The organism is Streptomyces melanosporofaciens, from assembly GCF_900105695.1.
GTDB classification, from domain to species: domain Bacteria; phylum Actinomycetota; class Actinomycetes; order Streptomycetales; family Streptomycetaceae; genus Streptomyces; species Streptomyces antimycoticus.
Genome location: NZ_FNST01000001.1, coordinates 224,392 through 281,334, shown reverse-complemented (window position 1 = coordinate 281,334; position 56,943 = coordinate 224,392). Strand labels below are relative to the sequence as shown.

Here is a 56,943-nt window from a genome sequence, read left to right as displayed (position 1 = left end):
GGGAGGCGTCGTGACCTTCGCGACACGGGCGCGGGCCCGCCGGCGTGCCGAGCGCCAGTCCAGTGTGTGGCGGCGGTCGTCGGCGAGGGCGGTGAGCATGCGCTGGCGGGCCTTGTCGCGCTGGAGGGCGAGGCGCCTTCTGGATGCAGTTGCCAGAGGCGGGCAGCGGGGCGCGGCTGGAGACGAGGTCGTTGAAGCGGGTGCCGGGCCGGAAGCGCACCGCGCATGGGGCCCGCCTGCATCGGCTCACCGGTTGCGAAGTTAAGGCCGGGGCGTGGTCGGGCAGCCTCTTTGGTGCGAGGGTCCCGAAGCCGGTGACGGAGATGGTCTCGCCAGAGGCGACGGCGCGCACGATGGCGTCGAGCACGGCTTCCACGGCGACGGTGGCCGCGTGGTGGCCGCCGGTCTTCTCTGCGACGGCGTTGATGAGGTGAGCTTTGTTCATCGGGTGAGTTCCTTCAGGTCGGATCGTCGGTTGGGCGTGGCGGTGTGGCCAGATGGGCCGAGGCGGTACGAGCGAGCGGGTCGGTGCCTTCGCCGCGAGCCGGGGTTACCCGTGAATTTGCAAGTGGTCGAGTTACTTCTCAGGAATGTCGCCTACTTTGGGCGCGGCTTGTCTCTTCCGTGCCCGCCGACGTGCTTGGGCGAGGCGCCCGGCCTCGCGACACTGCTCGCAGGCGCTTTCGCCGCGCCGGTTGTGGGCGCGTGCGCCGGCCTCGGTGCCGTGGGTGATGGGCGCGGGCCCCTCGCACAGTTCGCTGGGCTTGGCCCCGGATGCAGGTGGCTCGAATCTCCCTATCGAGCCACAGGCGTCCGCCGCACCCGCCGTCGAATGGGCTGTGGCGTGGCTGCACCAGCCGGATACACCGCGCACGGGCAGCTCTGGCAGATCACGAGCAGGCTCTGTGAGATGCGAATCGTCTCCTCTGGGGGTTCTGCCGGTGCGAACCGCTCATCGCCGACGCAGGGGGCCTCGCTGATCCACCAGAGACCGCCGTTCATCACGTGCTCTCCGGATGCCGACTCAGGCGGTCGGCGGCAGGGGCATCAGCCGCACAAGGTCGCTGGTGGTCGAGCCGTGGGATGGGAGTAGTCCTGGAGGTGCAGCAGGTGGCGCCGGGCCAGATCCGGTAGGGCGAAGACCTGGGCGACTGTGCAGGTCATCGGGGGTACCTGGCATGGCGGCCACGCGTGAGGACCTGCGAGCCGGGGCCGTCATACGTGCCCTCCCGCAGGGCCTTGACCACATGCTCGTCCGGCTCCCACACCACGCTACGCGCGCGTGCCCGCAGCTCGGGCACCGCGTCGAGCACCGTCTCCAGCAGCCACAGCCGCGAACCAGACAGAAACCAGTCAGCACGGGGGAAGCCATCAGCGGCGATCTTCGTCGCGAGCGTGCCCTGCGAGGGCAGGTGGAAGGCTTGGATGATCTCGTGCTGACCGACCATCGGCGGCAGTTCGTCCCCGAGATCGGCCAACCAGCCCTCGCCCTGCTCGGCCATGAGGCGCGCCTTAACGCCCTCGTCCAACAGCTTCTGCCGAGGCGTAAGGGTGCCGTAGCGGCAGGCGAAACCGAGAGGCCAGTACCGCACGCCGCTGACCACCGTCGCCGTCCCCGGGTCCAGAGCACCGCGGCTGGGGCTGAGCCACTGCGAAACCATCGGAGCCTGGACCCGGTAGAGGGCGGCAAACTCCTGATGCCCGACCATGTACGGCTTCCTGCCGACCATCTCCATCCTCCGCTGTCCCGGCCTGCGCGTGCCAACGGAAGAGTAGCCGGGACCGGACATCGCCCTCTTCAAAGTGACCGCACCGCTATCGTGACCAACGGTCTTCCAAGAGGCTCGAGCGGCCCCGCCTCGGGCCTCTTGTCCGACTGTGAAGAAGGGTGATGAGCCATCAACAGCCGCGGACAACGCGATGTCCGTTGGCTCCACGGACGTTTCGGTGAGCTCTCCGTGTGCGAGTCGGTCCCGCTCCTCGCCGTAGCCGCCGTAGAAGGCGAGAGATAGGACCGGACTCGTCCACGAGCAGGTGCTCGATGGCGTCCCCGACGGAGAAGGACGAGGTCTCGCGGCCGAGCGCGTCGAAGACCTGGACCTGGTCCGCGTCCTTGTACCGGCGGGAGCGAGACGCGGCGACGACGAACCCGCCATCGGGCAGGCGATCCAGGTGCGGCCAGCTGGCCCGTACGGCGCTCAGTCGGTGAGTTCGACGTTGCCGCCCGGATCGACGGAAACGACCAGCGCGTCGAAGGGCAGGGCATCGCCGCCAGGCTGCGGACCACGTTCGGCAAGCAGCCAGTGTGCGGCGCCGAAGACGTCGACGGTGCTCGCCAGGACGTGGCGGTCGTGGTGCGCTCGGGGCAGGTGGGCGTAGGGAATGAGGGCGGTCTTCTGCACGGGCGGGCTCTCCTGGGTGGACGTTCACAGCCATCGGGCACTGCAGTGAGCGGCGGTCGGCGACGCGCGAGCGGTGGAGAGCGGAGCGGGGCGCCTAGACGGCATGGCCCTTTCTGGTCGTCATGAGGTGATCATCGTCGACATCCGACCGCGTGACAAACCCTTTCGGCGCGCCACCCCAACCGAGATCACCTCCCTCTGGAGGGTATGTCGAGCTGAGCGCTCGATCACCGGCTGCCCGACGGCACGCTGTGGCTGAGCACCGTAGTCGGCGAGTCTGTGCATGCTGTCCCGTCTCCAAGGAACTGGTCCCACCTCAAGGAGTCTGGTCCGATTCACCTTGGGTCTCAGGTGCACTGGTCCGCCCCTGTCAATCTGGCTTTCACCCTCTGACGCCGGCGACTGCCGAGCTGTCCATGTAGTCGCGGGCCCGCATGATCAGTCCGCTGTGGATGTGGAGTATCAAAAGACCGGGGACGGTGAAGTTGGTGCGTCTGGTTGGCAGCGTTCCTACCACGACGTGCTCGGCAATGATCACTTCCGGATCGGCGGTCTCGTAGGCAGCGATCTTCCTGACCTCCCGCACATGGACGGGGCTTGCACCCCAGGCCGCCCGGTATCCAGCGCGCACTGCCTCGCGTCCCTCGTAGCGCGGCGGAAAGCCCGAAGAGGTGAACGGGAACTCATGCACCGCGTCCATGGCGTACAGATCGGCGAGATCGTCTGCGGACTTATCGATCATGGCCCGGTAGTAGCAGGCCAGCACCTCCCGAGGGGTGCGGACAGCAGTTGTCTCCAGGTCCGACACAGGGTCACTCCATTCCATTCACTGCTGTAGTTGGCAGGCAGGGTAGCCGGACAAGGAGCAGAGGCGGTACGGCCGACTCGCGACGGCACCCGCACCCACGCCCGAGTCCAGAGCCTGATCAACGAGCTCACCTTGGGAAACCTCGCGTGACCGCCGCTGTCGGCGTTCACGCTCTTCTCTGGCATCGCTGCGTGGCGCCCGGAGCCAGGACTTGCCGTGATGGCCACCACCAACGGCGCACTGGCTCATCTGGTCCAGGCACTCGCCGTCGAGCTCGCTCCGGTGCGCGTGAACGCGGTGTCACCCGGCATCGTCGACTCGGGCGCCTGGGACGCGATGGGCGTGGACAAGGACGCCTTCTTGCGCACCACCGCGGAGCGCAATCCCGCCCGCCGGGTCGGTACCACCAAGACCTGGTGCAGACCGTGCTCTTCGCGATCGGCAACTCCTACCTCACTGGCACCGTGCTGCACATCGACGGCGGCGGCCGGCTCGTCTGACCCCCCCGGGTGCACCCGGAGAGGAGACCACTTAAAGAGCGTTTTGTCCTGGAGAGGTTGTTTGGTTCGATGTTCAGGTTTTGCGCCAGTTTGGGGTGGATTCACTGGCGAGTCGTCGGCTTATGAGGTCGATCATCGCAACGTGGATTATGGCTTCGGACCGGTGAGAGTGGGTCTCGTAGTCGCGTGCGAGTCGGCGGTGGTGCATGAGCCAGCCGAAGGTCCGCTCGACCACCCATCGCCGGGGAATCACCTTGAACCCTTTGACGCCGGGATCGCGTTGGACAACTTCGACGTCGATGCCGAGGCGGGCGCCGTGGTCGATGACTTTCGTGCGGTATCCGGTATCGGCCCATGCCTTGGTCACGTGGGGGCTTGTGCTGGCGATCTGGGAGAGCAGGTGGATGCCGCCGACGTTGTCGGAGACGCTGGCCGCGCTCACCCAGACTGCGAGCAGCAGTCCGAGGGCGTCGACCCCGAGGTGGCGCTTACGACCTGCGATTTTCTTGCCTGCGTCGATGCCCTGATCGGCTGCCGGCACGTTGGCGGAGGTCTTGACGCTCTGAGCGTCGAGCACGCAGGCGCTCGGCTCTGCGCTGCGGCCTTCGGCTTCACGAACCAGGCGTCGCAGCAGGCCGTTGAGCTGGTCGAAGACGCCTTCCTTCTGCCAAGCGGCGAAGTAGCCGTAGACCGTCTCCCACGGTGCGAAGTCGTGCGGCAGGTAGCGCCAGGGGATCCCGGTGCGATCGACGTACAGGATGGCGTCCATGATGCGGCGAAGGTCGTGCTCGGGTGGACGGCCAATGTCCAGGCCCTTGCCCCTGCGCTGGGCCCGCCAGGCGGTGAGCGTGGGACCGATCAACTCCCAGCGGGCATCGGACAGGTCGCTGGGATACGGGCGTAGTCGCGTCATGTTTCGGTAGTACCGTCGTGCACGACGCACTCACAGGGCGCAAACAGCGTCAACCGGGGGCGCTTTGGGATCAGACAGGAGCGACTCGACTCAAACGGGCAGAGGCATGGAGTCTCCTGCCTCACAAGCCGCATTGACCACTCTTGCCTCAGCAGTCACAGACCCACTCACCCCTCGAAGCACCACCAAACAACCTCGCCGGAACAAAACGCTCTTTTACTGCTCGTTTCAGAATGAGTTGAACTCTGGACCTCGCGCTCGGAGATCTTGGTCGGCGGAGCGGCTCTCCGGTCAAGTGAAGACCAACCTCTGTCTGCCGTCGATGAGTTCGCGCACGACGTCCAAGTGGCCGGCGTGGGTGGCGGTCTCGGTGATCACGTGCAGGATGACCTCGCGCAGGTTGTCGAGGTGCCAGTTGCCGAAGAAGTCCGGCCACCAGCTCGGGGCCGCGCTCAGGTCGGCGCCGGCCAGGAAGGTGTCGGCGAGCTTCCCTTCCTTCCGGTAGAGAGCGAAGATCTCCTCGGCAGTTTTCTCCGGGGCGGGCTGCCACGCGTTCTCCCCGGACCCGAGGATCTCTTTGATCGCCGCTTGCTCCCCCGCAGCAACCGCGCGGAACCAGAACTTCTCGTCGTCCAGAGCGAGATGGTGCACCAGCCCAAGGCATGTCCATCCGGACGGCAGAACCGGGCGCCGCAGCGCCTCCTCGTCCAGGCCCTCCAGGATGTCCAGGACGTGCCTGCGCTTGCTGTTCAGGACGCTGAGCAGCGTCGTGAGTTCAGTGTCAGCCATGGGCCGGACCCTATGCGGCCCCACTGACATCCGGCTCACTGAACGTTTCAGGATGCCGTTCGGAGCCGTCGGAGACAGATGACGCCACAGGCGAGTTCAAGGAGGCCCTGGTGGAGGTCGGTGCGCCGCTCGTAGCGGGTACGGAGTCGCTTGAACTGGTGCAGCCAGGCGAATGCGCGCTCAACGACCCAGCGCACCGTGCCCAGTCCCGAACCGTGTGCGACGCCGCGTCGGGCGATCAGCGGCTTGATGCCGCGCTTCCACAGCAGGCGGCGGTACTTGTCGAAGTCGTAGCCCCGGTCGGCGTACAGGCGTCTGGGCCTGCGGCGGGGCCGTCCGCGCAGGCCCCGGATCGGTGGGACGGCGTCCAGCAGAGGCAGTAACTGGGTGACGTCGTGGCGGTTCCCACCGGTGAGCGTCACGGCGAGCGGGGTTCCGAGGCGGTCGACAATCACATGATGCTTGGAGCCAGGGCGGCCGCGGGCGACGGGCGAGGGGCCGACGTGATCCCCCCTTGAGGGCTCGGACATGAGACCCGTCCACGGCGCAATCGTCCAGATCCAGAAGGTCCGCACGACGCAGTTCGCTCAGGAGGGCGGCGTGCAGGCGAGGCCAGACGTCTGCCTCGGTCCAGTGGATGTCCGCGACGACCTCACCCGCGTCTTGGCTGAATGGCGGGACATCTTCCGAGCGGGACTCGAGCGGATGCAATATGACGGACGACTCGACGCGTCGGCGGATTCGGCGCGACTCGCACACATGCTGATCGCCGCCTACCAGGGAGGCAGCCTGCTCGCGCAGATCGCCCACGACGTAGCGCCATTGCGTGACGCGCCGTATGCCGCGGTCGAGCATCTTCGCGCGTACACCACGTCAGACGACATCGCGTGAACCTGATACGAAGCCCGGGCCTCTCGTTCCAGAGCGTGAACGTCTCATGACGAGAACGGTAAGAGGGCGTTTCACTTGGTGCCTTCTCCGGCACTATCCACCGATTCAGTTCCTGCAATACCTCGGGCACCATCCGCTCGGCAGAACTTTCCATGCCTGGCCCAACACGTCACACGTCAATGATCTACTTGAATGCGGTTATGTGATCCGTGACGAAGGTTCGCAGGCTACGGGGATTGTGTCCGGTGAGGGTAGCGACGCCATTGGACAGCCACGCGGCATCTCCTTCAGCGATCAGTCCGAAGACCTGGGCATTGGAGGCAGCGACCGGCTCGGGAAGCCCAGCTCGGACCATCGCCTCGCGGTGCTGGTCGGGCGTGAGTCGACGGTACTCGATCTCCTCGTCCAGGGCGCGGGTCAGCTCGGCGGCAACGTCGGCGTAGGTGACGAGTTCAGGACCGGTCAGCAAGTAGGTGCGCCCCTCATGGCCGGCGGGGTCAGCTGCGACGGCCGCCGCGGCTGCGGACACGTCACGTGAATCGATCATGCCGAACTGGCCGTCGCCCGCAGACATCACAAACCCGTGTGTCTGCTTGATCATCGGAGCCACGAAGAACAGGTTCTGCATGAGCAGGTTCGGGGCAAGCAGTGTGTATGTCAGGCCGCTCGCTTTGAGGTGAGCCTCGATGCGTGCATGATCTCGGCGGCGGTCGACGGGAGAGTCGTCGGTCGCCTTGTGATTCGTGATCTTGACGACATGCTTCACAGCCCGGCGGACGGCACTGTCGATGGCCGCGATCTCCTGGGCGGGGACCGACGGGGTAATCAAAAGAAGAGTGTCGACACCGGCCATCGCCGCGTCGAGTGTGTCCGGCTGGTCGAAATCGCCCACAGCGATCTCAATGCCGCTCCAGCTTCCGTCCTGCGGCGCACGCGCCGCATCCCGCACCAGCGCCCTGACGGGGAGGCGCTTGCTGTGCAGGGCCCGCACCGCCTTGGCGCCGATCCTGCCCGTCGCTCCAGTTACCAAAATCATGGCGCCTCCATCATCAGCAGCAAAGGGGTGGTCCGCACGCAACGCGGCACAGCCTCTCCAGCCTGCCCAGGTGCCGTATCGTTTGTGAAGTAGGCACCGTCTGGATATATAGGTACCTGATGGATACCAACTCGGAGATCACGTACTCGCAGGACTGCCCGTCGCGCACGGTCTTGAGTGTGCTGGCGAACAAGTGGTCGCTCTACATTCTGGGCATGCTCGGCCAGAACGACCGTCCGCTCCGTTTCACCGAACTGCGCCGACATATCGGAGGCGTGACCCAGAAGTCCCTCACGCAGGCGCTCCGCAACCTCGAACGCGACGGCCTGGTCAGCCGCACCGTCTACCCGACCATCCCTCCACGGGTCGAGTACGCCCTCACCAGCCTCGGCCACGAAGCGGAAGCACTCACCACAGCCATCGCAGACTGGTCCAAGACAAACGCAGCCCGCGTGCATGCAGCACGCGGTGCCTACGACGCCCGTACGGGATAGACATGAGAGGCCGCTGTCACAGTGATTCGACGCCACGGCGGGCGATGCGCGGGACGATGCCCCGGCTGCGAAGCCATCGCCGCAGGTGGTCGTAGTCGTAGCCCTTGTCCGCATGAAGTCGTGCGGGACGGCGGCGACGCGGGCCGCGGCGGCTGCGGACGGGGAGCCCCCAGGACAAGCGGCTGGAGCGCCTGGCTGTGGCCCGATGGAGGACCTGCCCGACAACGCCGAGTCCGGCAGGCTGCTCACCGAGTGGCTCGCCTCCGGCAAGCCGGTGGCCCTGGTGTGCCACTGTCCCGCCGCTCTGCTCGCCACCATGGGCACCGACGGGACCTCGCCGTTCGCCGGCTACCGGCGGACCGGCCTCCCCAACGCCGAAGAGAAGCAGAACGGTCTCGCCGACCGCGCGAAGTGGCTGCTGCAGGACCGTCTCGTCAACGGCCTCCAGGCCGACTACCGCGAGGCCGAGCCGTTCACCCCGCACGTCGATGTGGACCGCACCCTCTTCACCGGCCAGAACCCGGGTTCAGCGGTCCCGCTGGCCCAGGAGGTACTCAAGGCGCTGAACTGGTCCCACAGCCGCTTGCCCCAGTGGCGGCCCAGTAGGGTACTGCGCCGGGTGCTCCGGCTGACCGAGGACCAGCGCACCTGCCTCTTCGGGCTCGCGGCGAAGGGAAACGTACGGCCGGCCACACCCGGCGATCGCCAGCGGGTGGACAAGCGGGTGCGGCGCATGCTGGACGACCTCACCGCCACCCCGGCGTTCGTCATCGGCCGGCGGACCGACATCCTGGCCTGGAACCAGCTCGCCGCCGCCCTGGGGACCGACTTCGGGCACTACCCGGAGCAGGAGCGCGTGTTCGTCCGGCTCCTGTTCACCGAGCCCTGGACGCGCGAGCTGTACGCGGACTGGGAGGAGGTCACCCGCTTGCCAGGCGTCGTTGTAGGCGGCCACGAGGTTGCCGCCTCGGTCTGCCTCCGGCAGTGCGTCGCGGAACGTTTCCCAGGGGCCGGGCAGCAGGCGTCCCGACGCCGCGGTAGGACCAATCGGTCTCCTCGGGCCTGGTCATCGTGACGCCGACGATGACGCTCTCGGAGACCCGCTCGGGGTAGCGCTCGGCATAGGGAGAATCAGCGTCGAGCCCCAGGAGCCGCCATAGGGCGTCCCCGTGCGGGCGCGTCTACGCTGGTGTAGGTTCTCGCCGCTTGTGGCCCACGGCGGGGGTGTGCCCCCGGGCTCCTTGCGGTGTCTCAGGCTGTGGCCAAACCGTCCAGTCTCACGTCCGAATCCGGGTCCTCGGGTTGGCCGAGGGTGACGATCCTCGCCGACACAGATCTTGGGGAGCGGTCGCGGAGGGTGACCGCGGTGGCTACGCCGTGCTGGTCCACACCGACACCGGCACAGAGCCCACCTCGCCAGGCGCTGACCGGCCCCGCGCCCGCCTGGCAGCCGTCTCTCGCCCGGCCCGGTGAGCGCGTACGACCGGTGGCGGGGCCGGCCGTACGACCGGTGGCGGGGCCGGCCGTACGACCGGTGGCGGGGCCGGCCGTACGACCGGTGGCGGGGCTGGCCCGCCACCGGTCCTTTCGCGCGGCCGCGTCCTACACGGCCCCGGGGCCGACGTCCGTCGCGCTGAGCGGGGCCCGCGTGGCCGTGGACGACGACCGCTCGTCGGCGCCGACGTCGACGCCGCCGACGCGAGCCTGGCCGTCCATGTCGTCGGTCACGAAGGCGTGGTCGCCGGTGCCGGTGTCGATCGCCGGGCTGCCCGCACCGATCCGGTACAGCGATCCGTCGGAGGCGAGCAGCGGGTCGACTGCCCTGACGGAGTCGGAGGGCACGGATACGCCGACGGTCGCCGATCCGGTCGGCCACGCGATGTTCCCGGCGTAGGCCATGCCCTCGGGCTTCCTGACCTCGTTGATCAGCTTGCCCCGGCTGCCCGTCACGACGTTGTCGGCGATGACCGAGTCGACCGGGGGGAGCTTGTAGTTGGCGCCGATCTCGATGTTCGACACGTTGTTCACGAAGGTGTTGTTCACCACGGTCGCCCGGTAGACACGCCAGTGTGCGCTCAGCGCGCCCGAGGTGTCCACGTCGCCGCCGTCGATCTGCAGCGCGGCGTCGTGGCCGGTGCCGGTCAGGCCCTCGAAGTAGTTGTTGTAGACCTTGTGGTCCTGGCCGTAGATGCGGATCCCGCCGGTTCCCGCCTTGCCCCGGCCGAGGAAGAAGTTGCCGTAGAACTCGCCGCGGTTCCCGTGCCGCTGGGACAGGACGCCCTGCGAGCTGCGGAACGTGTTGTAGCGGACGATGTTGTCGTTGCTCTTCACGGAGACGATCTCCGGGTCACCATCACAGTTCTCGAAGAGGTTCGACTCGACGACGGTGAAGCCGCTCGACTGGGAGATTCCGCTCCAACCGACCCGGATGGCCTCCATCTCGTTGTCCGCGCGGGGGCCGATGTCACGGAAGTAGTTGTGGTCGATGCGATCGTGGTGTGACTGCTCGGTCGCGGATCCGTCCACGGTGATGAAGTTCCCGAGTTGGTGCTTCTCCTCGAACAGGTTGTGATCGATCCGGTTGTGGTGGCTGTTCGCGCCTTGGATGATCACCCACTTCAGCGAGGACTCCTCGGTCAGCCGGAAGTGGTTGCGGGTCAGCCGCACGTTGTTCGAGCTGGTGATCTTCAGTGTGTCGCTGTTCGTGAACTTCAGCCCTTCGAAGGTGACGTAGGAGGAGTCCGCCACCTCCAGCTGCCCGTCGTCGATCACCGCCTTGCCGCGGTTCTCCGCGACGACGGTGATGGGCTCGGCGGCCGTTCCGTTCTTGCCGGTCATCTTGCCGATCGCGTACGTGCCGTCCGCGAGCACGATGCGGTCCCCGGCCCGCGCGTCCCCGAACGCGCTCTTCAACTCGTCCGAGTCCGCGACACGGACCGTGCGGGCAGGGCTCTGCTCCCCGTCGTCACCGTCCCCGCCGTCATCTCCGCCACCGCTGCCGTCGGCTCCGTAGATGTCGGTCTCGGTGATGCTGGTCCAGTCGTTGGACGTGTTGCCATGACCGACGATCCGCACGTAGCGGGCCGAGGCATCGGCGAAGTCGTACTTCTGCTGCTCACGTGTGCCGCCGCTGCTGGTCTTTCGCTCCAGGACGGTCTTCCACGACGATCCATCGTCGGACAGCTGGACGTCGAAGGTGTTCTTCCTGCTGTCCCCCTGGTGCCAGGCGACCGACGCCGACCCGACGGTCTGCGCCGAGCCCAGGTCGTAGCGGATCCACGCCCCGTCGCCCTCGGCCGACCAGCGGGTGCTCAGGTCGTTGTCCAGGGTGTTGGCGGGAACGTTGCCGTCATCCGCGCTCGCCGAGACGTTCGCGACCTGGACCGGGGAATCCCCGCCGGGATCGCCAGGATCGCCGGGATCGGTGGGGTCGGTGGGATCCTCGCCCGCGGGCTCGATGTCGTAGGTCCGGACCCAGTCGACCTCAAGCACGGCCGGGCGCAGACCGCTGTCACCGGTGAAGTTGTCGAGCTGGAGGTTCAGATGCCCCGACGGCATCGTCTGGATGTCCCCCCGGTCGGCGTCCGCGCCGCCCGACTCCCGGAACCACTCGACACCGTCGACGTAGCCGACCAGCGCGTCCGGCGTCCACTCGAAGGCGAAGTTGTGCCACTGCGTCATGTCCACGGAGCAGACTTCGCGGTGCTCCTTCTTGTCCGAAGGGCTCTTCGGATAGTGCAGGAAAGCGGTGAGGCACTCCGATTCGGGGTCGGAATTCTCGACCCAGTCGTACTCCCCGTTTTCGAGCCGGTTTCCTGCGGTCGGCCAGATCAGGTGCAGCACATGGTAGAGCTCGCCGTCCGAGCCGGTGTTCCGTGGACGGGAGCGGATTTCCCACCGGCCGTACTGGGCGTCACGCTGCTGCCTGAGCCATCCGGTGTCGCCGTTCGCCTCGCCGCGCATGGTGAGGATGCCGTCGGCGACGGTGCTGTTCTTGGCGCACCGGCGGCCGTTCTCATCATGCCCTTCCCAGCATCCCTGCGTACCGCCAACCTCGCCCGTCGGTACCGCCCATTTGTCGGGGTCGACCGCGCCGGTGTAGTCGAACTCGTCGGAAATCGGCAACGGTGTTCCCCAGCCGTACCGCTCGGCGGCCTCGGTCGAGTCCCCGTCGCCCCCGTCGTCGCCGCCCTCGTCGCCCCCGTCGTCGCCGTGCGTGACGTTCAGCCCGTAGATCTTCACCTGGCCGTAGTTGCCGTCGCTGCACGGCTCCGAGTTGTCGCAGTTGGCCTGCGTGTACGCGCCCGCCTTGAAGTAGGCACCGGAGAAACTCTTCGAGAGCGTGGTCTGCAACTCGCCGTTGTAGTAAGCCTTGATCTTGCCGTCACTGACCACGAACTTCGCCTGGAACCTCGTGCCCAGCACGTAGTCGTCCGTCACGAGCTTGTGCTTCTCGTCGCCGTCGGTGATGTAGAGCTTGCTGCCTTCCAGGCGGAAGACGCTGACGTCGTCGGAGGCGTCGTGGATCTGCCCGGCGACGACGTTCGGGGTCTCCTCGGGAAGGTCCGTGATGGCCTGGTCGATCACCATCGTGTGGGTGCCGGACGTGGACGACCAACTCGCCTTGGTCTCCCCCGAGTCCGTCATCTCCCGCAGCTCCGAGCGGGGATACTTGGAGCCGCTGGTGGTGACCCCGTTGACCGGGGCCCGGAACCGGACGGCCGCGCAGTCGTCGGCCGTGGTGAACCACGGGTCGTTCGCGTACGTGGCGAGCTCTGGCTGGTAGACGTTGGTGGGGGACTCCTCCTCGCCCACCGGCAGCCCCATGTACCAGTCCGTCAGATCCAGCACATCGGCCGGGTACGCACAGGAGCCGCCACCGCCGTCGTCTCCGCCGCCGTCGGCCCCGTTGATGTCGGTCTCGGTGATGCTGGTCCAGTCGTTGGACGTGTTGCCATGGCCGACGATCCGCACGTAGCGGGCCGAGGCGTCGGCGAAGTCGTGGTTCTGCTGCTCACGTGTGGTACCGCTGCTGGCTTTCCGCTTCAGGACCGTGGTCCACGACGATCCGTCGGCGGACAGCTGGACGTCGAAGGTGCTCTTCCTGCTGTCCCCCTGGTGCCAGGCGACCGACACCGACCCGACGGTCTGCGCCGAGCCCAGGTCGTAGCGGATCCACGCCCCGTCGCCCTCGGCCGACCAGCGGGTGCTCAGGTCGTTGTCCAGGGTGTTGGCGGGAACGTTGCCGTCATCGGCACTCGCCGTGACGCTCTTGACCTCCAGCGGAGGGGTGTCGGCGGCCGACGCGACCGGGTGGAACACACCCGAGACTCCGACGGCGACCGCACCCACTAACAGCGCATGAAACATGCGTCTCATAGGGCCTCGCTTCGCTTGACGGCCCCGGGCCACCGAGACGGCTGGTCGGGGCCGGACGGTTGTGGTCAAAAACCGGAGGTACCGTGTCAGCCCTGTGACGGGACGGGTCCCGCACACTTCGCTCATACCGCCTGGCCCACTCCCGACGACGCCCTGACTCGGAGGACGGGAGGGATCCCGTTCCGCCGGTGGTCGAATCTGCTGACGTCAGGAGTGCAGGCTTCCGGAACGCGGAGAGTGGGATGGGGAGTCCGGTGCGTGAAGGTCTCACCGCTCTGGCCGCTGTGGCTCTGGTGGCATCGTGCACCTCAGGCCCGGCAAAGGGTGGTGACAGTCCGGCGGCCACCGGCTCGCCTACCCGGAAGGCCCTCGACCGCAGCGGCGATCCACGGGCTGCGGCACCCCTCAGCGTTCGACAGCAAGGCCACCCATGTGGGCTTCCGCGATGACCCGGACAGGGAACCCATTGACCGGTGTCTGCCCCAGCCGACGGCCGTGGCCTATGGGGTCCTTTCAGAAAGCTGGGATTTTGCGGGCGAGGGTCATGCAGTGCGCGAGTTGGAGGAAGGCGTCATGCATGTCGTCTCGGGCTTCCCAGCGGGTTCGTAAACGGCGAGGGCCGTGGAGCCAGGCAATGGCGGACTCAGCAACCCACCGCACACGGCCCAGGCCCAAGCCGTGTGGCTGACCACGCCGGGCAATCTTCGGGATGATGCCACGCTTACGCAGACGGCGGCGGTAGCTGTCGTGGTCGTACCCGCGGTCGGCATACAGTTCGCGGGGCTTGCGCCGGGGCCGGCCCCGCTTGCCCCGTACCGGCGGCAGACCGTCGACCAGCGGCAGGAGCTGGGTGATGTCGTTGCGGTGCCCGCCGGTGTGCGACACCCGCAACGGGGTGCCGTGCGCGTCGGTCAGCACGTGGTGCTTCGAGCCCGGCCGCGCACGGTCAACCGGACTCGGACCGACTTTTGGGCTGCGTCGCCCCCGCTTGGCCTGCACATGCGAGGCATCGACCGCGACGCGGGAGAAGTCCAGCCGGTCCGCCGCCCGCAGCCGGTCCAGCAGCACCCGCTGGAGCTCCTCCCACACCCCGACCTCCTGCCACTCGGCCAGCCGCCGCCAGCAGGTAGGCCCCGAACCGAAACCCAACTCCTGCGGCAGATACTCCCACTGGATGCCGGTGTACAGCACGAACAGCACACCCTGCAGCGTCTTACGGTCATCGATCCGCTTACGCCCCGGATGCCGGAACCGCCGCTCATGCTTCGGCAACAGCGGCTCGATCACCGCCCACAACTCATCACTGACCTCCCACGGCTTCCGCCGTGTCATGGTCACCCCCGAAGCAGCACGGAATCACATACCTCTCCACCGTGCCACAACAAGATCATTCTGCAAGGACCCCTATGGCCCGAGAAGATACCGCAAGGCACCCCCTCGTCGATCGGCGGCTCACCATTCGCCAAGTTCGGGCAGGACGGCAGCAAGCAGCCGCAGCTGATCGACATCGCGACCGGCGACGTCGTCCTGTCCGAGCGAGTCGCCCTGACCCGCATGGACTGCAGCCAAGGCGAAGGCGGCACCGTCGTGCTGTGCGCCTCCAAGCAGGACGAGGCACTCGCCGTGGACAAAGCCGGCGAGATCTCGTGGCCCGGGCGGCGGGGAGGCAACCCGAACGACTGTCACGCCACCGTGGAAGCCGACTCCACATGAGCGGAAGCACCTGCTGATCCATGTGGCGGCCGACGCTGCACAAAGTCGACGCGAGCGCGGGGGTCGGTCCAGCTGCGGTCAGCACGGTCGTAGCCGCCACGGTGATTTTCCAGTTCACCCGCGCGCGGTCGTGGAAAGCGGCGTCCCGGGTGGCAGGAGCCGCGGTATGTGGGCAGCATCAGGTGTTTGTATCGGTCTTTTCCGGGGTGCCTGGCAGGGCGATTTTCTCGGCCGTGTCGGTATGGTCCGTCAGCCAGGTGCGCACCGCTTGCCGGGTGTGTTCCTTGTCAGCCTTGTGGATTTCGTAGTCCGCCGACCCCATCGAGGCGCGGCAGACCAGACACGGGCCGCGATCGCTCGTGCATGCGGGCGGAGCCGTCGTGGATCACGCTTCTCGTGTCGGTTCAGCCTGGTGGGTTCCGGTGAGCAGAGCTTCGGCGTGTTTGCGGAACGCGGTGACCAGGCGGCTGCGGTCGCCGGTGCGGGTGGCGAGCACGACCTGGCTGGGTTCGACCCCGCGCAACGGGATGGTGGTGAGGCTGGGATGCAGGCCGGTCGCGTAGTCGAGGGGTGGGCCGATGGCCACGGCCTGCCCGGCGGCGATGAGTTCGTGTTTGTCCTCAAGGGCTTCGACCAGGGGGCCGTCGGGCGCGCGCCGCCCGTCGGGCCGGGGATCGAGCCGCCAGTAGGCGTTCAGCAACGGGTCGGACTGGCGTACGTGGGGGATCGGCTCGTCGGCGATGTCGTCGAGGGTGACCGACTCCTTGCCGACCAGACGGTGGTCCCGCGGCACGACCAGCACGCGCGGCTCGTCGTAGAGGACGGTGATGCGTAGCCGGTCGGTGGGGAACGGCAGGCGCGTCACCACCGCGTCGACGCGGTGTTCCAGCAACGCGCCGCGCGAGTCGTTCCAGGCGAGCAGGCGGGTGTGGACCTCGGCATCCGGATTGCGGTCGCGCAGGGCGCGCACGGCCGGAGTGATGATCAGCCCCTTGGTGTAGCCGATGGTGACGCTGCTGGGCCGGGCCGCGGCCCGGGCGCGGGCCATCGCCTCGACCGCGGCCCGCAGCAGCGCCTTGGCCTGGGGCAGGAAGTTTTCGCCGGCCTCGCTGAGCCGGGTGCCGTGCGTGGTGCGGTCGAGCAGGCGGGCGCCCACTTGCTGTTCGAGGCGGCGGATCTGTCGGCTCAGCGACGGCTGGGTGGTGTGCAGCGCCTCGGCGGCGCGGCCGAAATGCTGGTGCTCGGCGACCACTGTGAAGCACTGCACCAGGCGGAGGTCGAGGTCCACGGGCGCGGGGAAGGGATCGGGCACCACCTCATCTTATCTGGCGTTATGCATGTTTCGTATTACGTGAGACGGAACAATCATTGGACCGCGAGCTCATCGTGGCCGCACCGTAGTGATCATGACATCGGACAACGTGACGCCGTTTCGCATCGACATTCCGGACAGTGCCCTGGAGGATCTGAAGGACCGACTGCACCGGGTACGCCTTGCCGGCCGGGAAACGGCGCCGGACAGCAGCCAGGGAGTGCAACGGGAGCGACTCGGGGAGCTGCTGGACCACTGGGCCACCGGCTACGACTGGCGCAAGCTCGAGCGGCGGCTCAACGAGCTGGGCCAGTTCCGTACCACCATCGACGGTCTCGGCATCCACTTCACGCACGTGCGCTCGCCACGCCCCGACGCCACTGCCCTGTTGCTGCTGCACGGGTGGCCGGGCTCGTTCCTGGAGTTCCTCAAGACCGTCGGCCCGCTCACCGACCACGGCTTCCACCTCATCATTCCCTCGATGCCCGGCTACGGCTTCTCCGACCAGCCCACCTCCACCGGCTGGGGCCCGGATCGGATCGCCCGCGCGTACGGCGTACTCATGCAGCGCCTCGGCTATGACTCCTATCTGGCCCAGGGCGGCGACTGGGGCGGTGTCATCGCGACCCGCATGGGGGCGCGGCGCCCGCCAGGTCTGCGCGCGATCCACGTCAACTTCCCCGAGTTCCTCGCCGCACCACCGGTCGGCGACGACCTGACCCCCGAGGAGAAGGCCGCACTCGAACAGGGCAGCCGCTTCTTCGCCGTCCACTCCGGATACCACGTCATGCAGCGCACCCGGCCGCAGACCATCGGCTACGCCCTGACCGACTCCCCGGCCGGGCAGGCCGCGTGGATCTACGAGAAGTTCCTCGACTGGGCCCGGCCCGACGCCCTCACCCCCGACGAGATCCTCGACCATGTCTCCCTCTACTGGTTCACCGGTACCGGCGCTTCCTCCGCCCGCCTGTACTGGGAATACGCCCGGCAGCCGCTCGCCCTGACCGAGCTGGACCTTCCCGTGGGTGTCAGCGTCTTCCCGGACGAACTGACGCGTACCCCGCGCATCTGGGCCGAGCGCGCCTACCACGATCTGCGCTACTTCAACGACGACATCCCCGCGGGTGGCCACTTCGCCGCTCTGGAGCAGCCGGAGTTGTTCGTCGAGGAGATCCGCAAGTTCGCGCGGACGGTGGCCGCATGAAGACGGTCGTGCTCACCGACCAGGCCAAGGCCGAGCCCGGCGCCTGGTTCATCCGGGCCGACCTGCGACTCAGCAACGAGAACAGCCGGTCGACCGACCGGCTCTCCGCCGGGCTCGACACGATCGACGTCCTCGTCCTGGGCGCCCGTTTCCAGCGCTCCAGGCGTACGGAGACCGCCTACGGCCAGGAGGCCAACTCCGCGCCCTCCTACCTGGATTCCGGCACCCCGGGCCACCCCGTCGCCGTGAGCGAGGAAGGCGCCATGCCCCTGGGCCTCCGGGTCTCCTCCTCCACCGCGCGGCGACTCCACGACCAGCCGGGAGGTGCCTGCCCGATGAGGTGGGCCCGTTACCGCTCCGCCGACGGCTCCACACGCCGCGGCGTGGTCCACGACAGCAGCGTCCACGCCCTGGGCACGGGCCTGCTGGAGCTGCTGCGCGCCGAGGGCGGGCTGGAGGTTGCCGCGACCGGGGAGCTGACCGAGACCGTCGAGCTGGCTACGGCCGGCCTGCTGGCGCCGATGCCCGTACCCCCGGCGGTCCGGGACTTCGCCGCGTTCGAGCGCCACGTCAGCAACGAGGGTAAGGCAGCCGTCGGCGACGGCACGGTCGGCCCGGTCTGGTACGCGCATCCGCTCTTCCCCGCGCCGGAGCCGTCCTGGCACACCGGATAAGCCAAAGATGATCTTGCACTCCACCGCTTGGGGTCGAGTGCGGCCGCCCTTGTGCCGCCCCTCCCCCGACGTCGATCCTCCGACTGACCTACCAGGAGACAACCCTCGATGCCTCTCACCAGCACCTTTGTTCGTGCCAATATAAACATGCATGCCGTTCGCGAGGTCAGCCTCACCATCAACGCGACCCACCTGTTCATCTACTTCATCCCCGAGGCACCGGAAGAGGCCGCCAGGCTCGGCGTGACCGAGTACGCACCGGCGTACTTCGCGTTCCGGTCGGCCCCGATGGGCGCGGTGCCGTGGCAGGTCACGCTCGCGGCCTTCTACAGCTTCAGCCCGCGGTCGGTGCGGGCCATGGCAGGCGTGTGGGACAGCGCGACGCCGGAGCATTGGCAGGCCGCTCGCTTCGCGGCCGTCGATCGTGCGTTCCGACGCGTCGACGTGCACCTCACCGCCGATCAGATCGCAGAGGCACGATCGCTGATCGACCCGGTCGTCGCGAGTGCCGACTACGCCGGAAAGACGATGGCTGCCGCCAACGTCTCGGTCCCCCTCCCATCCGATCCGCTCGTCGCGCTATGGCAGCAGATCACGGTGGTGCGCGAGTGGCGCGGCGACGCGCATTTCACCGTGCTCGCCGCCAACGACCTCGGGCCGTGCGACTGCAACGTCCTGCAGACCGCGACAGGTCACTTCCCGGAAGCGATCGCACGTGCCACCCGCCTGTGGAACGACGAGGAGGTGGCTGCGGCAACGGCACGCCTCGTCGCACGTGGCTGGCTCAACGCCGACGGCACCACGACCGATGCCGGCATCTCGGCGCGCGAGCGGATCGAGATGGAGACCGACGAGCACTGCGCCGCCCTGTGGACGCCGATCGGCGACGCGAACGTCCGTCGCCTCACCTCTCTCGTCATGCCGATCCACGACGCGTTCACCGCCGCCGGGACATACCCCTTCCGCGTGGAGATGGGAGACACGCAGTCCGCCGATCCGGAGGCCGCCACGTAGTCCGACCGCGGTGGCGGGGACATCCCGCCGGATGTCGGCCAGAACCACTACGACGGTGTGAGCTGCGGCATTGCCGGGCAAAGGGGCCCGCCTCCACCATGGCCCGACCAAGGACGTCAAAGAAAGCAGATCGCTATGGCCGATCACGTGCACGTGCGGCTCAGCCAGGGGCTGAGCGTGTCCGAAGACGGGGGACTGATCGAGCACTCCCGCTGCCGGTGCGGGGCCACCTTCACCAAGGTTTTCGACGCCGATGGCGGAGAGCCGGAACGTCCGACCCGGTCCTGATGCGCACCGAACCCGCAGGCGAGAGGCCGACTGACGCCGGGCCCCACATGGCCCGTTGCCTGCGGACGAAGCGGTTTGAGGAGGGCCCCGCCCCCGGAGACGGCGAGGCCCCGGGCCAGCCGGCCGGGGCCTCGGGACGAAGCTATTGCTGGGTCAGCCGTCCAGTTCCTTGCGGTCACTGCCGCCACTGATCGCGATCTTGCGGGGCTTGGCCTGCTCGGCGACCGGAACGCGCAGCTTCAGCACACCCGCCTCGTAAGAGGCGTCGATCCGCTCAGCGTCGAGAGTGTCGCCCAGGAACAACTGTCGGCTGAACGTCCCCGCAGGCCGCTCGGTGATCACTGTGTCACAGTTGTCGCCGTATGCCTGCTTGCGTTCGGCTTTCACCGTCAGGACGTTGCGCTCGACATCGAGGTCGATGGACTCCGGGTTCACGCCCGGCAGGCCCAGCTCCACGAAGAACGTGTCGCCCTCGCGCCAGGCGTCCATCGGCATGCCAGCCGGACGTACGGTGCGTCACGGCCGAAGCCAGCGCCCGGGGCGAAAGCGGAAACGGAGCCGCGGCGGGGAGGCATCAACCGCCACCAGCGCCCCGCCCCGGCGACCCACGGCTCCACCCAGCCCGTGACGACGGCCGAGCCAGCCGCCAAGACCACCAGTACCAGCCCGTCAGACCCGGCCACAGGGCCGACGCCTCCGTCGGCGCGACGGACTGTTCACTGCACGTGACAAGCCTTGAGCGGGATGCTGTCAATTTCATCTTGGGCGGAAGCTTGTCAATAAGTCTGCGGTGGGCTACACGGATGGGCAGTACTCGTTTTCGTCCGGCCGCACTGCGGACCGTTCGACGTCCCGCGGGGTGTGCAGATTGAAGGGACACCACAGCGGCCGAGGCGGCCTACGACAACGGCGTCCTAGTCGACCTGGCCGGTGCGCCGGGTGCGATGGCGCAGCACGCCGGAACGTTCCTTTTCCCTGATCTCGCCGTGCACGACACCTCGCCGGCGTTCAGCTCGATGGTGATGTCGCCCCGCTTCACGCCGGGCAGGCCGACCTCGAGGAGGTAGGCATCTTCCGCGCCGAGCACGTCGGCGCCGAGCACCCCGAATCGCCGCTTCGGCCAGGTGCCAGGCCCCGGGATGGGAGCAAGATGGACTGTGTCGAGGAGTCCGTCCCATCGTCGAGGGGAGTAGGTGAGGAGATCGATGACGCTCGCGCGAACCGACCCCTTCCGTGGGCTGGACCGGTTCACACCAGCAGGTGCCAGGCACCGCGGCACCGCATGAGGCAGCGAAGCCATGATCGCATCGACGCATCGCGCGGGGCCGGCCTGCCGCGGCCGTGTATCCCGGTCGCCGATCAGGCCAAGCCCCGCAAGATCGCCGCCAGCGGCGGCGCCCCGTACACGTACATCAGCGGCTGATGACCGCGGCAGGAGACGGGCACGGCGGCTTCCGTCCGCCCGCATCGCCTCTGCGCGGCCATCCATCCGGAAGGGAAGACGTCATGCGCATCCGCTGGGACGCGTTCATCGCCGCGATCCAGGAACGCGGCGAATATCCCACACCGCAGGAGGCAGAGCGAGCCTCCCGCGTCGTCTTGGCACTGCTGGGGGCTCATCTGGTGGGTGAGGTACGCGCCGAATTGGCCGACCGGCTGCCCGAATCGCTGGCGCTGATCCTCCTCAGTCCCCTCCAGGCGCACGAACCGCTGTCACCCGAGCGGTTCATCCGGGCGACCGCAGCCTGGATCGAAGGCGCCACCGAGAAGACCGCAACCTGGGACGTCAGCGCGGTACTCAGCGTCGTGGCCGATGTCGCGGGTGATGACCTGATGAACCGCACCCTGTTCCAACTCCCGCCGGGCTACGACCTGCTCTTCGGACGCCCGCAGTCGAGTTGATCACCCACCGTGGGTCTCTGCCGGCACCACAGCAAAGACAATGGCGGGGATGGACGCGAACACCGCCTCGCGCCGCGGCCAACAGGGCCCCGGCGCGAGTCCTGGATCGCGAGCACGTGTAGTACCAAGTCAGGCGCCCCCGCTTTGCTGCCGATGGCCTCACCAGGAGCGCCCGCGATCAGGTCCTCGCGGCCGTCGCGGTTGACGTCGCCGGCGGCCATGGCGGTCACGCCGGCGTTGTCCGTGTTCCGGAAGGTTCGTCGAGCCGCCTACGGCGATGACCATGCCCGCGCCGGTACCGCGCTCGGTGACGTCCTCGCCGGGGACACCGGCGAGCAGTTCCGCGATGCCGTCGCCGTTGAGGTCCACCAGGGCCACGGATGCGCCGAAGCGGTCGCCCGCCTCCGGGGTGCCGGGAACCTCGGCAGTGGCCTGGGTGACACGGATGCTTCGGTAGGCACCGACGGCTCTCCGTCCCGCGCGGGCGCGAACGGCTGCGAGGCCGGTGTCCGGGTCGTGAGGGCGTCCGGTTCAGCGCGCCGTCGCGCGGGGGCCGTCCACGAGCGAGAGGCTGCGGGCACGCGCATGGCGTTCGAGGAGGTCATGGGCCGCGCCCTGCGGTACCTGATCGCCGCGTAGCCGCTCGACGGCGGGGCGGGCCGACCCGCACCGCCGCCCGGACAGCACCGGCGGGTCGGCGGCCAGGGTGCGGGTCGGCGGCCGGTCGGCTCAGCCGGTGGCCGGATCCGCGGGCCGGGTCGGACCGCCGGGTGCGAGGTCCGTCCACGTGCGCTCGATGTGGTCCAGGCACACGTCCCGGGGTGCGGCCGGGTGCGCCTCGTGCCATCCGTCGGGCACCGGGGCGAAGGTGGGCCACAGGGCGTGCTGGTTCTGGTCGTTGACCACGACGAGGAAGGTGCCGTCCGGGTCGTCGAAGGGGTTCACGTCGTCCTGCCGATCTCTGCGGGGTCGGGGCGGAGAAGCCGGTCCGGCGGCCGTGGGGCTTGGCCTGTACGGCTCAGCGTGGCGGGGTCGTCTCCGGCGCGCCGGTGTCGGCGCAGGTGGCGGCGGGGCTCCTGTCCTTGGCGAGGAAGATGGTCTGCGCCATCATCCGGTAGCCCGACATCCCCTCCCGCAGGGTCTCGATGGACTCCTCCGGGTGCACCGAGTCGATCACCGCGTTCGGACCGACCGCGTTGAACTGGTGTGAGACTCCACGTGGTATCTGCATGTCCACCCAGGAGTTGGGCGGCACGATCACGTTGTGCCGCTCGCGGCGCACCCCGTCGGGGGTGCCGGGCAGGTCGTCGGCGAAGCAGGACAGCGGTGCGAAGCGTCCCGTCGGGGGGCGGACGGTGATCGGCGACAGGCTGGACACGCGGATCGTGGTGTCCGGGCCGGTCATCATCCGCACGAACCGCAGCCCGGTGTGCAGGTGCATGCGCGAACAGATGTCGCGTGCGGCGGTGTCGTAGAAGTCCATGAGGTAGCGGTCGGCGAAGAAGCCCGGGAAGGGCGGCTCCAGCATGAAGACGTCGCCCTCCTCGAAGACCTGCGCCCGCTTCGGCTCGCCCGCCGGTGTGGGTCGCTCCCCCTCCTCCCGATGGGCCGCCCGGACCAGGCCGGACAGAGCGTCGACGACGGTCAGGGCGGTCTCCGGGGGCAGTTGCACCACCGGGGTGAGCCGGTTGCGGTCGGGGTCCAGGTGACCTCGGACGTCGAGGATCTCGTCCTCGTGGTCGGGCGACCGCTTCATCCGGCCGATGGTCTCGGTGGGCTGCGTCATCCTGTCGCTCCCCTGTGCTCGTTCGGTCCGGAACCGGGGTGACGTGCCCAGAGCACGCCGCCCGTGTCGTGTCGCCCGGCGCGGAGCACCGAGCAGCCGGTCACGGCTGTCCCGCCGTCCCGCTGCCGGGACAGCCACTCCCAGCGGTCCGTTCCCGCACTGCCGGGGACGTCGAGGAAGGACAGCAGCGGGCCCAGCGGCCGGGCGGGACCGCCCGGCGCGGGTCCGTGCGGGAGGAGGACCAGTGCGCCGCCGTCGAGGCGGGTCTCGACGCCCCACGGCACCGGCCCCTCCTCGACGCCGTGCCGGGCGGCCAGCTCCGCGGCCAGTTCCCCGTGCACCGAGAGCGGCCACGCGGCGAGTAGCGTCGCGCGCCACCGCGCCTTGGCGCGGGCGAGTTCCGCGTCGTCGGGGGCGTGCCAGTGCTCGCGCAGGAAGTCGTAGGCGGCCAGCACGGTGTCCTCCCCGATCCCGGCGTGCCGGGCGGCGGTGTGTTCGGCGAGGGACCGCAGGGCCGGGTCGTTGCTCCCGGAGTCCAGGAGGTGGCGTGCGGTGGCCGCGGCGTGGCGCAGCAGTCGGTCGTACCGTGCGGGCGCCAGGCGGCGGGCGGCCAGCGGCCGGCTCATCGCCCGGCGTTGCGGCTTTCCGGTGGCGGTCGCCCGGTACCCGCCGAACTGGACGACCGCGGGCCGCAGCGGCGATCGTTCGTAGAGGGTGCGGACCTCGGGCACCGGCTGTTCCGTCGCGACCAGGGCGACGTCGTCGCCGAGCGTGGGCTCGTCCACCGCGACCGCCGCGAACCGGCCGGTGAGGCCCGCCCGGCGCCAGCCGTGCTCGATGTCGAGGGGATGGTGCTTCTCCCCGCCGCGGTTGATGCGCTCGCCCGCGCGGCCCCGCAGGACGAGGAGTCCGTCCCGGAGCTCGCCCAGGTCGCCGGTGCGCAGCCAGCCATCGTCGGTGATGGTGGCGGCGGTGTTGCGCGGGTCCTGCCAGTAGCCGGTCATCAGGTCAGGTGTTCTGATCCAGACCTCGCCGGATTCCAGGTGGAGTTCGGTGCCGGGCAGCGGTACCCCCACCGGGGGCGTCCGTTCCAGGTAGTGGGTGCGGAAGTCGGTGTCGCAGAGCAGCGGCATGGTGAAGCTGAAGTTGACCGCCTCCGTCAGACCGTAGCCCTGACGCAGCCTCGGGCCGTAGCGGGAGTGGAAGCGGCGGGCCAGGTCGGCGGTGAGCGGGGCCGCGGCGGTGATCAGGTAATCCAGCCCGTCGGGCCACGCGGGAGCGGCCTCGACCAGGTCCGCGAGGAGAGCCGGGACGATGGAGGCCGTCCTGGCGCCGGAGGCGTCCAGCGCGGCGAAGTAGCCGGCCGGGTCGAAGGCGGGGTGCAGGATGAGCGGCGTGCCGGTGAGGTGGGTGCCGAGCAGTGACATGACCAGTGCGTTGCAGTGGTACAGCGGCAGGCAGGTGCCGTGCGGGCGGTCCGGTGTGATGCCGTGCAGGACCGCTGTGCGGTGTGCGTTGCCGATGACCGCCCGGCGGCTGAGCACGACCCCTTTCTGCGGACCGGTGGAGCCGGAGGTGAACATGATGAGCGCAGGGGCTTCGGGCGTCGGGTGCGCGTCGGGCAGTTGGGTGCGCCGGACTCCGTGGACGTCCACGACGGCCGCGGCGGCGACCCGGGCGGCGCCGGCGGCGAGGGCCGCGTCCCCGGCCCGCGGGTGCAGCGGGACGGCGACGAGTCCCCGGTCGAAGCAGCCGAGCAGGATGTCCGCCAGGCGGTGGCCGCTTGGGAGCCTGATCACCACCCGCGCCCCTGCGGGCAGTTCGTCGAGTGCGGCGCTGTCCGCCTCGTACGTGGCGTCCTCGGTGGCGGTCAACGGGCCCTCCCGAGGGCTTCGGTGAGCTGGACGCCGACGGCGTCCACGTGCTGGGGCTGCATCACTTGGTGGTGCCGTGCGTCGACGTGACCGACGGTCAGCTCGCCGCCGGCGTACGGCCGCCACAGTTCGTGCGTGGGTGCCGCGCGCCGAGGCTCGCCGGCGGCCTCGATGTAGGTGGTGGCGCCCGCGTAGCGTGGGGGACGGTAGGCGCGCAGCAGAGCGTCGTTGTGCCGGGAGACGGCGATGACGCGGGCGATGTCGTCCTCGGTGAGGCGGGCGAAGAGGCTGCCCTCACGGCGCAGCAGTGCCGACACGGTGGTGAAGTCGAGGGTCTCCGGAGCGATGCGGCCGTCGTCCAACCCGGCTGCCGTCAGCAGCACCCGGTGCACGCGGTGCTCGTCGATGGGCTCGGCGGGCTCGGCCCCGGTGGCGGCGACGGCGTCGACCAGGAACAGCGTCCCTTCGGGCTCGCCGAGTTCCCGCAGCCGGACGGCCATGGCGTGCGCCACCAGTCCGCCGAAGGACCAGCCGACCAGGTGGTACGGGCCGTTAGGTCGGACCGTGCGCAGCAGCCGCAGGTAGCGCTCGGCCATCTCCTCGATCGTGCCGGGCAGGTCCGCCACTCCCCCGGTGCCCTCGGCCTGGATGCCGTGGACCGGGTGGTGCCGGCCGACGTGCCGCAGCAGGCCGGCGTAAGTCCAGCTCATCCCGCTCAGCGGGTGGACACAGAACACCGGAGCGGCCGCTCCGGCGGCCCGGAAGGGCACGAGGTGTGCGGAGGCGGACGCGGTCGGCGGCCCGCCGAGCAATCGGCTCAGGGCGGCCGGGGTGGGGGCCTCGAAGACGTTTTGGAGGGCGGGTGCGAGGCCGAGGACGGCGCGTACCCGCTCGGTCAGCCGGGCGGCGAGCAGCGAGTGGCCGCCCAGTTCGAAGAAGTTGTCCTCGGGGCCGACCCGCGGTACGTCGAGCACCTCGGCGAACTGGCGGCACATCAGGTCCTCACGGAGGTCGCGCGGCGGCTCGGCGCCGGTGGCGGCCGCCCAGTCGGGCTCGGGCAGCCGGTCGCGCAGCAGCTTTCCGTTGACGCCGAGGGGGAGCCGGTCCAGGGCGAGCAGCCGGGCGGGCACCATGTAGTCCGGCAGGTGCCGGGTCAGGTGCGCCCCGATCGCGTTCAGATCAGCGCCTCGTGGGGTGACGTAGCCGACGAGCCGACGGTCGTCGGCGCCGCGGTCGTGCACGGCGACTGCGGCGGCCGTGACCTGCGGGTGCCCGTCCAGCACGGCTTCGACCTCGCCGAGTTCGACGCGGTGACCGCGGATCTTCACCTGGTCGTCGGTCCGGCCGTGGAAGCGGAGCACCCCGTCGCGGCTCCACGACGCGAGGTCGCCGGTGCGGTACATCCGCCGGCCGGCCGGTCCGAAGGGGTCCGGCAGGAAGCGGGCGGCCGTCAGTCCGGGGCGGCCGAGGTAGCCGGTCGCCAGGCCCGCGCCGGCCAGGTACAGCTCGCCTCTCGTGCCCGGGGGGACGGGGCGCAGCCGGTCGTCGAGGACGTAAGCGCGGGTGTTGCGCAGCGGCCGGCCGAGCGGCACCGTGCCGTCGGTCCGCGCGCCGACCGGGTGGGTGGCGGACCAGACGGTGGTCTCGGTCGGGCCGTAGCAGGCGAGCAGCGACGCGGTGGCGGCGGCCAGCTCCCCGGCGAGTTCCGCGGGGACCGCCTCGCCGCCGACGACGGCGCGTACGTGGCGCAGTTGCCGCGGTCGTCGTGCCACGAGCGTCCGCCAGAGCGACGGGGTCGCCTGCACCACGGTGACGCGGTGCCGGTCGAGCAGCGCGCACAGCTGGTCGGGATCGCGCAGCGCGTCCTGGTCGGCGAGGACCATGGCGCCGCCGGTGATCAGCGGCAGGTACAGCTCGGGCTTGCACATGTCGAAGCCGACGGGCGCGGAGGCCAGCATCCGGTCGTCGGGGCCGACCGCGAGCTGCTCGCGCAGGGCGAACAGCAGGTTCACCAGCGCGGCCCGTGGCACGACGACGCCCTTGGGCCGCCCGGTGGAGCCCGAGGTGTAGGTGACGTACGCGGTGTCCGGTGGCACCGGCAGCGGCTCGGCCGCCCCGGTCGTGACAACGGGTTCGGCCGCGGGTCCGGTGGCGTCGCACACCACGAGGAGGGGTCGGGCGTCGGCCAGGAGCGCTGTTACGCGCTCGGCCGGCAAGGTGGGGTCGACGGGCAGGTAGGCGGCGCCGGTCGCCTGGACGGCGAGGAGGGTGGCGGGCAGGTCGGGGCCTCGGCGCAGCACCACGGCGACCAGGGCGCCTGGGCCCGCGCCGTGCGCGCGGAGTTCCCCGGCGAGGTGTTCCGCCCGCTGGGACAGGTCCCGGTGGCTGAGCACGGTCTCGCCGTGCAGGACAGCGGGTGCCTCCGGGGTGCGGTGTGCCTGGGCCGCGGCGAGCGCCGCCACGGTGGTGTCGGGCGTCGCGCGGTCGGTGCCGCACCCCTGTCCGGTCAGCCGCTCGTGCTCGCCGTCGACGAGCACCGGCAAGTCGGCGACGGGGAGTTGAGGATCGGCCACGGCCGCGCGGAGCAGCCTCTCCAGGCGGGCGATCATCAGGCGCGCGGACGCGGGGGCGAACAGTTCGGTGTCGTATTCCAGAAGACCCTCGATCCCGGCCTCACCGCCGTGGTCCGTGTAGTGCTGCCGCATGCTCCACAGCAGGTCCATCCGGGAGGCGCCGCCGTGCACGGCGACCGGTTCCGTCCGCAGGCCCGGCAGGTCGAACTCGGCCGCCGGGGTGTCCTGGAACGCCAGCATCACCTGGAAGAGGGGGTGGGCGGCGAGGGAGCGCGACGGGTTGACGGCCTCGACCACGCGCTCGAAGGGGACCTCCTGGTGCGCGAAGGCGTCGAGATCGGTGGCGCGTACCCGCTGGAGGAGTTCGGCGAACGTCGGCGCGCCGCTCAGGTCGGTGCGCAGCACCACGGTGTTGACGAAGCAGCCCACGGTGTCGTGCAGCGCGGCGTCGTGCCGTCCCGCGACGGGTGTGCCGACGGGGATGTCCTCGCCCGCCCCGAGCCGGTGCAGCAGTGCGGCGACCGCGGTGTGCACCACCATGAACAGGCTGGTCCGGGTGGTCGCGGCGAGCCGGTTCAGGCGGGCGTGGAGCGCGGCGTCGAGGGTGAAGGGGACGGTCTCCCCGCGGTGTGCGGAGACCGGCGGCCGGGGACGGTCCAGCGGCAGCCGCAGCACCTCCGGGACGCCGTGCAGGATCCGCGCCCAGTGGTCGACGCCGGTGTCCCGGTCGCGGTCGAGCAGGCTGAGCGTGTGGTCCGCGTAACTCACGGGTGTGCTCGTCCACTGCGGGGCGTCGCCCGCGGCACGGGCCCGGTAGGCGGTGGACAGGTCACGGGCCAGCGGACCGAGCGACCAGCCGTCGGCGGCGATGTGGTGCAGCAGGAGCAGGAGTACGTGGTGCTCGGGTGCGGTCTCGTGGAGCACGGCGCGGACCGGGAGTTCTGTCTCCAGGTCGAAGACGTGCGCGGACGCGGTGGCGAGCAGTCCGGGCAGTTCCGCCTCCGAGGTGACCACCGTCTGAAACGGCAGGGCGTCGGCGTCGCGGATCCGCTGGTACGGCTCGCCGTGGTGTTCCACCACGGTGGTGCGCAGGCTCTCGTGCCTGTCCAGCAGGTCGCCGAGGGCCGCCCGCAGGGGTTCCGCACGCAGCGGCCCGGTGAACCGGACGGCGAAGGACATGTTGTACACGGAGTTGGGGCCGGCGAACCGGTCGAAGAACCACAGCCGCCGCTGCGCGGGCGAGAGCGGTACGCGCTCCGGTCGCGGGGCGGCGGCCACCCGGGCGGGAGCCACGGCAGCGCCCTGCGGGACGTGGCGTGCCAGGTCGGCGACGACCGGGGCGTCGAACAGGGTACGGATGCTCAGCTCGCGGCCGGTCTCCGCGCGCAGCCGGTTGATCAGACGGGTGGCGAGCAGCGAGTGCCCGCCGAGGTCGAAGAAGTTGTCCTCGGCGCCGACCTCGGCCAGTCCCAGGGTTTCGGCGAACAGGTCGCACAGCAGCCGTTCTCGCGGGTTCTCCGGGCCGCGGCTCACCGGCAGCGCGGTCTCCGGACGCGGCAGGGCGGCGCGGTCCAGCTTGCCGTTCCCGGTCAGCGGGATCTCGTCTACGGGGACGACGAAGGCGGGCACCATATGCGCGGGCAGCACCGTGCGGGCGTAGGCACGCAGTTCCGCGGCCGACGGCGTCTCGGCCGGGCCGGTCCCGGCCGGTCGCGTGGCCGGGACGGCGTAGCAGAGCAGGCGGCCGCCGTCGTCGCCGGTCTCGGCGATCACCACGGCCCGGTCCACGGCCGGGTGCTGTTCGAGGACGCGCTCGATCTCGCCGGGCTCGATCCGGTAACCGCGGACCTTCACCTGCTGGTCGATCCGTCCGAGGTACTCCAGCGTGCCGTCCGGCCGCTGCCGCGCGAGGTCCCCGGAGCGGTACATCCGAGTGCCGGGCGCGCCGAATGGATCGGGGACGAACCGGCTCGCGGTGAGCGCCGGCCGGTCCAGATAGCCGCGGGTCACGCCGGGGCCGGACACGTGGATCTCGCCGGGGCAGCCCGGCGGCACCGGTCGTAGCGCGTGGTCCAGCAGCCGCAGGCGGAGGTCGGGCAGCGCCGTGCCGACGACGCTCGCGGTCTCTTCGGGTCGGTCAGCTCGGTGTACGTCGCGTGGACGGTGGTCTCGGTGATCCCGTACATGTTCACCAGGGCGGGCCGGCCCGGGCCGTGCCAGGAGCGGAGGCGGGACGGTTCCAGCGCCTCCCCCGCGCATACGATCACCCGCAGGTCGGGCAGGGCGTCCGCGCCGGCCTCCGCCTCGGCCCGCAGGAGCTGGTAGAAGGCCGAGGGAGTCTGGTTCAGGGCGGTGACTCGCTCCCGGCGCAGCAGCGCCAGGAGGTCCCTGGGCGAGCGGGCCACGTCCTCCGGCACCACCACCAGCCGCCCGCCGCGGCCGAGAGCCGTCCACATCTCCCAGACGGAGACGTCGAAGGCGTAGGAGTGGAACAGGGCGTGTACGTCGGCGTCGAACCGGAACCGCTCGTCGGTCACGGCCAGCAGCCGTACGACATTGCGGTGGGTGACCAGGACACCCTTGGGCCGGCCGGTGGAACCGGAGGTGTAGATGACGTAGGCGACCGCCTCGGGGTCCACGGTCACGGCGGGCGGGTGCGCCGGGTGGGTGGCGGCCGTGTCGGGGCCGTGGAGGAGGATCTGCGGGTGCGGGACCGGCAGCGGGACGCCCGTGACGACGAGCACGGGGCCGGCTTCCGCGAGCACCCCCCGGATGCGCTCCTCGGGGTACGCCGGGTCCAGGGGCAGATAGCCCGCGCCCGACTTCAGCACCGCCAGGATCGCGACGACGAGGTCCGCCGAACGCTCCAGCACCAGGCCGACCAGGCGCTCCGGTCCGGCGCCGCGTTCGATCAGGAGGTGGGCGAGACGGTTGGCGCGCGCGTCGAGCTCCGCGTAGGGCAGGGTGGTGCCGCCGTGGGTGAGGGCCGGGGCTGTCGGCCGACGGCGCACCTGCGCGGCGAACAGGGCGGTCAGCGTGGCCGGCCCGGTGTCCCGGTCCGGGGCGGGGGCGGGGGCTTCGAGGTCGGCGCGCTCGTCCGGCAGCAGCAGGTCGAGGCGTCCCAGTGGTGCCGCCGGGTCGTCGGCCATCCGGTCGAGGACGGCGCACAGGCGGTCGAGCAGACGGCCGGCCGCGTCGGCGTCGAACACGTCGGTGCTGTGGTCGAGTTGGAGCCGCAGCCGGTCGCCGGGCACGGCGATCAGGGTCAGCGGGTAGTGGGTGCCGTCGCGGCCCTGGACCTCCCGCAGCTTCAGGCCGGGTACCAGGGTGGCCAGTTCCCCGTCGTCGACCGGATAGTTCTCGAAGACGACGACCGTGTCGAAGAGTTCGGCGTGCCCGGTGACCGTCTGCAGGGTCGTCAGGTCGGCGTGCTGGTGGTCGAGCATGGACAGTTGCTGGGCCCGCAGGTCCGCCAGGCAGTCGGCGACCGGCCGGCGTGGGTCGAGGCGGACCCGGACCGGCACGGTGTTGATCAGCAGGCCGACGATCCGCGCCGCGCCGGGCAGTTCGGCCGGCCGGCCGGAGACCGTGGCGCCGAACACCACGTCGTCCCGGCCGGTCAGGGCGCCGAGCAGGACCGCCCAGGCCAGTCGCACGACGATGCTGGTCGTCAGGCCGCCTTCCCGCGCCAGGGCCTCGACGCGGGCGGTGCACCCGGGGTCCAGCTCGACGGTCGTGCGGCCACGTGCCCCGGTGGCGCCGCGCCGGCCGGGGCCGCCGACCAGGGTCGGGCCGTCCACGGACGCCAGCAGCGAGCGCCAGGCCGATTCGTCCGCGCGGGCGTCCCTGGTGGCCAGCCAGTCGAGGAAGTCGCGGTACGGCGTGGCGGGCGGCAGCGGGTGACCGGCGTAGAGCGAGAACAGTTCGTGGACGACGATCGGCATGGACCAGCCGTCGACCAGGAGATGGTGGGTGGTCAGGACGAAGGTGTGCCGGTCGGCGGACCCGCGCAGCAGCGCGGCGCGCATCAGTGGGGGGTCGGCGAGGTCGAAGCGGCGTCGGCGGTCGGCGGCGAGGAAGTCCTCCAGGTCCTCCGGCGCGGGCCTCTCGTGCCACTCCACGGCGGAGCCCGGCACCACCACCTGGACGGGCCGGCCCGACGCACCGGGCCGGACACCGGCGGAGAGCTGCGGGTGGCGGCGCAGCAGGCGGTGCAGCGCGTCCCGCAACGCGTCGGCGTCCAGTGTCCCGTCGAGGTCGAAGACGAACTGGACGAGGTAGGGGTCCACCCCGTCGTGGTCGTAGAGCGAGTGGAAGAGCAGGCCCTGGGCCAGCGGCGGCAGCGGCAGTTCGCCGGTGGCGCGGGACCGGGCCCGGTCGACCAGCGCGCCCAGGACGTCGAACCACCGCTCGGCCAGGGCGGCGACACGCGTCGCGTCGAGCAGACCGCCGGGCCAGGACCAGTGGGCGACCAGTTCGGGGCCCTCCGGGCGGTCGGTGATCACCGTGTCCAGCTCGACGGCGTGGCTCATGGCCGGCCCGGCGCCGGTGGTCAGGCCGTCATCGGAGGGGGTCCCGGCGGCGGCCACGTCGGCCAGCACCGACCAGGGGCCTTCGCCGCCGACGCCGAAGCGGCCCAGGTAGTTGAAGGCGAACTGCGGCGTGGGGCGGGAGGCGAGGGCGGGAGCGCTCTGCGGGTTGAGATGGCGCAGCAGACCGCGGGTCAGTCCCGCGCGGCCGGAATCACGGGTGCGGGAGCGCACCTGGGCGACCGCGCCGTCCAGGGCGATCGGGTCGGTCCGCGCCTCGGCCCAGGAACAGCCGGGGTCGAGTACCACGGGACACAGGGTGGTGAACCAGCCGACGGTACGGGACAGGTCGAGGTTGTCCGCGAACTCCTCACGTCCGTGGCCCTCCAGGTCCACCGAAAGCGCGTCCGGGCCGCCCCGCCAGTCGGCGGCGGCCAGGGCGAACGCGGTGAGCAGCAGGTCCTGCACCGAGCAGTCGAATGCCGCGGTCGCGTCGCTCAGCAGACGCGCGGTGAGCGCGCCGGGCAGGGTGGCGGTGTGGCGGCGCCGGGTGTCCTCGGTGTCCGACGCGGGATCCAGGGGGCGCGCGGCGACCGGTGGTTCCACGGGCTCCGGCCGCTGGTGGGGGAACGCGTGCAGCACGGCCGGGTGATGGGCGTACCCCACCAGCGCCTTCGCCCACTGCGCGAAGGCGGTCCCGGTCGGTTGCAGCGTCGGGGTCCGGCCGCGGCGTACCGCGTCCCAGGCGGTGTCGAGGTCATCCCGGAGGATGCGCCAGGAGACGCCGTCGACCGCGAGATGGTGCACTGTGAGGGTCAGAGCGCCCGCCGTCCCGGGCCCGGGGTCCGACCAGCGCGCGTGCACCATCCGGCCGCTCTCCGGGTCGGTCGGCGGGCCCGGCCGGTTCAGCTCGACCGGCACGGTGGGCAGCACCTCCAGCGACCAGATCGGGCCCGTGACGGTCAGGGAGAGCCGCAGCATGGGGTGGTGGTCGACGAGGGCCTGCACCACCGCGCGGACCTGCTCCTCGGTGATGCCCACCGGGGTGCGCACCGTCAGGGACTGGACGAACCCGTGGAGTGTGCCGCCGCGTTCGCGCAGCCAGTGCATGACGGGCGTCAGCGGCACCGCGGAGTCGTCCGCGTCGTCCAGCGCGATCCGGCGCGCGGGGAGCCTGTCGTCCGCGAGTGCGGCGGCGAGTCCGGCGACGGTGGGGGTGCGGAAGACATCCGGGGTGGTGATCGCCAGACCGGCGCGCTGCGCCGCCGCCGCGAGTTGGATCGCCTGGATGCTGTCCCCGCCGAGCCGGAAGAAGTCCTGGTCGAGGGGGACGTCCGGCACGCCGAGCTGCTCGCCCACCAGCCCGGCGAGCAGTTTCTCGGCGGGCGTGCGCGGGGCCGCGCCGCTTCCGGCGCTGGGGGCGGCGACCGCGGACTCGAGCGCGGGCAGCGCGGCCCGGTCCAGTTTGCCGTTGCGGGTCAGGGGCAGCCGGTCCACGGCCACCACCGCGGCCGGCAGCATGTAAGCGGGCAGCCGGTCCCGCGCCCGGTCCAGCAGCGCCGCCGTGTCGAGGCCGTCGGCCGCACCGCCGGACGCGGTCACGTAGGAGACGAGCCGCCGCCCTCCCGGGCGCTCCTGAGCGACGGTCGCGGTTTGCCCGACCCGCGGGTCGGCTCGTAGCACGGCGTCGATCTCGCCCGTCTCGATCCGGTGACCGCGCAGCTTGACCTGTCCGTCGGCACGACCGGCGAACTCCAGCCGACCGTCCGCGCTCCACCGGGCCAGGTCGCCCGTGCGGTAGACGCGCGCCCCCGGCGGCCCCGACGGGTCGGGGACGAAGCGCTCCGCGGTCGCGCCCGCGCGCCCGACATAACCGCGCGCCACCCCCGCTCCCCCGAGGTACAGCTCCCCCACCGACCCCGGCGGCACGGGCCGCAACGCGTCGTCGAGGAGCAGCACCCGCTTGCCGTCCAGCGGGCCGCCGATGGGGACGGACACGGCGTCCGCAGGCAGTTGCGGGACCGCGTACCGGGTCGCGAAGACCGTGGTCTCGGTGGGCCCGTAGCCGTTGACGACGGTGAGTTGCGGCAGCGCCCGGCGCACCGCGCGGACGGCGTCCGGGGACACCACGTCCCCTCCGGTCCACACCTGGCGAACACCGGTCAGGCAGGCCGGGTCCTCGGCGGCGATGGCGTGGAAGAGTCCCGCGGTCAGCCACAGCCCGGTCACGCCGGTCTCCGCCACGGTCCGGGCCAGTTCGGCCGGGCCGAGGTGTCCCGGCGCGGCGACGACCACCTCGCCGCCGGTCAGGAGCGGCACCCACAGCTCCAGGTTGAACGCGTCGAAGGCGTGCGGCGAGTGCAGCAGGACCTTTTCCGCGCCGCCCTCGGACCACCAGCGGTCGGCGGCGAGCCCGGCCAGGGCGCCCTGGGTGATGCCGACCCCTTTGGGCCGGCCCGTGGAACCGGACGTGAACATCACGCAGGCGAGAGCGTCCGGTGACGCCCCGGCCCCGGCGGGCGCATCATCGGCGGCCGCGTCGGAGTGGGCTCGCACGTCCAGCAGGCGCAGACCGCGGTCGCGGGCGTAGGTCACGATGCCGTCACCCCCGGTGTGCCGGTCGGTGACCAGCAGCCACGCGTCCGCGTCGGACAGGACGGTCTCCTGCCGGGGCGACGCGTCGTCCCGGTGCAGGGGTACGTACGCCGCGCCCGCCCGCACCACCGCGACAGCGGCGACGACCAGGTCCACCGAGCGCTCCAGAAGCAGCGCGACAGTGCGCTCCGGCCCCGCACCGGCGGCGACCAGCGCACCGGCCAACGCAGCGGCACGCCCGTCCAGTTCGCGGTAGGTCAGGCGCTCACCCGTTCCGGCGCAGCGCACCGCGAAGCTATCCGGGGTACGGCGTACCTGGTCCGCGAACCTGTCGGCGGCGGTGTCGGCGGGTGCGGCCGAGGTGGGCGCGCCCGTGCCCAGGGCGGCCAGACGGCGGCGCTCCCCCGTGGTGGTGGTCGCCACTCGCGCCAGGGGCGTGTCGCGTTCGGCCCGCGCCACCTGCCTCAGCACGTGCGGGAAGCGGTCGGCGACGCCTCGCAGGAGGTCCTCGCCGTGGTTGGCGGGGTTGGCGTCGAAGTCGAGGCGCAGGTCGCCGTCACCGCGGTCGTGCGCGAAGAATGAGAGGTCCTCGGACGGCGGCGCCTGGAGGTTGCGGACGGTCGCGGTGAGCGGACCGAAGCGCAGCGGCCGGTCGAACCGCTGGATGTTGAGGACCGGCCCGAAGAACCTGCGGCCGTCGTCGGAAGGACCCACCTCCCGGCGCAGGCGCTCGCCCCGGTAACGCTGGTGCCGGCGTACCGCCCGCAGTTCTTCGGCCACTTCCTCGAGCAGGCGGCCGACGGACGCGCCCGGGTCGACGCGGAGCCGCAGCGGCAGGACGTTGGCCGTCATCGCCGGGACGAGGCGGACGAGTTCGGCGGACCGGCCGGCGACCGGCAGGCTCAGCACGACGTCCCGGTCACCGGTCATCGCGTGCAACTGGATCGCGGTGGCCGCGGTGAACAGCCGGGTCCAGCGGTGCCCGAGCCGCCGCGCGCCGTCCCTCAGCTCGATGAACTCCGCCGCCGGCACCACCCTGCTGGTGCGCAGCGACCGGTCCGACGCCGCCGCCGGACCCGCACCGAGCGTCGGGAAGTGCGACCGGCCCGCCAACCGCTCCCTCCATCGGTCGCCGTCCGCGTCGTGCTCGGCGGAACCGCGGTATGCCCTCTCGGCGTCGATCAGCGCCCGAAGCCCGCTCCAGCCGCTTGGTGGCACCGCGCTGCCCTCGTACAGATGGGTGTAGACCTCAGCGGCCCGTTCGGCGAACAGGGCCATGCCCGCCCCGTCGAGGGCGATGTGATGGACCCGGTGGAACAGCAGGGTGCGGTCGTCGCTCACGCGCAGCACCGCGCCGAAGAACAGCGGCCCCGCGTCGCAGCCTCCCGCCTCGGCCATGGCCGCCCGCATCCACGTCAGCGCCGCGGCGTCCGGGTCGGGCGTCTTGCGCAGGTCGACCGTCTCGACGACGTGCTCGGCATCGGCGACGAGCCACTGCGCGGGGGCCGCCGAACCGGCCGCTTGGATACGGACGTTCACCGCCTCGCAGTCGGCGGCCGTCCTGGCGACCGCCCTCGCCAGCAGGTCGACGGCGACCGGGCCGTCCAGCTCGAGGTACTCCGCCCACTGGTACGCGCCCGGCTCGCCGAACCCCCCGCGTTCGGCAAGCCATACCCCCAGCTGCGCGTCGGTGAGCGGCAGTTCAGCACGGTTGTCAGGCATGTGAGTGAGCGTCCCCATCCGTCCCGTCGGTGGTATGCCGACGACTGCCGTCCGATGTGTCCGTGTCGATCAGGAAACGATGCACACCATCGAAACACGGAAAGCAATGAACGAGTAAAGCAATGGCAATGTGAGGGATCTCACGATTGATCAGGGAAAGACAAAGACGCAGGTGGAGAGAGTCCTACGAGACGGAAGGAGGAATTTCAGCCGCACCCTAGGCTGCTTTACCTTCCTCGCCGGGAACTCGACCAAAAAGTCACGCCTATGGCCGATCCATTCCTCTCGCCGACGAGAAACCCTTACCGGCCTCATCGGTTCGAGGAGGCCACCTGAGGGCGAGGACGGACTGGGTGTCGGGGGCTCGGCCCGGCGCCGGTAGCCGCACGCCCCACACAGCCGGGCCGCCCACTCCTGCCCGCAGTCCTCACATGGCGGCCGACGAACCGCCTCGGAGGCCGCGACGGCCGCGCGTTCGCGCTCCGCCTGGTCCTGAGCGGCCGCACGGGCCGCGTCCGGCGCAACGGGGAGGCTAGCGAGGCGCCGCGAGTACGTCCCGGAGTACGTTCGCGAGCGTGACGCGGGCCAGCTCGCGTCTCAGGGTCTCCTCGATGCCCTCGTAGATGCCCTGCATCGCCGGCTGGATGCCGTAACCCACCACGCATCCCTGGTCCGGGGTGGTGCGGTGCATCGCGAACAGCGGGCCGGGTTCCACTGCCTCGTACACGTCGAGCAGGGTCATCGACCCCAGCTCGCGCGCCAGCGACCAGCCCGCGCCCACGCCCCGCCGGGACTCCACGAGCCCGGCCCTGCGCAGCTCGCCGAGCAGCCGCCTGATCACCACGGGGTTGGTGTTCGCGCTGGTCGCGATCTGCTCGGAGGTGGCGACCTCATGGCCCCGGCTCTGGTTTGGTTACTCACGCGAGGCGGCCGGCTGCGCGACCGCGGTCACGGTCGCCGGCGGGAAACCTGCTCGCGCCCCGTGACACCGGGGCTGCCACGTCGGCCGACGGTCAGCTGAGGGGCACGAGGACGCCGGTGTCGTGCCGGCCCGTCTCCGCTTCGTCCAGCAGCAGCGCGGCCAGCGTGGTGCGGGAGATCCTGGGCGGCAGCAGCGGGCGCCGCAGCTCCGCCAGCGGCACGATGCGGCGGGTGGGGCTGAGGCGGCCGTCCGTGACGTCCGGAGCGTGGAACACCGTGGCGCCGGCCTTCAGGGCGATCTCGTCGGCCTCGGCCTTCTCGGCCAGTTCCGATCCGACGAACACCCGCATCACGCCCGCGTAGATCAGGCCGCCGGACCGGCTCGACACGCCCGAGCCCAGCGCCCCGAGCCATACCGTGCGGACATTCGCCGCGGCGAGCCTCCTGGCCCCGGCGACCAGCGCGCCCGGGCCGTCGCCCTTGCCGATGCCGATGGCCGAGACGACCACGTCGACGTCGGTCAGGTCGGGAAAGCTCTGCGGGGCGGTGACGTCAGCCTGCCGGATCTCGACCTGCCGCGGCGCGGGCACGGTGACCTTGGCCGACGTGCGGGCCAGGGCCACGACCTCGTGTCCGCGCTCCAGCGCCTGGTCGACGAGCGTGCCGCCGGTCCGGCCCGACGCTCCGAGTACTGCGATGCGCATGATCATCCACTCCCTGACTGAACAACCGTTGGTGAGTTAAGTAAACAACTGTTGGTTACCGGTGTCAAAGTGAGGCGACCTGTAAGGTGAACACCTGTTGCTGAACCGTTCACCCTGGCCGGAAGGGAGCGAAGGTGTCGTCTCAGAAGTGGTCCGCTCCCCGTCGCCGCAATCCGCGCGGGCAGGGACAGGTGCTCAAGGCCCAGCTTGTGGAGGCCGCGGCCAAGCTGCTGGCCACTCTCGATCAACCGGAGACGCTGACACTCCGGCAGGTCGCGCGTGAGGTCGGGGTGGCGCCGGCCAGCATCTACAGCCACTTCCCCGACCTGAGCGCACTGATCCAGCACGTGCTGCGGCTGCGCTACGAGGAACTGGCCCGGCTGATGGACGAGGCCGCGCAGCCCGCCGCGAGCCCACTGGCCGACCTCGTCGCCCGGTGCGCGGCCTATGTGCACTGGGGAGTCGACCAGCGCGGCCACTACCGCACTCTCTTCGGCGGCCGGATGCCTTCCGACCTCGTCCCTGGGACGGCCCACGGCGCCGGGGCCGAGCTGCTCGGCGCCGTCGTCGCCTCCCTGGCGGCTGCCACGACCGGGGAGCGGAAGCGGTGCACGGCGGATCAGCAGTGGCAGGCCGGACTCATGCTCTGGACCGCCCTGCACGGTCTGGTCAGCCTCTACAACGACCACGGCACCATCCCCTGGCCGCCCTTGGACGGTCTGATCACCGACCTGCTCAGCTTGCACACCGGCCGGCCGGCGGCCGAGATCGAAGCCCTCCTGCCCCAGGGTGAGGGGGCGTCCGGGCCTGCCGGTCTCCGAGGTACGTAAGGGCCGTGGCATCGGCATGGGCGACCTGCTTCTGCCTCCTGCGAGCGGACGTGGCGCCGCGCCGGTGGCCGGTGGCCGGTGGGGCGGCCATGTGTCCGCCTGTCAGATGCCCAGCACGCGCCGGGCGTTCAGATGGGCGATTTTCTCCTTCACCTCGGGTGAAAGGTCGCACTTCTCGATCGAGTCCACCGCTTCGCCGGTGGACTCGTACGGGTAGTCGATCGCGAACATGACCGCTTCGGCCCCGATGCTCAGCACGGCGGCCTGCACGGCCTCCGGGGCCAGTACCCCGCTTGTGGTGATCAGGATGTTGCTCCCGAAGTACTGCGACGGCATCCGCTCAAGCGGCGCGTCGACCTGGAGCGAGCGGTAGCGCGAGTCGAAACGGGAGCGCTGGAACGGCAGGAACTCGCCGAGGTGCCCGAGGATCAGGGTCGCACCGGGGTGCCGGTCGAACACTCCGGCATAGATCAGCCGCATGGCGTGGCCGCCGGTCTCGGCCTGCCAACTCCAGCTGGCCCCGTACATCTCCGGCCGTCCGCGCATCACGTGCCAGTCATCGCGGGGCAGTGAGCCGGGGTGGAGGTACAACGGCACACGGAGTTCCTCCAGTGCGCTCCACAGATCCCCGTACGCGGGATGGTCCAGGTACCGGCCCTGCGTGTGGTCGTTGACCAGCGCTCCCCTGAAGCCGAGCTGTTCGACGCAACGTTCGAGTTCGATCACGGCGGCGGCGGGGTCCTGCAGCGGCAGGGCGGCGAACCCCTTGAAGCGGGTCGGGTGGCGGGCGATGGTCCGGGCCAGGTGATCGTTGGCGAACCGGGCGTTGTCGACGGCGGCGCCGGCGTCGGTGTCGGCCTGGATGCCGGGGACGCTCAGCGACAGGACCTGGATGTCGATGCCGTGCGCGTCCATCTCGGGAAGACGGTACTCCTCGAAGTCCGCCAGGCGGCGTCGGCAGTCCTTGGCGTACTCGTTGCTGACCTGGATCTTCTGGGGCGTGGAGGGCTGTCGCGCGAACAGCTCCGGGATGGTGAAGGCTTCTTCCAGCGCGATGTAGGTCATGGCGGGACTCCTTCGTCACATGTCCTTGTGGTGGTGTGCCGGTGGCCGGCGGCGGCGGAAAGAGCCCGAGGACCGGCTGCCTGCCGGGCGGGGGCGAGACGTGTCCGCCCCCGCCCGACGGATTCCGGACGGCCCGGCCCGCTGCCGGGGGCGGTGCCGCCCGGTCAGCCGTTCGGTGACCGGGACGCGACGGAGCCGGCAACGGTGCCGTCGCGCATGCGGTGGGCGGCGCCGATGTGGGCGTACCAGTCGATGAGTTCGGGTCTGTCGACGCTGCCGGGATCGACCACGGAGCGCTGGGCGTCTCCGCGCAACAGACGTTTCACGGGGACACCGGCTGGCGGGAGACGGGACCGACGGACCCTGCGGCAGCGGGTGCGCCACTACCACGACCCCCCACTGTTCCTCTGCCGCCGCCGTCCACCGGTATCGCACTTACTGGCAGTTGGCGGACTCCGGTCCAACGGACAGGCGGGTCGGGGGTGCCGTTCCTGAGCGCCGTCGCGTTTGGGCCGCGCGGAAGGCTCCCGGTGCCTGCCGCGCGTGCACCTATACGTCCGGGTGCTCGGACTCGTATGCCGCACCGGGCAGTTGGGTCAGGTGCCGGTGCAGGACGGCCCGGATGGTGTCCTGACTCATGCGGTCGGGGTGGAGCGTCGCGCCAAGGGCGAGTCCGTCGAGTAGTGCGGCGAGATGCTCCGCCGCCACCGGATCGTCCACGCCCAGACGGTGCAGCAGACGTCCGGCGACGTCCCGCAGCCCGTCGTGGAGCTCGGCGGCGATCTCGCCCAGGGCGGGATCGGTGCGGGCAGCCGCGAGGAAGTCCAGCCAGACCGCGGTCTCGTCGGCGCGCGCCGCGTCGAGCGGCAGGAACTGACCCGCCACCTCCTGCGCCACCAGGTACGGATCGTCCCCGGGGTGCCGCCGCTCCCGCTGGGCCGCCACTCGGACGTCCACGCGGCGCACCATCTCGCGGGCCGCGGCCATCAGGAGCTCGCGGTGGCTGGCGAAGTAGTGCCGTACGGACCCGACGGCGAGGCCGGCCTCGGCGGCGACGTTCCGGAGTGTGGCCTGCTGAATGCCGCCGCGGGCCACGACCCGGAAGACGGCGTCCACGACGTCGCGGCGGCGCTGCTCGGGATCGACCATCTTCGGCATCCGGCTTTTATAGCACGACCGTGCTACGGTTTTATTTGGCACGAAGGTGCTAAAAAAACGGCTGATGCCGCAGCACGCCGTCCCGGTGATCAGGATCAAGGAGAAGCCATGGACCCGTCGGAGCCGACCTCTTCACCTTCAGTACCGCAGTCGGCCCGGCCGTCGGCGCCCGCGCGTTCGCGCCACCTCGGCCGCCTGGCCCGCCTGGCCGTCGACCTGGGCATCTCGCCCCTCGCGTACTACGGCTGCCTCCTCGCGGGCCTGGCCACACTCCCCGCGCTCCTGACCGCGACCGGCGTCGCGGCCCTCTGGCTCGCCGCCACCGTCCTGCACGACCGGCGTGCCGACGGCCTGGCCCTCGCCATGCTCCTCATGTACGGATTCTCGGCCGCCTTCGCCGCCGTGACCTCCGAACCCCGGCCGCTGCTCCTGCGTGACCCCCTGGTCAGTGCCCTCGCCGGACTCGTGTTCCTCACCAGCTGCCTCACCGCCACCCCCGCCACCGCCTATCTGGCCGGCAAGCTGCACGGTCAACCGTCGCACGAGCCGATCCTGCTCCGCGCGCACCGCACGGAGACGCTGGTGTGCGGTGCCGGACTCCTGGCAGAGGCCGTGGCGCGTGTGCTGCTCGTGCTGACCCTGCCGGTGTCCACAGCCGCCTCCCTCACGCCACCGCTGGAATTCGCCGTCCTCATCCCGCTCGTCGTGTGGATGATCCGCCACCGCAGGAACGCGCGCACCCGTCTCACCGCCCAAGTGCCTCCGCGGACGCAGGACCCCGAGCCCGCGCCGCCGTCGGTCGCCTCCGTCCTCGAACGCCATCGCGGAGGTGCGCGATGAGGACCGTGGACAGCACGCCCGCCGCGGACGGCTTCCGCATGCCGGCGGAATGGGAACCGCACGACGGATGCTTGATGGCGTGGCCGCAGAACGGTTACGTCTGGCGCGAAGGAGCCCGCCCCGCCCAGCGCGCCCTCGCCGCCCTCGCCAACGCCGTCGCGGACACCGGGGAGGCAGTCACCGTCACGGTCACCGGCGACCAGTACGCACACGCCCGCTCCCGCCTCGACTCCCGCGTCCGCGTGGTGGAGACGACCAGTTGGCTGGGCTGGGCCCGGGACATCGCCCCCACCTTCGTGGTCGACGGCACCGGGCGGCGCCGCGGCGTGGACTTCGTCTTCAACGGCTACGGCGACCGCTACCCGTACTGGGCCGCCGACGACCAGTACGCCCAAAGGGTGCTCGACCTCACCGCCACCGACCGCTACCGCGCCCCGCTCGTGCTGGAGGGCGGCTCCTTCCACGTCGACGGGCAGGGAACCGCCCTCGTCACGGCCGAGACCCTGCTCGACCCCGCCCGCAACGACGCCCCCTCACGCACCGCCATGCATCACCTCATGGCCGCCTACCTCGGAGTGAGGCGCACCGTGTGGATCGAGTGGGGCCTCGCCCACGACGGGACACGGGGCCACGTGGACAACATGGCGTGCTTCGCCGCCCCCGGGGTGGTCTGTCTGACCTGGACCGACGACACGAGCGACCCCCAGTACGAGCGCAGCGCACGCGCCCTGGAAGACCTGAGAGACGTCCAGGACGCCAGAGGCCGTACCCTCCGGGTGGAGAAACTGCCGCTGCCCGGCCCGCTGTACGCCACCGAGGCCGAGCTTCGAGGCATCGACCGTCACGGCATCCCGGCCACCGGCACCGTGCCACACCCCCGGCTCGCCGCCTCCTACACCAACTTCTACGCCACGCAAGACCACCTCTTCGTCCCGCTGCTCGACCCCGAACACGACGACGAAGCCCTCACCCGCCTCGCCAGGATCCACCCGCACCACACGATCGTCGGCCTCCCCACCCGCGAACTCCTCCTCGGCGGCGGCAACATCCACTGCGCCACCCAGCAGATACCGAGCAGCGGTGCGGCCGCGACGGGTCCTGGCAGTGGAGTCGGGCGGCGCCCATGATCGAACCGTTCATACGCCCCGAATCCCGTCGAACACGCTGACCGGTGACCGAGTCAGCGTGGGGCGCACGTCGCCTCGCGCGCCGGACCGGACGGCTTCGAGCGCGATCACGGGTCGGCACACCAGGACGCCGGCACCCCGGGCCACGCGTCCCGCCACCACTGTCCGAACCTGAACCGGGTACAGCGCCCGGACGGCTCCTGGTACACGCTGTCGGTTCTGCTGGCCGAGGGGCCCCGGGCCGACCGTGGGAAAGGGGCCACCGTGGCGTGGCCCACCCCGAACACCTGTCCCTGGCCCCGGACGGGCCGCAGGACAGCTCCTTCCGCCGCCTCTCCCGGAGGACGACCCCGCACATGAGTGTCCGCCCCGCACGTGGATGCGCGCCGCACGGGCGCGCATCCAGGGGGAGCATCAGCGCGGCAGGGTTGTCGAGTCGATGTAGGCGGTCGTGGCAGACTGCGGCTGCTCATGAGCGGGGCCGTCCAGCGGGTCCCAGGAGTTCGTGTGCCAGACGTTCTGCATGAAGGCCGACGGCTTGCGAGGGATGCGGTTCGTCGGGCCCCGGTAGTCCCACAGAATGTTCTTGGTGCCGTCGTCGTTGTACGTCCAGAAGGTCACCGAACCGGGCTGCCAGTCGAACATGTACGTGTGGAACTGGGTCGCCGAATTGAACCCTTCGATCGGTGTGACGCTTTCCGGGCTGTTCTCGCCCTCCTTGGGGTCCGTGCACTCCCCGCCGAGCTGGGTGACGAAGCAGTTGTACAGGACTTTCCCGGTGCGCATGTCGATCGCCCGGGAGATCTTCCGTACCTTCCCGGTCGATTCGCTGTAGTCGGTCCAGATCGTCAGCCACAGCACGTGGGGCTGGGCGCACAGGACTTCGACGTCGATCTCGTCGTTGTCGGGCACGCCGTTGCCATTGGCGTCGGAATGGTCCGAGGCATAGGTGAACGTTCCCGTGACCACCCCGACGCGCCCCTGGCCCGTACAGTCCGCCGTGCGGATACGGGTGCCGTAGGTTCCGTATCCGTAGCTCTCGTCGTTACTCGCGATCTCCACTCCGCCCCCGGGGCCCGCTGCCGGCTTGGGGTTGAGCCGCATGCGCAGCGCCTTGCCGTCCTCGGCCCCGGTATGGGAGACCGGTTCGGGGCTGCCGCCCGGCGCACCCGTGCTGGAGAGGTAGGGGGAGTCACCGGTCCAGTTCTCGACGACGAGTGGTGCCGCACTTGCGGGGGCGGTGCAGACGACGAAAGCCGCCACAACGGCTGTCACCGCTAACTTGCGGCCGGTGCGTGGGGTCCGGAGGTTCATGGCTCTCCTCGGGTGTGGGGGTTCCCGTTGGTGTGCGGGCCGGCACAACAGCCAGTCCGCGGATGGTGGCTGAGAGGATCTCGGCTGGTGGGACGGCGGGGCCGTCATGGCGGCAGCCGGCGGCGGCCCAACCGGGGTGAGTGCACGGTGGCGTACCCGACCCCGGTCCCGCCCCCGACCATGACGCGGCAACTTTACCCGCCTCACGCGTCGAGACCACCGCGGGACATCAACTGGGAGGCGATCACACCACGCTGGATCTCGTTGGTGCCCTCTCCGACAATCATCAGCGGAGCGTCACGGAAGTAGCGCTCGACGTCGTACTCCGTGGAGTATCCGTAACCCCCGTGCACCCGCACCGCGTTGAGCGCGATCTCCATGGCCACCTCGGAGGCGAACAGCTTCGCCATGCCCGCCTCCATATCGACCCGCCGTCCGGCGTCGGCCTCACGTGCCGCGTGCAACGTCAGTTGCCGGGCCGCGCTGAGCTTGGTCGCCATGTCCGCCAGGTAGTTGCCGACGGACTGGTGCCGCCAGATCGGCTTGCCGAAACTCTCCCGCTCCCGGGCGTAGTTCAGGGCGTCTTCCAGTGCTGCCCGCGCAACTCCCAGTGCCCGTGCGGCCACTTGGATCCGACCGGTCTCCAGCCCCTTCATCATCTGCGGGAACCCCTTGCCCTCCTGGCCTCCGAGCACGGCGTGGGCGGGGGCGCGGAAGTCGTCGAAGGAGATCTCACAGCTTTCGACCCCCTTGTATCCGAGCTTGGGCAGATCCCGGGAGACGTACAGGCCGGGTCCGTGCTCGACCAGCAGGATCGAGATGCCCTGGTGCCGCGGCTCCGCCGCCGGGTCCGTCTTGCACAACAGCGCGATGAGCCGCGACCGGCGCGAGTTGGTGATCCACGTCTTGGTGCCGTTGACCACGTATCCGTCCCCGTCACGGCGGGCGGTGGTCGTCAGGGCTTGCAGATCGGAGCCGCCACCGGGCTCGGTGAGGGCCATCGTCGCACGGACCTCGCCGGTGGCCATGCGGGGGAGATAGTGGCGCTTCTGCTCCTCGGTGCCGAAGAGCAGCACCAGCTTGGCGACCACGGTGTGCCCGCCCATCGCGCCGGCCAGGCTCATCCACCCCCGCGCCAGCTCCTCGGTGATCAGCACATAGCAGGGGGTGGAGACCGGAGTGCCGCCATACTCTTCGGGGATCGCCAGCCCGAAGATGCCCAGCTCCTTCATCTGCTCGATGAGCTTGTCGGGATAGGTGTTCGTCCGCTCCAGTTCGTGGACGACCGGCTTGGCCTCCTGGTCGACGAAATCCCCTACGGTCTGCACGATCATGCGCTCTTCGTCGCCGAGGATGTCCAGGGTGCTCATGTTCCCCCGATTCAAATCACGCCGTCGGCGCGGAGCTTGTCGATGTCGCTCTCACTGCGGCCCAGGGCTGCGAGGATGGACGCGGTGTGCTGTCCGGCCGCCGGTACGGGCCCCATGCGGGGGGCGACCCCGGTGAGAGTCGCCGGTGGGAGCAGGGCTTCGACGGTTCCGCCCGGAATCCCGACCGTCCGCCAGCGGTCCCGCTCGGACAGCACGGGGTGGTCGAGGAACTGCTCGACCGTGTTGAGGCCCGCATTGGCGATCGCCGCCTCGTCGAGCAGCTCCATCGCCCGCTCACCGTCGAGTTGGGCGAACCGCCCGGCGACGACGCTGTTCAGCTCCTCGCGGTGGGCGACACGCAGCGAGCCGGTGGCGAACCGAGGGTCCTCGGCGAGTGACGCGTCGCCGAGGAAGTGGCGGCACAGGGACGACCATTCGCGCTCATTCTGCACCGACAGCAGCACCGTCCTGCCGTCCGCGGCGGTGAAGGGGCCGTACGGCGCGATCGTCGCGTGCTGCGCACCGACCCGCTGCGGCTGCTTCCCCCCGTAGCGGGTGTAGTAGGCGGGCTGGCCCATCCACTCGGCGAGGGCGTCGAACAGACACACCTCGACGGCGGGCACCCGGCCCATCGTGGCCCGGGTGTACAGCGCGGACAGAATCCCGGAGTAGGCGTACATCCCGGCCGCGATGTCGGCGATCGAGATGCCCACCTTGGCCGGCTCCGATTCGCTGCCGGTGAGCGAGACCAGTCCCGTCTCACACTGGATGAGCAGGTCGTACGCCTTTCGGCCGGCCCAGGAGCCGCTGCTGCCGTAGCCGGAGATGTCACACACCACCAGCGACGTGTGCACCCGCCTCAGGGAGTCCGCGTCCAGCCCCAGCCGGGCGGCCGCGCCGGGCGCGAGATTCTGGACGAACACATCCGCCCCGTCGAGCAGGTCGTCGAGGATTTTCCGTCCGGCCTCGGACTTGATGTCCAGGCTCACGGACTCCTTGGACCTGTTGAGCCAGACGAAGTAGCTCGCCTGCCCGCGCACGGATTCGTCGTAACGCCGGGCGAAGTCGCCGCCCCCCGGCCGTTCGACCTTGATGACCCGCGCGCCGAGATCCGCCAGCTGCCGGGTGGCGAACGGGGCGGCGACGGCCTGCTCGAGGCTGACGACGGTGATGCCCTCAAGGGGCAGACCGCTCCCTGAGCTCTCCGAGGACCGGGCGAGGGATGCCATGGCTTCCTTCCCTGAGGTGGGCGGGGTCCGCCGGAGCGCACCCAATGCCAATAATTTGTACGGTCAACCTGCGAGCGCGGTCAACCCCGACTGTCTGCGGCTTCCCAATTTTCCAGCAGCACAACGGTTGACAGGAAAGATGTGGCCTCACAGACTGAGCCGCAGATTCATACGGACAAATATTGCCGATGGCGAACGGTACACGCGAGGCCGGCAGGGAGCCGTCTTGCGGAGGACCGCTCGGCGCAGGCCCGGCGGGCAGACGCCGGAACGCCGCGAAGAGCGCCGCGGGGACGCAACGAAGGAACGAGCCGATGAGCACGAGCGATCCACACTCCACGCACTTGTCCACGCAGCAGCCGACCGTATGCCGGGACGGACCCAGGTGGCCCCGGTGCGGGACGAGCGCGCCCTCACCGCGGCCGGTGTCGGCCTGCCCGAGGACGGGGCATGAACGGCGCACCGGACCGCACGATCGACCGGCCACTCCTCGAACTCGCCCGTCACCCGCTGTTCCCCGCCGGTCGCCGCGACCCGCACACCCCCGCTCAGGAGAAGCGCAATGAGTTTCCGCATTGTCGTTACCGTGAAGTATGTGCCTGACGCCGCAGCCGACCGGCGCTTCGCCGATGACCTGACCGTCGACCGGGACGACGCGGACGGGCTGCTGTCGGAGCTGGACGAGTACGCGGTGGAACAGGCGCTGCGGATCGCCGAAAGCCGGGGCCAGAACGGTGACGACGCCGAGATCACGGTGGTCACGGTGGGGCCGCGGGACGCGGAGGACGCGCTGCGCAAGGCGCTGGCGATGGGTGCCGACAGGGCCATCCATGTGGAGGACGAGGCGCTGCACGGCACGGACGTGATCGGCACCTCACTGGTCCTGGCGAAGGCGATCGAGACGGCCGGATACGACCTGGTGGTCTCCGGAATGGCGGCCACGGACGGCGCGATGGGCGTGGTGCCGGCGCTGCTGGCCGAACGCCTGCGGGTGCCGCAGATGACGCTGCTGTCCGAGATCTCGGTCGAGGACGGCACGATCAGGGGCCGCCGGGACGGTGACACCGCCTCCGAGTGGCTGGAGTCCTCGCTGCCGGCGGTGGCCTCGGTGACGGATCAGTCGGGTGAGGTCCGCTACCCGTCGTTCAAGGGCATCATGGCGGCGAAGAAGAAGCCGGTCGAATCCTGGGGTCTGTCGGATCTGGGCATCGCTGCGGATGCGGTGGGCCTGAGCGGGGCCTGGACGACGGTGGACTCGGCGGCGGAGCGTCCGGCGCGTTCGGCCGGGACCGTGGTCGAGGACGGTGGCGTGGGGGGAAAGCGGCTGGCCGAGTTCCTGGCGAGCAGGAAGTTCATCTGAGGAGGGCATGGTCATGACTGAAGTGCTCGTTTACGTCGACCATGTGGACGGCGCGGTCCGCAAGCCCACCCTGGAGTTGCTGGCGCTGGCCCGTCGCCTCGGTGACCCGGTCGCGCTCGCGCTCGGTCCCGGCGCTCAGGACACCGCGGTCGCCTTGGCCGAACACGGCGTGGTGAGGGTGCTCGTGACGGATGCCCCCGAGTTCGCCGACTACCTCGTCGTGCCGAAGGTGGACGCCCTGCAGGCCGCCTACGAGCGGGTGTCCCCGGCGGCGGTGCTGATGCCGTCGTCCGGAGAGGGCAACGAGATCGCCGCCCGCCTCGCGCTCCGTATCGGCTCCGGGATCGTCACCGACGCCATCGACGTACGGCCCGGCGACGACGGCCTGGTGGCCACCCAGTCGGCGTTCGCGGCGGCCTTCACCCTCACTTCCCGCGTCACCAAGGGCGCACCGGTCATCACGGTCAAGCCGAACTCGGCGGCCGCGGAGGCGGCGCCGGCCGCGGGCGCGGTCGAGCCCCTCGCCGTCAGCTTCGGCGAGTCGGCCACGGGCAGCAGGGTCACAGCCCGTACCGCGCGGGAGTCGACGGGGCGCCCGGAGCTGACCGAGGCAGCGATCGTGGTCTCGGGTGGGCGCGGCCTGGGTGACGCAGTGAATTTCCACGTCATCGAGGCGCTCGCCGACTCCCTCGGCGCCGCGGTGGGTGCCTCGCGGGCGGCGGTGGACGCCGGCTGGTACCCGCACTCCCATCAGGTCGGGCAGACCGGCAAGAGCGTCTCCCCGCAGCTCTACATCGCCAACGGCATCTCCGGCGCCATCCAGCACCGGGCGGGCATGCAGACGTCGAAGACGATCGTCGCGGTGAACAAGGATCCGGACGCACCGATCTTCGACCTGGCCGACTTCGGTGTGGTCGGCGACCTCTTGCAGGTCGTCCCCCAGCTCACCGAGGAGATCAACGCCCGCAAGGGCTGAGTCACTCCCCGACGAGCTCCGTCCCCGGCGCGTGTGCCGCGCGCCGTTCCCTCGGCCACATAGGTGGGCCGCATGTCGCACTGGTGTCGACATTTCGTGATGCATGTTCCCTTTGCCTGAAAGGACTTCTCATGTGGGGCAGCGGAATCGGCCCGTCAGCCGTGGATGGCGCGGCATGACGGGCGTGGTGGAACGGCTCGGCGACTTCGCCGCCGGGATCGAACTCGACCAGGTGCCCGCGGCAGTCGTCGCGCGTGCCCAGGACTGCCTCGTGCACGCCCTGGTCGTCGGTGCGGCCGGGGCGGGGGTCGGGTTCGGCGAGACGGCGGAGGCGGCACTCGGTGACGGCGACAGCGGCGAGGCTCACCTGCTCGCCTCCGGCAGGACCGCGGCCGCGCCGCTCGCCGCCTTCGCGAACAGCGCGCTGCTGCACGCCCGCGCTCAGGAGGACACCCACGGAACGTTCCACCCCGGGGTGGCGACGATCCCCGCGGCTCTCGCGGCCGCGGAGGCCGAGCGCGTGGACGGCCCGACGTTCCTGGCCGCGGTGCTGGCCGGCTACGAGGTGGGTACGGCGATCTCCGACCCACTGACCGAGCAAACCACACCGCCGTTCCGGGCGACCGGCCTGTTCGGCCCGCTGGCCGCGGCCGCGGCGGCGGGACGCGCCCTCGGCCTGGGAGCCTCACCTCTCGCCTCGGCCCTGAGCCTGGCATCCGCCTTCGCGGGCGGCGGCAGCGAACCGTTCGCCGCCGGCACCGACGAATGGCATTACCAGACCGGTGTGGCCGCCATGAACGGCCTGCTCGCCGCGCGACTGGCCAAGGCCGGAGCGCGGGGCTCAACCAGCGCGATAGAGGGGCAGGCCGGGTTCCTCGACTGCTTCGTCCGAGGGCGGGCTCCACAGCCGGATGAGCTGGCGACCGAACTCGGCCGCCGCTGGAGGATCCTGGACGTCACCTTCAAGCCCTACCCGGTTTGCGCGTTCAACCAGACACCGGCCCTGGTCGCGGCACGGCTCGCCACCACGCATGGCGTCAAACCGGCAGAGGTGGCCTCGCTGGTCGTGCGGATGAACGAGCGCGAGGCCGTCTATCCCGGGGTGGGAACCGGCGGACCCTTCCAGGAGGTGGCACAGACGCTGATGAGCGTGCGGTTCGGCATCGCCGTCGCGTTGGCCGAAGGGCACATCACCTATGCGGCACTGACCCGCTTCGACGACCCGACGCTGCTCGACCTGGTCGAGCGCATCGTCATCGTCCCGGAGCCAGGCCGCCCGCCGAAGACGGCCGCCGCGACGCTCACGCTGGTCGACGGACGGCAGATCCGGACGGCGATCGAGGACTCCTCCGAGGAACTGTCCTGGGACTCGGCTGAGGTGCGGGACAACGCCCGGCGCCTACGGCCGGAGACCGGGTTCACCGAGGAAGGGCTCGAGGCCCTGTTCGCCGCCGTCGCAGCGCTGCCGGAGGCGAACAGCCTGGACGGGCTCCTGGGAGCGGTCCTTTCACGCCACTGAAACTTCCGGATACCGAGAAAGAACCCCCGGCAGGGGGCCGCGACGAATGCGGGCCTCCTCCTCGGACACAGAACGGACGCGGCCGCGCCGCGGGAAGGTGAAGCTTGAAATGTCACGTCGTGGAGCCGGTGACGTCGAGTACCGGCAGATGTACATCGGTGGCAAGTGGGTGGACGCCGAGACGGGAGAGACCTTCGAGACGGTCGACCCGTTCACCGGGAAGGTATGGGCGAGGGCTCCGCTCGGTGGGGCGGCCGACGTCCGCAAGGCCGTCCGGGCCGCGACCGACGCACTGAGCGGGCCATGGGGCACGATGTCCGCCTCGGCGAGGGGCAACCTCATCCGGCGCCTGGGGCAGCTCATCGCCGAGCACACGGAGGAACTCGCCGAGATCGAGACCACGGACAACGGCAAGGTCATCCGTGAGACCCGGGGCCATATGGCGGGGCTCCCCGCGACCTACGAGTACTTCGCCGGAGCCGCCGACAAGATCCAGGGGGCGACGATCCCCTCGCCGCACACCAACTTCCTCACCTACACCCGTCGGGAACCGATCGGCGTGGTGGCCGCCATCCTGCCCTGGAACAGCCCGCTGTACCTGCTGGCCAGCAAGCTCGCACCGGCGCTCGCCGCCGGATGCGCGTTCGTGGCCAAACCGGCCGAGCAGACCCCGATGTCCACCCTGAAGTTCGCTGAACTCGTCGCGGAAGCGGGATTCCCCGACGGGGTTTTCAACGTCGTGACCGGTGCCGGAGCGACCGGTGCCGCCCTGTCCGCCGACCCCGGAGTGGCCAAGGTGACCTTCACGGGCTCCACGGCGACCGGAACGGCCGTGATGAAGGCGGCCGCCGAGCACATCGCGGATGTGACCCTCGAACTCGGAGGCAAGTCCCCCAACATCGTCTTCGCCGACACCGACATCGAAGCCGCCATGAACGGGGTCATGGCCGGCATCTTCGCCGCGACGGGGCAGACCTGCATCGCCGGCAGCCGGCTGCTCGTCGCCCGGGAGATCCACGACGAACTGGTCGGCAAGCTGGCCGAACGCATCAAGACGATCAGGCTCGGTGACCCACTCGACACGGCCACGGAAGTGGGCCCCATCGCCTTCGACGGGCAGCTGGACAAGGTGTGCTCGTATGTGGAGATCGGCCTCGGCGAGGGAGCCACGTTGGTGTCCGGCGGACGCAGGCCGACCGGGGAAGACCTGCGCGACGGGTACTTCTTCGAGCCCACGATCCTCACCGGTGTGCGCAACGACATGCGGGTCGCCCGCGAGGAGATCTTCGGTCCCGTGCTGTCGGTCATCCCCTTCGACAGCGAGGAGGAAGCCGTCCGGATCGCCAACGACACCGCCTACGGCCTGGCCGCCGCGGTGTGGACGCGCGACATCCAGCGCGCCCACCGCGTCGCCCACCAGCTCAACGCCGGGTCCATCTGGATCAATTCCTACCGCGTGCTCGCCTACAACGTGCCGTACGGCGGCTTCCGGCAGAGCGGTATCGGCAGGGAGAACGGGCTCGAGGGCCTGGACGCCTATCTGCAGACGAAGTCGGTCTGGGTCGAGCTGACCGGTGCGAGCCGCGACCCGTTCAAGCTCGGCTGATCAATCAAGGAGTGATGGCATGTCGATCGAGACTGTTCCCAAGACCAGCCGCGCCGCGGTACTCACCGCACACGGCGAGCCCCTGGAGATCAGGGAGCTGCCCATTCCCACCGAGCTGGAGCCGGGAGCCCTGCTCGTCAAGATCGAGGCCGCCACGGTCTGCGGCTCCGACCTGCATCTGTGGGACGGGTCGCTGGCCGGCAGCCAGGCCCTCAGCCTGCCGGTGATCCCCGGACACGAGATGGTCGGCTCCGTGGTCCGCATCGGCGAGGGCGCGGAGCGTGACACCTTCGGTCAGCCGCTCCGGGCGGGCGACCGGATCTGCTTCACCCACGCGTCGTGCAACCAGTGCGAACACTGCCGTCTGGACAACCAGCCGACGCTGTGCGCGAACCGGCAGTACTACATGTTCACCAGTTGCGCCGAAGCCCCCTACCTCGTGGGCGGATTCGCCGAGTACTGCTACGTCTTCCCGAACTCGGGGCGGGTCAAGGTGCCGGACGAGGTGCCCACCGAGTGGGCCTCGGCCGCCAGCTGTGCCCTGCGGACGGTGGTGCACTCCTTCGACCGGATCGGCCGGCTCAACCCATGGGAGACCGTGGTCATCCAAGGCTCCGGCCCCCTCGGGCTGTTCGCCACCGCGCTCGCCGACCACCTCGGCGCCGAACGGGTCATCACCATCGGCGCCCCCGAGGACCGGCTGAAGATCGCCACCTCCTTCGGCGCCACCGACATCGTGTCCATCGCCGACGCCCCCGAACCGCGGGACCGTATCGACGCCGTCCGGGGGCTGCTCGGCGGGCGGGGAGCCGATGTCGTCTTCGAATTCTCCGGTGCGCGGACCGCGTTCACCGAAGGGCTCGGCATGATCAAGGAGGGCGGCCGTTACATGGTCACCGGCCAGATCGACGGACCGGGCAAGGAAGTGCCGGTGCGCCCCGGCTTCATCACCCGTCAGCAGCTGACCATCATGGGCACCTGGTCGGGCCACATCGCCGAGTACCGCAAGGCACTGCAGTTCATGAGGAACACCCGGCGCCGCTACGACTTCGGCACGCTCGTACCCCACCGCTACCCGCTGGAGCAGGCCACCGAGGCGCTCACCCGCATGCGCGCCCAACAGGACATCAAGCCCGTGCTCGTCCCCCACGCGACTGCGGCCCAGGTGTCGACATGAGGCCGCTCGACGGGCTGGTGGTCCTGGAGATGGGCCAGTACATCGCGGCCCCCTACTGCGCCATGATGCTGGCCGACCTCGGCGCCGATGTCATCAAGATCGAGCGTCCGGGCACCGGCGACCCGCGCCGGTCCTACGATCCCCTGATCGAGGACGAGAACGGCCGGCTCAGCGGCGGTTTTCTCAGCTACAACCGCAACAAGCGGTCGGTCACCCTGAACCTCACCACCGAGGAGGGCCGCGACGTCTACCGCCGGGTGGCGTCCCGTGCCGATGTCATCGTGGAAAACCTCCGTCCCGGCGCGGTCGACCGGCTCGGGCTCGGGTACGAGGTGCTGCGCCAGGACAACGAGCGGCTGATCTACTGTGCCATCAGCGGCTACGGCCGCTCGGCCGATCACCGTGGCGTCTACGCCGACCGGCCCGCGTTCGACACCGCGATCCAGGCCATGGGCGGTCTCATGGCGGTCACGGGTGAAGCGGACGGACCGCCGCTGCCCACGATCACCGGTTTCGCCGATCTCTTCACCGCCGTGCACGCCGCGTTCTCGGTGCTCGCCGCCCTGCGGGGCAGGGCCGTCACCGGACGGGGCACCTTCGTCGACCAGAGCATGTACGACTCGACGGCCTCGCTGCTCGAACGGGAGCTCATGCTCTGGGACTTCACCGGCCAGGAACGCCGCCGCGGAGTCGACGGCTACGCCCCGCTGGGTTCCCTGGAAGCCAGCGACGGGTACGTCGCCCTGATCATCCCCACGGACGAAATGTGGCGCCGGATGTGTGTGGCGATCGACCGTGAGGATCTCCTCAGTCATCCGAAGCTCGATTCGGTGCTGTCGCGAGCCGAGAACTTCTCGTCACTGATACGTCCGGAAGCCGAACGGTGGACCCGTTCGCGCACCCGCGGCGAGGTCGTCGCGCGGTTCTCCGAGATCGGACTGCCCGCGGGCGTGGTACAGACGGTGCCGGAGATCTATGAGTGCCCGCACCTGGCGGCACGCGCCATGTTCCTCGACATCGACGACGCGTACGCCGGCCCGCGGCGGATGATCCGCACACCGGCGCTGCTCGACGGTTATGAGCCGCCCCTCCCCCATTCCGCTCCCCAGCTCGGCGAGGACAACGAGGAGGTACTGCGTGAGCTGGCCGAGGCCACGCCGCAGGACCTCGCACGCTGGCGCCGGGCAGGCGTCATCTAGAAGCGGAGGCACACCCCATGGGACAGTCCGTCCTTTCCTTCCGGCCTGATGTCTTCACGGCCGACCCGCCCACCCTGCTGGCCTCACACTGCCCTGACTGCGGCAACAAGGCGTTCCCACCCCGTGACGTCTGTCCTTCGTGCGGCGCCCCCAGCGGAGACCAGGTCCCCCTGTCGCGCCGCGGCGAGATCTACTCCTACGCCGTCGTGCGCCAAGCACCGCCCGGTCTCGCGACCCCCTATGTGCTCGCCTACATCGACCTGCCCGAGGACGAGGTCCGGGTACTGGCGCGGGTCGAGGGCATCGCACCGGACGTGGTGCGTGTCGGCACCACGGTAGAGCTGGGAACACGCCCCGTGGACAACCCCGATGACACATCGATGATGTTCGTCTTCCGTGCCGAGGAGGCGTCATGACACTGGCCCCCGTCCACGTCGCGGGCGCGGGAATGATCCGCTTCGGCAAGTATCCGCGCGAGGTCACGCTCGAGACCATGGGCGCGAACGCCGCACGCCGGGCGATGACCGACGCCGGAGTCGGACCCGCCGACATCGAGGCCCTGTACGTGGGTCACGTCTTCGGCGGCCCCGTCGCGGGACAACGCATAGGCGCCCGCATCGGCCTGGCGGGCAAGCCGGTGAGCAACCACGAGAACTACTGCTCCAGCGGTGCCACCGCGCTGCGAGAGGCATGGATCGCCGTCGGCGCCGGTCTCTACGATCTCGTACTCGTTCTCGGCGTGGAGAAGATGACCGACCGCATCAAGGGTGGCGTACAGCCCGACGCGGGCGACCTCGACGCCGCGTCCGGCTTCGTCTTCGCCGCCGGGCACGCCCTGAGCGCCCGTCGCTACATGGCCGACTACGGCGCGACCCGCGAACAGATAGCCATGGTCGCGGTGAAGAACCACGCCCATTCGGTCATGAACCCGTATGCCCATTACCAGAAGCCGGTCTCGCTCGCGGACATATTGACGGCCCGCCCCATCGCGGAGCCGCTCGGGCTTCTCGACTGTTCGCCGATCAGCGACGGCGCTGCCGCGGTAGTGGTCGCCAGCCAGGCGGGGCTGCGACGGCTGGGGGTCGCCTCCGCGCCGAAGGTCGCCGGCTGCGCCCTGGTCAGCGGCACCGTCCAGACCGGACTCGGCGATGTGAACGAGGAGGATGTGTCACGACGGGCGGGTGAAGAGGCGTACCGCGTCTCGGGCATCGGCGCCGACGAGATCGACGTCGTCGAAATGCACGACTGCTTCACCATCGCCGAGATCGTGCGGCTGGAAGGACTCGGCGTGCTGCCCCGCGGAGAGGGAGCACGGCTGACCGAGGCGGGACACACCAGCCTCGGAGGCCGGCTCCCGGTCAATCCCAGCGGGGGCCTCCTCTCCCGGGGCCACCCGGTGGGCGCCACCGGAGTGGCGCAGATCTGTGAGCTGTTCTGGCAGCTGACGGACCGGGCCGGGGGCAGGCAGGTCGAGGGGGCGCGCACGGGGCTCGCCTACTGCAAGGGCGGGTCGGTGAGCGGCACGGACGGAGCCTCGGTCACCACAGTGATCATGACCCGATGACCCGATGACCCGATGACCCGATGGACCGGTGCGAGCCGACCCGGTCGGCCGCACCGGGCTCACTGAGCGCGGCGAAGCTCCATACGGTAGCCGTAGCGGCGCGGGTTGAAATGGGAGGCGGTGAATTCCACGAAGTTGCCCGCCGTGTCGTAGTACAGGCGCTCGATCAGCAAAATGGCGTCGCCGGGCTTGCAGCCGATCAACTCGGCTTCCTCGGCGGGGGCGTTCATCGCCGTGATGTCCTGGCGTGCACCGGCGACCGGTCGCTCCAGGAACGGCTCCGCGGAACCGATGACCGTTCCTTCTCCTTTCGTGGGGATGCCCTCCGCCCGCAGGGTGTCCCCCAGCTCCGGCGCGACGTAGTGGCGGGTGAGCACGAACGGCACCCCCTTGAAGGACCGGCGGACCAGCGCCCGGCTCACCTCGATGTAGGGCAGCTCAAGACGCTGCGCGATCGGCGGATCCACCTGAGTGGCGAACCGCTCGAGCACCTCGGTCTCCGTATGGGGCCAGACGACGATCTCGTCGAGCGAACCGATCGAGCGCAGATAGCGGCCGGACGACTGCCGTCCGCTCACATAGGTCC

The 56,943-nt window shown here is 70.3% G+C and carries 45 protein-coding genes and 8 pseudogenes (2 of these 53 cut by a window edge); 22 read left to right on the top strand and 31 right to left on the bottom strand.

Features of this window, described 5'->3' with window-relative positions; translation table 11 throughout:
- From BLV72_RS49290 to BLV72_RS01405, 5 genes and pseudogenes are all read right to left on the bottom strand, one after another.
- Positions 1 to 99: the 5' portion of a hypothetical protein gene (locus BLV72_RS49290; protein WP_244320547.1), read on the bottom strand. The gene continues 321 nt to the left of window position 1, outside the view; the window shows 99 of its 420 coding nt (coding positions 1–99); it begins with the start codon at positions 97 to 99; its stop codon lies off the left edge, out of view.
- A gap of 190 nt (positions 100 to 289) precedes the next feature.
- Positions 290 to 445, bottom strand: a pseudogene (locus BLV72_RS51770) (HU family DNA-binding protein); the annotation flags it as partial.
- Positions 446 to 1,160: 715 nt separating this feature from the next.
- A complete protein-coding gene (locus tag BLV72_RS47675; RefSeq protein ID WP_167746217.1) occupies positions 1,161 to 1,736 on the bottom strand; it encodes a hypothetical protein in 576 nt (191 codons plus the stop codon).
- Positions 1,737 to 2,198: 462 nt separating this feature from the next.
- Complete coding sequence (locus tag BLV72_RS49285; RefSeq protein WP_244320546.1) at positions 2,199 to 2,402, bottom strand: hypothetical protein; 204 nt, start codon at positions 2,400 to 2,402, stop codon at positions 2,199 to 2,201.
- A 382-nt stretch (positions 2,403 to 2,784) separates the two neighbouring features.
- Positions 2,785 to 3,210, bottom strand: a complete 426-nt coding sequence (locus BLV72_RS01405) for a nuclear transport factor 2 family protein (RefSeq protein ID WP_244320545.1) — start codon at positions 3,208 to 3,210, stop codon at positions 2,785 to 2,787.
- A 156-nt stretch (positions 3,211 to 3,366) separates the two neighbouring features.
- Here BLV72_RS01405 and BLV72_RS49280 point away from each other — a divergent pair.
- Positions 3,367 to 3,561 (top strand): annotated as a pseudogene (locus BLV72_RS49280) (SDR family oxidoreductase); the annotation flags it as partial.
- A gap of 222 nt (positions 3,562 to 3,783) precedes the next feature.
- Here the strand turns inward: BLV72_RS49280 and BLV72_RS01395 are convergent.
- From BLV72_RS01395 to BLV72_RS01385, 3 genes and pseudogenes are all read right to left on the bottom strand, one after another.
- The gene (locus BLV72_RS01395; RefSeq protein WP_093459698.1) at positions 3,784 to 4,623 is read right to left on the bottom strand and encodes an IS5 family transposase; all 840 of its coding nucleotides are present in this window, start codon (positions 4,621 to 4,623) and stop codon (positions 3,784 to 3,786) included.
- A gap of 291 nt (positions 4,624 to 4,914) precedes the next feature.
- Positions 4,915 to 5,412 (bottom strand): DinB family protein, encoded by a 498-nt coding sequence (locus BLV72_RS01390; protein WP_093459696.1) that lies wholly within the window; start codon positions 5,410 to 5,412, stop codon positions 4,915 to 4,917.
- Positions 5,413 to 5,459: 47 nt separating this feature from the next.
- Positions 5,460 to 6,045, bottom strand: a pseudogene (locus tag BLV72_RS01385) (IS5 family transposase); the annotation flags it as partial.
- On the opposite strand from BLV72_RS01385, the gene BLV72_RS49275 reads away from it, so the two are divergent.
- Positions 5,941 to 6,303 (top strand): LmrA/YxaF family transcription factor, encoded by a 363-nt coding sequence (locus tag BLV72_RS49275; RefSeq protein WP_107417338.1) that lies wholly within the window; start codon positions 5,941 to 5,943, stop codon positions 6,301 to 6,303. The pseudogene BLV72_RS01385 and the gene BLV72_RS49275 overlap by 105 nt on opposite strands.
- A 184-nt stretch (positions 6,304 to 6,487) precedes the next feature.
- On the opposite strand, the gene BLV72_RS01380 is transcribed toward BLV72_RS49275, so the two are convergent.
- Positions 6,488 to 7,339, bottom strand: coding sequence for an SDR family oxidoreductase (locus BLV72_RS01380; protein WP_093459695.1), 852 nt, complete (start codon positions 7,337 to 7,339; stop codon positions 6,488 to 6,490).
- Positions 7,340 to 7,458: 119 nt separating this feature from the next.
- Here BLV72_RS01380 and BLV72_RS01375 point away from each other — a divergent pair, with 119 nt between their 5' ends.
- On the top strand, positions 7,459 to 7,833 hold the full coding sequence (locus tag BLV72_RS01375; RefSeq protein ID WP_093459693.1) for a winged helix-turn-helix transcriptional regulator: 375 nt from the start codon (positions 7,459 to 7,461) through the stop codon (positions 7,831 to 7,833).
- A 22-nt stretch (positions 7,834 to 7,855) separates the two neighbouring features.
- On the opposite strand, the pseudogene BLV72_RS46375 reads toward BLV72_RS01375, so the two are convergent.
- Positions 7,856 to 7,984, bottom strand: a pseudogene (locus tag BLV72_RS46375) (IS5/IS1182 family transposase); the annotation flags it as partial.
- Between the two features lie 42 nt (positions 7,985 to 8,026).
- Here BLV72_RS46375 and BLV72_RS49270 point away from each other — a divergent pair.
- Together BLV72_RS49270 and BLV72_RS51765 are read left to right on the top strand one after the other, a co-directional pair.
- Positions 8,027 to 8,398: pseudogene (locus tag BLV72_RS49270) on the top strand (type 1 glutamine amidotransferase family protein); the annotation flags it as partial.
- Positions 8,399 to 8,566: 168 nt separating this feature from the next.
- The gene (locus BLV72_RS51765; protein ID WP_425288345.1) at positions 8,567 to 8,908 is read left to right on the top strand and encodes an MmyB family transcriptional regulator; all 342 of its coding nucleotides are present in this window, start codon (positions 8,567 to 8,569) and stop codon (positions 8,906 to 8,908) included.
- Between the two features lie 527 nt (positions 8,909 to 9,435).
- On the opposite strand, the gene BLV72_RS01355 is transcribed toward BLV72_RS51765, so the two are convergent.
- Together BLV72_RS01355 and BLV72_RS01350 are read right to left on the bottom strand one after the other, a co-directional pair.
- Positions 9,436 to 13,212, bottom strand: a complete 3,777-nt coding sequence (locus tag BLV72_RS01355; protein WP_244320544.1) for a chondroitinase-B domain-containing protein — start codon at positions 13,210 to 13,212, stop codon at positions 9,436 to 9,438.
- 513 nt (positions 13,213 to 13,725) lie between these two features.
- The gene (locus tag BLV72_RS01350) at positions 13,726 to 14,544 is read right to left on the bottom strand and encodes an IS5 family transposase (RefSeq protein ID WP_093460017.1); all 819 of its coding nucleotides are present in this window, start codon (positions 14,542 to 14,544) and stop codon (positions 13,726 to 13,728) included.
- A gap of 222 nt (positions 14,545 to 14,766) precedes the next feature.
- Between BLV72_RS01350 and BLV72_RS47665 the strand changes: the two genes are divergently transcribed.
- Complete coding sequence (locus BLV72_RS47665; RefSeq protein WP_167746239.1) at positions 14,767 to 14,925, top strand: hypothetical protein; 159 nt, start codon at positions 14,767 to 14,769, stop codon at positions 14,923 to 14,925.
- Between the two features lie 178 nt (positions 14,926 to 15,103).
- Here the strand turns inward: BLV72_RS47665 and BLV72_RS47660 are convergent, their stop codons facing one another.
- Both BLV72_RS47660 and BLV72_RS01345 read right to left on the bottom strand, forming a co-directional pair.
- Complete coding sequence (locus BLV72_RS47660; protein ID WP_167746238.1) at positions 15,104 to 15,247, bottom strand: hypothetical protein; 144 nt, start codon at positions 15,245 to 15,247, stop codon at positions 15,104 to 15,106.
- Positions 15,248 to 15,310: 63 nt separating this feature from the next.
- Positions 15,311 to 16,237, bottom strand: coding sequence for a LysR family transcriptional regulator (locus BLV72_RS01345; RefSeq protein WP_093460016.1), 927 nt, complete (start codon positions 16,235 to 16,237; stop codon positions 15,311 to 15,313).
- Between the two features lie 94 nt (positions 16,238 to 16,331).
- Between BLV72_RS01345 and BLV72_RS01340 the strand changes: the two genes are divergently transcribed.
- The 4 genes from BLV72_RS01340 to BLV72_RS47655 all read left to right on the top strand — a co-directional run bounded on the left by BLV72_RS01340 (position 16,332) and on the right by BLV72_RS47655 (position 19,417).
- On the top strand, positions 16,332 to 17,441 hold the full coding sequence (locus BLV72_RS01340) for an epoxide hydrolase family protein (protein WP_093460014.1): 1,110 nt from the start codon (positions 16,332 to 16,334) through the stop codon (positions 17,439 to 17,441).
- A complete protein-coding gene (locus BLV72_RS48590; protein WP_208905453.1) occupies positions 17,438 to 18,115 on the top strand; it encodes an Rv2993c-like domain-containing protein in 678 nt (225 codons plus the stop codon). Before BLV72_RS01340 ends, BLV72_RS48590 begins: the two co-directional genes overlap by 4 nt.
- Positions 18,116 to 18,262: 147 nt before the next feature.
- Positions 18,263 to 19,129, top strand: coding sequence for an SCO6745 family protein (locus tag BLV72_RS01330; RefSeq protein WP_425288344.1), 867 nt, complete (start codon positions 18,263 to 18,265; stop codon positions 19,127 to 19,129).
- Positions 19,130 to 19,264: 135 nt separating this feature from the next.
- Entirely contained in the window at positions 19,265 to 19,417 is a 153-nt protein-coding gene (locus tag BLV72_RS47655) for a hypothetical protein (RefSeq protein WP_167746237.1), read from the top strand.
- A 153-nt stretch (positions 19,418 to 19,570) separates the two neighbouring features.
- On the opposite strand, the pseudogene BLV72_RS01325 reads toward BLV72_RS47655, so the two are convergent.
- Positions 19,571 to 19,924 (bottom strand): annotated as a pseudogene (locus BLV72_RS01325) (Hsp20/alpha crystallin family protein); the annotation flags it as partial.
- A 999-nt stretch (positions 19,925 to 20,923) separates the two neighbouring features.
- On the opposite strand from BLV72_RS01325, the gene BLV72_RS01315 reads away from it, so the two are divergent.
- Positions 20,924 to 21,319, top strand: coding sequence for a DUF2267 domain-containing protein (locus tag BLV72_RS01315; protein ID WP_093459688.1), 396 nt, complete (start codon positions 20,924 to 20,926; stop codon positions 21,317 to 21,319).
- Here the strand turns inward: BLV72_RS01315 and BLV72_RS51760 are convergent.
- The 9 genes and pseudogenes from BLV72_RS51760 to BLV72_RS01270 form a co-directional block, all read right to left on the bottom strand.
- Entirely contained in the window at positions 21,283 to 21,540 is a 258-nt protein-coding gene (locus BLV72_RS51760; RefSeq protein WP_093459686.1) for an FG-GAP repeat protein, read from the bottom strand. The genes BLV72_RS01315 and BLV72_RS51760 overlap by 37 nt on opposite strands.
- Positions 21,479 to 21,688, bottom strand: coding sequence for an FG-GAP repeat protein (locus BLV72_RS49250; RefSeq protein WP_244320591.1), 210 nt, complete (start codon positions 21,686 to 21,688; stop codon positions 21,479 to 21,481). Before BLV72_RS49250 ends, BLV72_RS51760 begins: the two co-directional genes overlap by 62 nt.
- A 360-nt stretch (positions 21,689 to 22,048) precedes the next feature.
- Positions 22,049 to 22,264: an MbtH family protein gene (locus BLV72_RS01300; RefSeq protein WP_086883781.1), complete on the bottom strand. Its 216-nt coding sequence runs from the start codon at positions 22,262 to 22,264 to the stop codon at positions 22,049 to 22,051.
- Positions 22,265 to 22,337: 73 nt separating this feature from the next.
- A complete protein-coding gene (locus BLV72_RS01295) occupies positions 22,338 to 23,105 on the bottom strand; it encodes a hypothetical protein (RefSeq protein WP_244320543.1) in 768 nt (255 codons plus the stop codon).
- Positions 23,102 to 24,979: a class I adenylate-forming enzyme family protein gene (locus BLV72_RS01290; protein WP_093459685.1), complete on the bottom strand. Its 1,878-nt coding sequence runs from the start codon at positions 24,977 to 24,979 to the stop codon at positions 23,102 to 23,104. Before BLV72_RS01290 ends, BLV72_RS01295 begins: the two co-directional genes overlap by 4 nt.
- Positions 24,976 to 29,577, bottom strand: coding sequence for an amino acid adenylation domain-containing protein (locus BLV72_RS51385; protein WP_342030633.1), 4,602 nt, complete (start codon positions 29,575 to 29,577; stop codon positions 24,976 to 24,978). The genes BLV72_RS01290 and BLV72_RS51385 overlap by 4 nt, the downstream gene beginning before the upstream one ends.
- A 27-nt stretch (positions 29,578 to 29,604) precedes the next feature.
- Positions 29,605 to 36,398 (bottom strand): annotated as a pseudogene (locus tag BLV72_RS49240) (amino acid adenylation domain-containing protein); the annotation flags it as partial.
- A 532-nt stretch (positions 36,399 to 36,930) separates the two neighbouring features.
- Positions 36,931 to 37,305: pseudogene (locus tag BLV72_RS01275) on the bottom strand (Rrf2 family transcriptional regulator); the annotation flags it as partial.
- 106 nt (positions 37,306 to 37,411) lie between these two features.
- Positions 37,412 to 38,023, bottom strand: coding sequence for an NAD(P)-dependent oxidoreductase (locus BLV72_RS01270; protein ID WP_167746234.1), 612 nt, complete (start codon positions 38,021 to 38,023; stop codon positions 37,412 to 37,414).
- Between the two features lie 134 nt (positions 38,024 to 38,157).
- Here BLV72_RS01270 and BLV72_RS01265 point away from each other — a divergent pair, with 134 nt between their 5' ends.
- Positions 38,158 to 38,853, top strand: a complete 696-nt coding sequence (locus BLV72_RS01265) for a TetR/AcrR family transcriptional regulator (protein WP_093459679.1) — start codon at positions 38,158 to 38,160, stop codon at positions 38,851 to 38,853.
- Positions 38,854 to 38,955: 102 nt separating this feature from the next.
- Here BLV72_RS01265 and BLV72_RS01260 read toward each other — a convergent pair whose 3' ends face one another.
- From BLV72_RS01260 to BLV72_RS01255, 3 genes are all read right to left on the bottom strand, one after another.
- Entirely contained in the window at positions 38,956 to 39,918 is a 963-nt protein-coding gene (locus tag BLV72_RS01260) for an amidohydrolase family protein (protein ID WP_093459677.1), read from the bottom strand.
- A 164-nt stretch (positions 39,919 to 40,082) separates the two neighbouring features.
- Positions 40,083 to 40,244, bottom strand: coding sequence for a hypothetical protein (locus tag BLV72_RS47650; protein ID WP_167746233.1), 162 nt, complete (start codon positions 40,242 to 40,244; stop codon positions 40,083 to 40,085).
- A 223-nt stretch (positions 40,245 to 40,467) separates the two neighbouring features.
- The gene (locus BLV72_RS01255) at positions 40,468 to 41,076 is read right to left on the bottom strand and encodes a TetR/AcrR family transcriptional regulator (protein WP_093459676.1); all 609 of its coding nucleotides are present in this window, start codon (positions 41,074 to 41,076) and stop codon (positions 40,468 to 40,470) included.
- Between the two features lie 108 nt (positions 41,077 to 41,184).
- On the opposite strand from BLV72_RS01255, the gene BLV72_RS01250 reads away from it, so the two are divergent.
- Entirely contained in the window at positions 41,185 to 41,916 is a 732-nt protein-coding gene (locus BLV72_RS01250; RefSeq protein WP_093459674.1) for a VC0807 family protein, read from the top strand.
- The gene (gene aguA / locus BLV72_RS01245; RefSeq protein ID WP_093459673.1) at positions 41,913 to 43,043 is read left to right on the top strand and encodes an agmatine deiminase; all 1,131 of its coding nucleotides are present in this window, start codon (positions 41,913 to 41,915) and stop codon (positions 43,041 to 43,043) included. The genes BLV72_RS01250 and aguA overlap by 4 nt, the downstream gene beginning before the upstream one ends.
- A 414-nt stretch (positions 43,044 to 43,457) precedes the next feature.
- On the opposite strand, the gene BLV72_RS01240 is transcribed toward aguA, so the two are convergent.
- From BLV72_RS01240 to BLV72_RS01230, 3 genes are all read right to left on the bottom strand, one after another.
- Complete coding sequence (locus BLV72_RS01240; protein WP_167746232.1) at positions 43,458 to 44,357, bottom strand: glycoside hydrolase family 16 protein; 900 nt, start codon at positions 44,355 to 44,357, stop codon at positions 43,458 to 43,460.
- A 203-nt stretch (positions 44,358 to 44,560) separates the two neighbouring features.
- Positions 44,561 to 45,727 carry an acyl-CoA dehydrogenase family protein gene (locus tag BLV72_RS01235; RefSeq protein WP_093459670.1) on the bottom strand — a complete coding sequence of 389 codons (1,167 nt, stop codon included), beginning with the start codon at positions 45,725 to 45,727 and terminating at the stop codon, positions 44,561 to 44,563.
- A gap of 11 nt (positions 45,728 to 45,738) precedes the next feature.
- A complete protein-coding gene (locus BLV72_RS01230; protein ID WP_093459668.1) occupies positions 45,739 to 46,956 on the bottom strand; it encodes a CaiB/BaiF CoA transferase family protein in 1,218 nt (405 codons plus the stop codon).
- A 562-nt stretch (positions 46,957 to 47,518) separates the two neighbouring features.
- Between BLV72_RS01230 and BLV72_RS01225 the strand changes: the two genes are divergently transcribed.
- The 8 genes from BLV72_RS01225 (at position 47,519) to BLV72_RS01190 (ending at position 56,357) form a co-directional block, all read left to right on the top strand.
- Positions 47,519 to 48,316: an electron transfer flavoprotein subunit beta/FixA family protein gene (locus tag BLV72_RS01225; protein WP_093459667.1), complete on the top strand. Its 798-nt coding sequence runs from the start codon at positions 47,519 to 47,521 to the stop codon at positions 48,314 to 48,316.
- 13 nt (positions 48,317 to 48,329) lie between these two features.
- The gene (locus BLV72_RS01220; protein WP_093460011.1) at positions 48,330 to 49,292 is read left to right on the top strand and encodes an electron transfer flavoprotein subunit alpha/FixB family protein; all 963 of its coding nucleotides are present in this window, start codon (positions 48,330 to 48,332) and stop codon (positions 49,290 to 49,292) included.
- Positions 49,293 to 49,467: 175 nt separating this feature from the next.
- Positions 49,468 to 50,811: an MmgE/PrpD family protein gene (locus BLV72_RS01215; protein WP_167746231.1), complete on the top strand. Its 1,344-nt coding sequence runs from the start codon at positions 49,468 to 49,470 to the stop codon at positions 50,809 to 50,811.
- Positions 50,812 to 50,920: 109 nt separating this feature from the next.
- Positions 50,921 to 52,417 carry an aldehyde dehydrogenase gene (locus BLV72_RS01210; RefSeq protein ID WP_093459664.1) on the top strand — a complete coding sequence of 499 codons (1,497 nt, stop codon included), beginning with the start codon at positions 50,921 to 50,923 and terminating at the stop codon, positions 52,415 to 52,417.
- A gap of 19 nt (positions 52,418 to 52,436) precedes the next feature.
- Positions 52,437 to 53,594 (top strand): zinc-binding dehydrogenase, encoded by a 1,158-nt coding sequence (locus BLV72_RS01205; protein WP_093459662.1) that lies wholly within the window; start codon positions 52,437 to 52,439, stop codon positions 53,592 to 53,594.
- Entirely contained in the window at positions 53,591 to 54,793 is a 1,203-nt protein-coding gene (locus tag BLV72_RS01200; protein WP_093459661.1) for a CaiB/BaiF CoA transferase family protein, read from the top strand. Before BLV72_RS01205 ends, BLV72_RS01200 begins: the two co-directional genes overlap by 4 nt.
- Positions 54,794 to 54,810: 17 nt before the next feature.
- Entirely contained in the window at positions 54,811 to 55,209 is a 399-nt protein-coding gene (locus BLV72_RS01195) for a Zn-ribbon domain-containing OB-fold protein (protein WP_093459659.1), read from the top strand.
- Positions 55,206 to 56,357 carry a thiolase family protein gene (locus BLV72_RS01190; RefSeq protein ID WP_093459658.1) on the top strand — a complete coding sequence of 384 codons (1,152 nt, stop codon included), beginning with the start codon at positions 55,206 to 55,208 and terminating at the stop codon, positions 56,355 to 56,357. The genes BLV72_RS01195 and BLV72_RS01190 overlap by 4 nt, the downstream gene beginning before the upstream one ends.
- Before the next feature lie 59 nt (positions 56,358 to 56,416).
- On the opposite strand, the gene BLV72_RS01185 is transcribed toward BLV72_RS01190, so the two are convergent.
- On the bottom strand, positions 56,417 to 56,943 hold the 3' portion of the coding sequence (locus tag BLV72_RS01185) for a GntR family transcriptional regulator (protein ID WP_208905452.1). Its footprint extends 226 nt past the window's final position; 527 of the gene's 753 nt are visible here — the last part of the coding sequence; the start codon falls outside the window, past its right edge; it ends in the stop codon at positions 56,417 to 56,419.

Excerpts from the sequence above, each read along its gene's own strand:
- BLV72_RS01330 (WP_425288344.1), top strand. The coding sequence starts at position 18,263 with ATGCATGCCGTTCGCGAGGTCAGCCTCACCATCAACGCGACCCACCTG.
- BLV72_RS47655 (WP_167746237.1), top strand. The coding sequence starts at position 19,265 with ATGGCCGATCACGTGCACGTGCGGCTCAGCCAGGGGCTGAGCGTGTCC.
- BLV72_RS01250 (WP_093459674.1), top strand. The coding sequence starts at position 41,185 with ATGGACCCGTCGGAGCCGACCTCTTCACCTTCAGTACCGCAGTCGGCC.
- BLV72_RS01395 (WP_093459698.1), bottom strand. The coding sequence starts at position 4,623 with ATGACGCGACTACGCCCGTATCCCAGCGACCTGTCCGATGCCCGCTGG.
- BLV72_RS01350 (WP_093460017.1), bottom strand. The coding sequence starts at position 14,544 with ATGACACGGCGGAAGCCGTGGGAGGTCAGTGATGAGTTGTGGGCGGTG.
- BLV72_RS01270 (WP_167746234.1), bottom strand. The coding sequence starts at position 38,023 with ATGCGCATCGCAGTACTCGGAGCGTCGGGCCGGACCGGCGGCACGCTC.
- BLV72_RS01215 (WP_167746231.1), top strand. The coding sequence starts at position 49,468 with ATGACGGGCGTGGTGGAACGGCTCGGCGACTTCGCCGCCGGGATCGAA.
- BLV72_RS01340 (WP_093460014.1), top strand. The coding sequence starts at position 16,332 with ATGACATCGGACAACGTGACGCCGTTTCGCATCGACATTCCGGACAGT.
- BLV72_RS01240 (WP_167746232.1), bottom strand. The coding sequence starts at position 44,357 with ATGAACCTCCGGACCCCACGCACCGGCCGCAAGTTAGCGGTGACAGCC.
- BLV72_RS01195 (WP_093459659.1), top strand. The coding sequence starts at position 54,811 with ATGGGACAGTCCGTCCTTTCCTTCCGGCCTGATGTCTTCACGGCCGAC.
- BLV72_RS01235 (WP_093459670.1), bottom strand. The coding sequence starts at position 45,727 with ATGAGCACCCTGGACATCCTCGGCGACGAAGAGCGCATGATCGTGCAG.
- BLV72_RS49275 (WP_107417338.1), top strand. The coding sequence starts at position 5,941 with ATGAGACCCGTCCACGGCGCAATCGTCCAGATCCAGAAGGTCCGCACG.
- BLV72_RS47665 (WP_167746239.1), top strand. The coding sequence starts at position 14,767 with ATGGACTGCAGCCAAGGCGAAGGCGGCACCGTCGTGCTGTGCGCCTCC.
- BLV72_RS51765 (WP_425288345.1), top strand. The coding sequence starts at position 8,567 with ATGCTGGACGACCTCACCGCCACCCCGGCGTTCGTCATCGGCCGGCGG.
- BLV72_RS01390 (WP_093459696.1), bottom strand. The coding sequence starts at position 5,412 with ATGGCTGACACTGAACTCACGACGCTGCTCAGCGTCCTGAACAGCAAG.
- BLV72_RS01200 (WP_093459661.1), top strand. The coding sequence starts at position 53,591 with ATGAGGCCGCTCGACGGGCTGGTGGTCCTGGAGATGGGCCAGTACATC.
- BLV72_RS47660 (WP_167746238.1), bottom strand. The coding sequence starts at position 15,247 with ATGGGGTCGGCGGACTACGAAATCCACAAGGCTGACAAGGAACACACC.
- BLV72_RS01230 (WP_093459668.1), bottom strand. The coding sequence starts at position 46,956 with ATGGCATCCCTCGCCCGGTCCTCGGAGAGCTCAGGGAGCGGTCTGCCC.
- BLV72_RS01255 (WP_093459676.1), bottom strand. The coding sequence starts at position 41,076 with ATGCCGAAGATGGTCGATCCCGAGCAGCGCCGCCGCGACGTCGTGGAC.
- BLV72_RS01205 (WP_093459662.1), top strand. The coding sequence starts at position 52,437 with ATGTCGATCGAGACTGTTCCCAAGACCAGCCGCGCCGCGGTACTCACC.
- BLV72_RS47675 (WP_167746217.1), bottom strand. The coding sequence starts at position 1,736 with ATGGAGATGGTCGGCAGGAAGCCGTACATGGTCGGGCATCAGGAGTTT.
- BLV72_RS01315 (WP_093459688.1), top strand. The coding sequence starts at position 20,924 with ATGCGCATCCGCTGGGACGCGTTCATCGCCGCGATCCAGGAACGCGGC.
- BLV72_RS01225 (WP_093459667.1), top strand. The coding sequence starts at position 47,519 with ATGAGTTTCCGCATTGTCGTTACCGTGAAGTATGTGCCTGACGCCGCA.
- BLV72_RS01220 (WP_093460011.1), top strand. The coding sequence starts at position 48,330 with ATGACTGAAGTGCTCGTTTACGTCGACCATGTGGACGGCGCGGTCCGC.
- BLV72_RS51760 (WP_093459686.1), bottom strand. The coding sequence starts at position 21,540 with ATGGCCGCCGGCGACGTCAACCGCGACGGCCGCGAGGACCTGATCGCG.
- BLV72_RS01375 (WP_093459693.1), top strand. The coding sequence starts at position 7,459 with ATGGATACCAACTCGGAGATCACGTACTCGCAGGACTGCCCGTCGCGC.
- BLV72_RS01380 (WP_093459695.1), bottom strand. The coding sequence starts at position 7,339 with ATGATTTTGGTAACTGGAGCGACGGGCAGGATCGGCGCCAAGGCGGTG.
- BLV72_RS01295 (WP_244320543.1), bottom strand. The coding sequence starts at position 23,105 with ATGACGCAGCCCACCGAGACCATCGGCCGGATGAAGCGGTCGCCCGAC.
- BLV72_RS01190 (WP_093459658.1), top strand. The coding sequence starts at position 55,206 with ATGACACTGGCCCCCGTCCACGTCGCGGGCGCGGGAATGATCCGCTTC.
- BLV72_RS48590 (WP_208905453.1), top strand. The coding sequence starts at position 17,438 with ATGAAGACGGTCGTGCTCACCGACCAGGCCAAGGCCGAGCCCGGCGCC.
- BLV72_RS01210 (WP_093459664.1), top strand. The coding sequence starts at position 50,921 with ATGTCACGTCGTGGAGCCGGTGACGTCGAGTACCGGCAGATGTACATC.
- BLV72_RS01260 (WP_093459677.1), bottom strand. The coding sequence starts at position 39,918 with ATGACCTACATCGCGCTGGAAGAAGCCTTCACCATCCCGGAGCTGTTC.
- BLV72_RS01355 (WP_244320544.1), bottom strand. The coding sequence starts at position 13,212 with ATGAGACGCATGTTTCATGCGCTGTTAGTGGGTGCGGTCGCCGTCGGA.
- aguA (WP_093459673.1), top strand. The coding sequence starts at position 41,913 with ATGAGGACCGTGGACAGCACGCCCGCCGCGGACGGCTTCCGCATGCCG.